This window comes from Stenotrophomonas sp. 109824_Sma (genome assembly GCF_056480025.1).
In genome coordinates this window covers 2,872,728-2,928,597 of the sequence record NZ_CM151078.1, presented here as the reverse complement: position 1 = coordinate 2,928,597, position 55,870 = coordinate 2,872,728, and the positions used below count along the sequence as shown (strand labels likewise).

Genomic DNA, 55,870 nt, shown 5'->3' with positions numbered 1-55,870 from the left:
TACCTGCTGTTCGGCATGGCGCTGATCCCGCTGGCCTTCATCTTCGACGCCCTCGACGGGCGCATCGCGCGCTGGCGCAAGTCCAGCTCCACCCTCGGCCGCGAACTGGACTCGCTGTCCGACGTGATCTCCTTCGGCGTGGCACCGGCAGCGCTGGCGTATGCCTGCGGCATGCAGGGCGGCTGGGACTGGCTGGTACTGAGCTACTTCGTCTGCTGTGGTGTCAGCCGCCTGGCACGCTACAACGTCACCGCCGAGGCGCTGGCCGGCGACGAGGGCAAGGTCGCGTATTTCGAGGGCACCCCGATCCCGACCAGCCTGCTGCTGGTGATCGTGCTGGCGATCGCCGCCGGTACCGATGCCATCGGCCAGAACATCTGGTTCGGCCAGTGGCAGATCGGCCCGTGGCAGCTGCACCCGATGGTGCTGTTGTTCGCCCTGTCCGGGTCGCTGATGATCAGCAAGACCCTGCGTATCCCCAAGCCATGAGCCAGCCCTGCGGAGGCCTGCGATGACCAGCTCTGCCCACGACACCGGCAGCAGTGATTTCGAAGCCCTGGCCCGGCAGTACTTCGGCGCCTGGGGCGATGCCCTGCGTCATGCGAGCACGCCCGGCGCCCCGGCCGGTGACGATCCCGGCAGCTGGCAGCGGTTGTTCGACTGGTGGGGCCAGCTGTTGCCCGAACAGGCGCAGGGTGCGCCGGAAGACGCCATGCGTCGGTTCCGCGAACAGGCGGGCAGCTGGTACGGCACCATGCAGGAAGTCGCCGCCCGGTTTGCCGGCCACGACGCCAGCAGTGCCGACGTCGCCCAGGCCTGGCGCGAGGCGGTGCAGGGGCAGGGCGACGGCATGCTGCAATGGATGCTGCAGGGCGCGCGTGGCAGCACCCACGCCGGTGCTACCGTGCCCGAATTCGCCGCCTGGCTGCAGCAGTTCCAGCTGCAGGCCGGCCCGTGGCTGCAGAGCCCGGCGTTCGGGCCTGGCCGCGAGCACCAGGCGCGCTGGCAGGCCCTGCTGCGTGCGCAGGAGGAATACCAGCAGCATTCGCGCGCCTATGTCGATCAGATCAAGCAGGCACTGGACGAGGCCTTCGCGCTGTTCGAGCAGCGTCTGGCCGAGCACGAGCAGCCCGGCAGTCAGCTGACCAGCGCCCGCGCGATGTTCGACCTGTGGATCGAAGTGGCCGAGGAGGCCTACGCCAAGGTCGCCATGTCCGAGCCGTTCCAGCAGGTATACGCCGCGCTGGGCAACGCGCAGATGCGGCTGCGCGCCGGCCTGCAGCGCGAGGTGGAACAGATGAGTGAACGGATCGGCCTTCCGACCCGCAGCGAGATGGACGCCGCGCACCGCCGCATCGCCGAGCTGGAGCGCAGCCTGCGCCGCCTGCAGGCTCAGGTGGTGGCCATGGCCGGTACGGGCGAGGTCGATCCGGTGGCACAGCCGGCGCCGGCGAAGGTGAAGCCGGTCGCGCGCAAGGCCGCGAAGAAGGCCGCGCCGGCAAAGAGGGCGACAGAAAAAAAGGCGCCCGCGAAAAAGGCTGCACCTCGCACTTCCACGCGGACGCGTGACCGATGAAGGGACCGCTGGGCTTCAACGCCGATGACCTGATGCAGGAAACCCTGGCCATGCAGCGCAAGCTGATGGAAGGGCTGAAGCTGCTGCCGCAGGTGGAAGACGTGGACTATGGCGTGACCGCCCGCGAGGAAGTCTGGCGCGACGGCAAAGTGGTGCTGTACCGCTTCGTCGGCGAGCAGGCACCGACCCGGCGCACGCCGCTGCTGATCGTCTACGCGCTGGTCAACCGGCCGTACATGGTCGACCTGCAGGCCGACCGTTCGCTGGTGCAGAAGCTGCTGGCGCTGGGCCAGGATGTCTACGTGCTGGACTGGGGCTACCCGGATCGTTCCGAACGCTTCCAGACCCTGGAGGACTACCTGCTGCGCTACATCGATGGCGCGGTGGATGCGCTGCGCGCGCGCAGTGGTGGCCCGGTCGACCTGCTCGGCATCTGCCAGGGCGGCGTGTTCGCGCTGTGCTACGCCGCACTGCGGCGGCAGAAGCTGGGCAAGCTGATCACCATGGTCACCCCGGTCGATTTCCAGACTGCCGATAACATGCTCTCGCACTGGGCGCGGCAGGTGGACGTGGACCTGCTGGTCGACACGCTGGGCAACATCCCGGCCGACCTGATGAATGCCAGTTACCTGATGCTCAAGCCGTTCCGCCTGAACGTGCAGAAGTACGTCGGCCTGCTCGACATCCTCGACGACAAGGCGGCGCTGGAGGATTTCTTGCGCATGGAGAAGTGGATCTTCGATTCACCGGACCTGGCGGGCGAGGCGTTCCGCGACTTCATCAAGCAGTTCTACCAGGGTAACGGGCTGGTGAACGGCACGGTGCGGATCGGCGAGGAAGCGGTGGATCTGTCGCAGGTGACCCTGCCGGTGCTGAACATCTATGCCGAGCAGGACCATCTGGTGCCGCCGGATGCCTCGCGCGCAATGCGTGGACGCCTGGGTACGGACGACTACACCGAATCCAGTTTCCGCGGCGGCCATATCGGCATCTACGTGTCCGGCCGCGCACAGCGCGAAGTGCCGGCCACGATCGATGGCTGGTTGAAGGCGCGCGACGCGTAAAGGCTGCTTCGGTTTTTGTAGCGTCGAGCCATGCTCGACTGCATGGAGAATGATGATGTCGCAAAGGATTTCGCAGCTGCTTGCCACGCTGCTGCTGGCAGCGCCCCTTGCCCAGGCCGCCCCCAGCGCGGATGCGCGAAGAGAAATCGCCCAGCTGATCTCCAGCCTGGACGGCTCCCAATGCCGGTTCCAGCGCAATGGCAGCTGGTACGACGGCAGCGATGCGCGCGCGCACCTGCAGCGCAAGTACGACTACCTGCTGAAGAAGGACAGGGTGGACAGCGCCGAGCAGTTCATCGAGCGCGCCGCCAGCCAGAGCAGCATGAGCGGCAAGCCCTATCGCATCCAGTGCCCGGGGCAGCCTGAACAGACGGCAGCGGCCTGGTTCGGTGCACGCCTGCAGGCATTGCGTCACCGCACGCCGTAGACACGGCCGGGGTGTAGAGTCGAGCCATGCTCGACTGGTTCTGCCCGCAAGCCGAGGAGACGCCGCCATGAACACCACGCCCAAGACGCTGTCGCGCTCGCTGAACGACCGCATGATTGCCGGCGTGATGGGCGGCATTGCCCACCGCTTCGGCTGGAGCCCCACGCTGGTGCGGATCGTGTTCGTGCTGGTCTCGATCGGCTCGGCGGCTTTCCCCGGCATCCTGGTCTACCTGATCCTGTGGCTGCTGATGCCGAACGAGGCCGATTGAAGACGGCCCCGGAGCCCTGGCCGGTCTGGCTGCGCGCGCTGCAGGTGCTGGGCGCGGCATGGGCGTCCCCCAATTCTCTGCTCGGCCTGATCGGTGGCCTGGCCGGCATGCTCGGCGGCGCGACATTGCGCTGGAGCGGGCGGGACTGCGCCCTGGTGTTCGACCGCTGGCCGTGGGGACCGGGCGGGGCGATCACGCTGGGCAATGTGATCCTGCATACCGGCCATGACCTGGGCATTTCCTGCCGCACCTATGCGCACCAGGCGGGGTGGGGCGTGGAGCCGCTGATCCGGCTGGACGACCACGAGCGCGCGCACGTGTACCAGTACATGGTGCTGGGGCCGCTGTACCTGCCGGTGTACCTGCTGTGCGGCGGGGTGAGCGCGCGCAACCCGTTCGAGCGGGCGGCCGATCATTTCGCCCGGTTCGGGTACGGTTGGTGGCCGTAGTTTCATATCGCTCGTGGGCGGCTGGTCGACCTATTCATCAACGGTTGGTTGAAGGGTAGATGAGTGCACTTTCAGATTTCCCCTATTCTTCTGGTTGCAAGTGTCGTGGATAGTCAACGCTTGCGGCTGTTGACATGGGATGGCACCGATCCAGCGGTGGCTTTCCCAGTCAGTTCTTTGCCTTGGTAATCCGGATAGAACTGCAAGGAGTGCAGAATGAGAAGATCGGCATTTGGGGCTATCGTCCTGGTCGGGCTAGTTGCGCAGTGCGCAACAAATGCATCGGCCGCAGCACGTGCGCTTGTCGAAGGTCCCGCGGAACGTCACTTTGCAGTGATAAATGGTATTACGGCCGATGAATCGTCTCGGCGCCTGAGTCTTCGCATGGAAGCGGCACGGCTGACTGGTCAGATTGTGTCGGAGATGAAAGGGCGCTATGCGGGGCATGACTTCTCGGAAGAGCCTATGCGCGTCACAGTGAGGCTTACGGGGATATCCCACGAGCCGAGGCGGCGATTTCAAACGCCTTATGGAGTAGTTGAAGTCCTCTTCGAGGGAGGTCATCTTCACTCTATCGAGCAGTTGCGATCAGTTTTACGGTCGGGCAAGCCGAGGCAGTTGGTGCCAGACGCGGACGGTGTCGGTGTCGATGTAAGAAGAGGGGTGCTGTATATCACGGTTCCCAACGATGGAGCCCTAAGGGCTGCGAGCGCGGAGCGCCTGGAAATAGAGCGCTTTCTGGGCGTTCCCACTGAGCTGCGCGCGACCTCTTCGAGAGACCGCCCACTGGCGGCGTTGCCCATTCGTTCCGGTGGCCGTGCAGTGAACAACAGTGCTTTTTGCACGTTTGGATTTCGCGCGTACAGCCCTTCCGGCGAGGCAGGCATCATCACCGCCGCTCATTGCCCAGATCTACTGCGATACGAGTCAATTCCCGGGAATTCTGACAATGTCGTTCTCGATCTTCAGGTTGATCCATCAAGAATTCGATGGGATGCCGCAAATGACGTCCAATGGCACCCGATGCCCAATAGTGCGAATGCGACGTGGTCCATATTCATGAACTACTTCGGATCAGAAACAGTTGCGTCACTCGCTGAGCCGCTCACTGACCTTGTGGACGGCTGGCAGGGATTCCTGATTCTCTGCCACAGGGGAACTCGCACAGGCTGGAGCTGTGGCGTTCTGGATGACCTGCATTATCAGCCAGGTAGCAGTGTGTGCAACAACCAGAAATGCACCGACAACTGGATGAAGTTCAGTTCTTCGCCGCCGCAAGAGCTCCTGTGTGACGGTGGAGACAGTGGAGGACCGGTCGTCACCAACGGGCTAATGCCTGTTGCAATTGTCAGCGGTGCTGACAGCGAGGGGCCGCTCCCGGGTCAATGCAACTACGTGATTGCTATGCCGCTCGGACGCGTGCAGGATGCCATCGGGGTCAAGGTAAATTGATACTCGCTAGGCGTCTGGAGGGTAGAGGGAGATGAATGCCAGGGCAGTCGCGCGCATAGTGCTGGTTGTTTCAATGACTTCGTGCGCAGCCGAGCCAGCCTCGCCGCCCCTGAACTCCGCAGCAGGGCGCGTCATGGCGTCAGACATCGCTGGCGAGAGCGATGTTGAGCGGCTGAGCGCTGAAAGAACGGCGCTGGCACCGTTGAACTCTGCCATGGTCCAGGAGTTCGGCGATCGCTACGCAGGGCGCGTGATCGAGCAGCATCCACTGAAAATGAAGGTGCGCCTGAAAGGGGCCGAACCAGTGCCCAGTCGGGTGGTGTCGACGGCAGTGGGATCCGTGAGGGTGACCTTTGAGCCCGGGGCGGAGCATTCAATTGCGGACCTCCAGAAGATCGTAGCGTCAAATCGACTTCGGGCTTTTTTTCCTCGAGCAGAGGGCATCGGAGTGAATGCCGCCGAAGGGCGCATTGATATCGGCGTTGTGGATCCCGACGTGCTGGAAGCGTATCGCGCACGGCAGAGAGAGGTGGAAAGGAGGATGAACATCCGGATTCACTTCGAGCGCACGGCAGGCGTGCGGCTTTAGATCTACAGGTCAGGAGGCCTGCCGAACGCTGCGCCCGTTCACACTTTTTCTGCGGAATCACTTCTGAGCAGCAGCTCTGGCATCGGGCCGGGCTCGTTACCGGTCAGTGGTGGCGCGCGACTCATTCCTTTTCGCGCCGCAGTGCTCGTCCCGGCGCCCTTCGCCTGCTTCAGTCGACCATGCGAGAGCGCCTTCGGGATTGCCTGAAGGTGCGGATTCGTTAGCCGGAAGTTAAAGATCCGTAAGCATTCTGCTGCGATCCCGCAGTCATCTGCATGCAACCGATCGTCATTAGCCTTCGTGACGTTCCAGTCAGGTTCGACGCGGTAAGCTCTCCCTCGATGAGCTCGCAGCATCGCTCATCGAGTGCAGTACGCAGTAGTAATTTGGAGGAATACATCACATGGCAATCGTTCTTTATGTCGGTGGTAGCAAGGATGGCGAGAAGGGCGTGGTGCCCTACGGCTTCAGCAAATCCCGCGCCGACACCGCGCTGGGGCCGGAGTTCTACACGGAGCGGTTCATGGAACTGCAGGGTGTCGGCAAGGTCCGCCTGATGGCCCTGGAAAGCATGCGTGACGACATCGTCATGCAGCGCGCCGCCCGCCACTACCGCTGACCTTCGCAACACGCGGCAGGGCGCGCCCACCATCGTGCGCCCGCGCCGGCATCCCAGCCCAGGGCCAGTCCGAGCCCTCTCTTCGCCAGGATGCCGGCGTCCACTCCGGCCTAGCCGCTGAACCTCGCCCCCTGTCAATGCCTTGTCCGGCTCCGTCGTGGATTGCCAGAATGGGGTCTTCCCGAAACGCGGCACAGACCTGAAGCAATGCACGACGCCAAGAACGCCCAGAGCGCGCTCGCCCAGCAGATCGCCCAGACCATCGCCGACGAGATCGGTGCCCAGTCCGCCCAGGTACGTGCCGCCGTCGGCCTGCTCGACGAGGGCGCCAGCGTTCCGTTCATCGCGCGCTACCGCAAGGAAGTGACCGGGGGCCTGGACGACACCCAGCTGCGCAACCTGGAAGTGCGCCTCACCTACCTGCGCGAGCTGGAAGACCGTCGCGCGGCGGTGCTGGCCAGCATCGGCGAACAGGGCAAGCTCAGCGACGAACTGCGCAACGACATCCTGGCCGCCGATACCAAGAGCCGGCTGGAAGACCTGTACCTGCCGTACAAGCCCAAGCGCCGTACCCGCGCCCAGATCGCCCGCGAGGCCGGTCTGGAGCCGCTGGCCGATGGCCTGCTGGCCGACCCGACGCAGGACCCGCAGGTCTTCGCGGCCACCTTCGTCGACACCGACAAGGGCGTGGCCGACACCAAGGCCGCGCTGGAAGGCGCCCGCGCAATCCTGATGGAGCGCTGGGGCGAAGATGCCGCGCTGGTTGGCGAGCTGCGCACCTGGCTGGGCGAGACCGGCGTGATCCGTGCCCGCGTGGCCGAGGGCAAGGAAACCGAAGGCGCCAAGTACCGCGACTATTTCGAGCATGCCGAGGCGCTGGCGAAGATTCCATCGCACCGCTTGCTGGCACTGTTCCGTGCGCGCCGCGAGGAGATCCTGTTCCTGGAACTGGACCCGGGCAGCGACGCCGAGGCTGGCCATCAGTACGCCGAGGGACGCGTGGCGCGCAAGGCCGGCATCGCCGACCAGGGCCGTGCCGCCGACCGCTGGCTGCTGGATGCCTGCCGCCTGACCTGGCGCGCCAAACTGCACACCCATCTGCTGCTGGACCTGTTCAACCAGGCCCGCGAAAAGGCCGAAGCCGAGGCCATCGCGGTGTTCGGCGACAACCTGAAGGACCTGCTGCTGGCCGCACCCGCCGGCCCTAAGACCGTACTCGGGCTGGATCCGGGCATCCGCACCGGCTGCAAGATTGCCGTGGTCGATGCCACCGGCAAGCTGGTCGCCACCGACACCATCTACCCGCATGAGCCGCGTCGCCAGTGGGAGCAGTCGCTGCAGACGATCAAGCAGCTGTGCGCCAAGCACAACGTGGAACTGATCGCGATCGGCAACGGCACCGCCAGCCGCGAAACTGACAAGCTGGCCGGCGAAGCGATCAAGGCTGTCGCCAACCCGAAGCTGCAGAAGGTGGTGGTCAGCGAGGCGGGGGCGTCGGTGTACTCGGCGTCCGAGTTCGCGGCCAAGGAATTCCCGGGGCTGGACGTGTCGCTGCGTGGCGCGGTGTCGATCGCGCGCCGCCTGCAGGATCCACTGGCCGAACTGGTGAAGATCGAACCCAAGGCGATCGGCGTTGGCCAGTACCAGCACGACGTGGACCAGTACCGCCTGGCACGGGCGCTGGATGCGCGCGTGGAGGACTGCGTGAACGCGGTCGGCGTGTACGTGAACACCGCCTCGGCCGCGCTGCTGTCACGGGTGTCCGGTCTGTCGGCCACCGTGGCCGAGAACATCGTGCGCCATCGCGACGACAACGGCCCGTTCAAGCGTCGCAAGGACCTGCTCAAGGTCGCGCGCCTGGGCGAGAAGACCTTTGAGCAGTGCGCCGGCTTCCTGCGCATCGCCGATGGTGACCAGCCGCTGGACGCCTCGGCGGTACACCCCGAAGCCTATCCGGTGGTTGAGCGCATCGTGGCCAGCACCGCGCGCCCGATCAAGGCGCTGATCGGCGATGGCGGCTTCCTGCGTGGCCTGAAGGCCGAGCAGTTCACCGATGCCACCTTCGGCGTGCCGACCGTGCGCGACATCCTGAAGGAGCTGGAAAAGCCGGGCCGTGACCCGCGCCCGGAGTTCAAGGCGGCGCGCTTCGCCGAGGGCGTCGAGGACATCAAGGACCTGCGCGAGGGCATGGTGCTGGAGGGCGTGGTCAGCAACGTGGCCGCCTTCGGAGCCTTCGTCGATATCGGCGTGCACCAGGACGGCCTGATCCACATCTCGGCGCTCTCCGATACCTTCGTGAAGGACCCGCGCGACGTGGTCAAGGCCGGTGACATCGTCAAGGTGAAGGTGCTGGAGGTGGATGTGGCGCGCAAGCGCATCGCCCTGACCCGGCGCCTGGACGATACCCCGGGCCAGGCCACCAGCCGCCCGGGCCAGCGCGATGAGCGCGGCCAGGGCCAGGGGCCGCGCCGTGACGCTGGCGGCCAGAACCGTGGACCGAACCGCGGCCAGGGCTCTGGTGGCCGTCCTGCCCAGTCTGCGCCGCCGGCCAACAATGCCCTGGCCGAGGCCTTTGCCCGGGCCAAGCGCAGCTGAGGATCGTGCCCCCCGTCACGGTTGATCCGGGGCGGGGGACTTGTCGGTTTTCCCCGTGATTGCGCACACTTGCGCCTGAGGGGGGCGTTTGGCCTCCCCGCTGTCGCTGGGGAGGGCCATGACGCCAGCACGACCCGCCGTCTTCGTTGCAGGCCGCAGCGTTCCGCTGCGGTCGGCGCCTGCCCGTGCCGGCAGGGGACCGGAGTGATGCCGGGCCAGGGCACCCACGGCAATGGACTGCTGGAGCGCCGCCTGCAGGAGTTGGCGGAAGAGCGTCGCCGGCTGGCGATGATCATCGACGGTACCGCTGCGGGAACCTGGGAATGGAACGTGCAGACCGGCGAGATGCGGGTCAATGCGCGCTGGGCCGAGATTGTCGGTTACCGCCTGGATGAGCTGGAACCGATCTGCCAGAAGACGTTCCTGAAGCTGGTCCATCCCGATGACATCGCGCTGTCCGATGCGGCGCTGGATGAGCATTTCGAAGGCCGCACCGACAACTACGCCTGCCTGCTGCGCATGCGCCACAAGAACGGGCAGTGGATCTGGATCCAGGACCGTGGGCGGGTGTTCGAATGGGACGGGCAGGGCAAGCCGTTGTGGATGGCCGGCGCGCATGCCGACGTCACCGAGCTGCAGCAGGCGAGGCAGGACGCGGCCGAGACCCGGCAACGCCTGCAGGCCGTGGTCGATGCGTCCGATGAGGTGGCGGTGATCGCCACCGATACCGATGGCACCATCACCCTGTTCAACACGGGGGCGGAGCGCCTGCTGGGCTACAGAGCGGCGGAGGTGGTCGGCCAGCGCCGGCTTGATGCCTTCCACGATCCGGATGAGCTGAAGGCCTGGATGCGACCGCTGGCCGATGCTGATGGCAATCTTCCCGGCGTGTTCGAGGCGCTGAGCGCGCGTGCCGACGGGCAGACCTACTCGCGGCAGTGGACGCTGCTGCGCAAGGATGGCCAGTCACGGCAGGTGCGCCTGTCGATCAGCCGCATGGAGAGTGCTGATGGAGCGCGCATCGGTTACGTCGGCATGGCCATCGACATTACCGAGATCCTGCAGGCGCGCGCGGAAGCACGACTGTCGGCAGAGAAGTTCGCTGGCGCGTTCACCTCCGCCGCACTGGGCATGGCCCTGGTCTCGCTGGAAGGACGCTGGCTGGATGTCAATGACGCGCTGTGCCGGATCCTGGGCTACCCGCGCGAAGAGTTGCTGCAGGTCGATTTCCAGCGGCTGACCCATCCCGATGACCTGCAGACCGACCTGGCCCTGGTGCAGGACCTGCTGGCCGGGCGACGCAGCCACTACCACCTGGAAAAGCGCTATCTCGACCGCGACGGCCGCATCATCTGGGCGCGGCTGTCGGTGTCGCTGGTGCGCAACGAGCACGGCGAACCACTGCATTTCGTGTCGCAGATCCAGGACATCACCGCCCAGCGCAGCAGCGAGCAGCGCCTGTTCGAGAGCGAACAACGCAGCCGCATCACCCTGGATGCGGTGGCCGACCTGGTGCTCAGCGTCAGCCTTGATGGCCGCATCGACTACGCCAACGCGGCCGCGGTGCGCACCCTGGCCGGAGATGGCGCATTGTCGCTGGCCGGGCACAAGGTGCAGGACGTGCTGACGCTGACCACCGAGTACGCGCCCGGCTCGGTACTGGATGTGTCGGTGCTGCTGGACCCGGATAGCAATGCAGTGGACCTGCACGCCGACCTGCTGCTGCGGCTGGGCGCGGCAACGGTGCCGGTGGACCTGACCCGCGCCTGGCTGCGCGATGACGAAGGCCATGTGCGCGGCGCGGTCTGGGTGCTGCGCGATGATACCCAGCAGCGTGCGCGCCAGCGCGAAGCCCGCCACCTGGCCGAGATCGACCCGTTGACCGAGCTGAGCAACCGCCGCGGCTTCGAGGTGCACCTGCAGCAGGCGATCACCCGCGTCGAGCGCACCGGCCAGGCCGCCTCGCTGATGTACATCGATCTGGACCGCTTCAAGCCGGTCAACGACACCTGGGGCCATCTGGCCGGCGATGCCGTGCTGTGGGCGGTGGCCAGCGTGCTGCGCCATGGCGTGCGCGATTCGGACGTGGTGGCGCGGCTGGGCGGTGATGAATTCGCGGTGATCCTGTCCGGTTGTACGCCACGTCGTGCGGCCCGCATCGGCGGTGAACTGCTGCATACGCTGGCCTCCCTGTCCATTCCCTGGGACCAGGACCGGCTGCGGATCGGTGCCAGCATCGGTATCGCGCCGCTGGCCGGCGGCATGAGCGTGGACCAGGCGGTGGCTGCGGCCGATGCCCAGTGCTACCGGGCCAAGGCGATGGGCCGCAACAACGTGCAGGTGCAGGGCGAGCTGTCCGAGCTTCCGGGTGACGACGGCGAACCAGGCTGAACCGGCCCGCACCGCCGGGATGGATGAAGGATGTTTCATTTGCCCGCGCCGGCTGATTTGGCGAGCATGGGCCAGTCTGGACTTCAGCGGTGCCCATGTCGCGCGTATTGACCATCGAGGATGACGCCATCACGGCCCAGGAAATTGTGGCGGAGCTGGGCAGCCATGGCCTGCAGGTGGACTGGGTGGCCGACGGCCGCGAAGGCTTGGTGCGCGCGGCCAGTGGCGACTACGACGCAATCACGCTGGATCGCATGCTGCCCGGGCTGGATGGCCTGGCCATCGTCACCACCCTTCGCCGGATCGGCATCGATACGCCGGTGCTGATGCTCAGTGCGCTGTCGGATGTCGATGAGCGGGTGCGCGGCCTGCGTGCCGGCGGCGATGACTACCTGACCAAGCCGTTCGCCTCCGACGAGATGGCCGCGCGGGTGGAGGTGCTGCTGCGTCGCCGCCAGCGCCCGGCGGGCAACGAGACCCTGCTGTGCGTGGGGGATCTGCAGCTGGACCTGCTGGCGCGTACCGCCCACCGCGGCGGGCGCAGCCTGAGCCTGCTGCCGACCGAGTTCAAGCTGCTGGAATACCTGATGCGCAACGCCGGCCAGGTACTGACCCGGATGATGCTGTTCGAGGAAGTGTGGGGCTATCACTTCGACCCGGGCACCAACCTGATCGACGTGCACATCGGCCGCCTGCGGCGCAAGCTGGACCAGGCCGACGCGCCGTCGCTGATCCGTACCGTGCGTGGCAGCGGCTATGTCCTCAGCGAAACTGTCTGACGGCTGGCGCTCGTCCAGCAGTCGCCTGCTGGGCTTGTACAGCCTGCTGTTCGTGGCCTGGTCGTGCGTGCTGCTGGGGGTGCTGTACTGGAGGGTGTCGCTGTACCTGGACGAGCTGGCACAGTCAGCGGTGCTGCAACGTGCGCACCTGTTTGAGCACTTCACCGGTGATGGCCTGACCGCAGCACTGCGCGAAAACCGCCGCTATGACCTGCATGGCATCGATGCCTACGGGTTGTTCACCCCCGAGGGCCAGCCGATTGCCGGCATGCTGAAGTCGTTGCCGGCGCAGCTGCCGCTCGATGGCAGCGCGCATCCGGTGTCCGGCCTGCCGATTGCCGATGTGAACGCACGTGGCAAGCGCGGCTTCGGCCTGGCGATGCCGACCCGCGACGGCCGCATCCTGGTGCTGGTGCGCTACAGCGGGCCATTGAACGAGGTCAATCACCTGATCCTCGACGCCCTGCTGTGGGGTGTGTCGTTGACCCTGCTGCCGGGGCTGCTTGGCTGGCACCTGCTGCGGCGGCGGCCGCTGCGCCGCATCCAGGCCATCGAGCAGGCCACTGCGCGGATCGTTGCAGGCGACCTGGGCCAGCGCCTGCCGTTGGCCAACCGCCGCGACGAACTGGACATGCTGGCGTCCATCGTCAACGCCATGCTCGACCGCATCGAGCAGTTGATGACCGAGGTCAAAGGGGTATGCGACAACATCGCCCACGATCTGCGCACGCCACTGACGCGCGTGCGTGCGCAGCTGTACCGCATGCGGCAGCAGGTACAGGACGGTGATCCGCAGGCGCTGCCACTGGAGCAGGTGCTGGAAGAAACCGACACACTGATGGTGCGTTTCCGCGCGCTGCTGCGGATCTCCGAGCTGGAGGACCACCAGCGCCGCTCCGGGTTCGACACGCTGGCGCCGGAAGCGTTGCTGCAGGAGATCCACGCGTTCTACGCGCCGCTGGCGGAGGAGAAGGGCCAGTGGCTGCAGCTGGAACTGGCCGCTGGCCTGTCGGGCGTGGTGGGCGACCGCGGCCTGCTGTTCGAGGCGATCGGCAACCTGCTCGACAACGCGATCCGGTTCGCACCGGAGGGCGGCCGCGTACAGCTGTCGGCACAGGTGGAGGAGGGAGCTACCAGCATCGTGGTGGAGGATTCGGGCCCGGGCATACCGCACGCCGAACGCAGCCTGGTGTTCCAGCGTTTCCATCGCGCGGAGGCCAGCAAGGGCGGAGGATTCGGCCTGGGCCTGTCGATCGTGGCAGCCATCGCCGGCCTGCACGGGTTCCGCCTGCAGGTGGCGCAGTCCACGCTGGGCGGCGCCCGCTTCAGCCTGCTGTGCCGACCGCAGCTGCTGTAGAGAGTGTTCTTTTTTTGCAGGGCTTGCAGCCCTGCACCTGCTGCAATCAACGTCAACGTCAAAGGCAGAAGCTGGCATTCCGTGGGGGGGGCGGGGTGGGCCCGGCTGCGGGGGACGCCGTAAATACGTCCTTGTAGGCTCGGTCGCCGCATCCATGCGGCTCACGCCCCCGCAACCGGACCCACCCCGCCTTCGACAGTTTTCTGCGATCTGTTGGAACAGCTCGTGGGGTCAGATCCGTTTTCCGGAGGAAAACGGATCTGACCCCGGAATTTCATTCGATATCTGACAGATGTGTCGACCAAGGTCGACTCCTACCAACAGCCGCCGGAATCTGTCGAAGGCGGGGAACTGTGGGTTTGCGGGGTGTGAGCGGCATGGATGCCGCGACCAAGCCCCCATGGACGGGTTTACGGCGTCCCCGCAAACCCACAGTGCCCCGCAATCCCACGGAATGCCGCTCTGGCATTTGACGTTGCTCTGGTTTGAAGCAGGTGCAGGGCGCAGCCCTGCAACAAAACCCCTTCATGAAATATGTTTCATCTGCGGCACAGCTTTGTTTTAGCTGGCAGCGCTGATACTTGCCGACCTGCGCTGCCCGCGGTGGGCAGTGGCACCGTTGGAGAGCCGCATGCTCGGGTTGGTCAGGACCGCGCTCAACAAGCCTTACACCTTCGTGGTGATGGCCATTTTCATCTGCATCATCGGTCCGCTCAGCGCGCTGCGCACCCCCACTGACGTGTTTCCCGATATCGGCATCCCGGTTGTCGCCGTGGTCTGGCAGTACACCGGCCTGTCGCCCGATGCGATGGCCGGGCGGGTGATCTCGCCATACGAGCGTGCGCTCAGCACCACCGTCAACGACATCGCGCACATCGAATCGCAGTCGCTGGCCGGCATGGGCGTGGTGAAGGTGTTCTTCCAGCCCGGCGTGGACATCCGCACCGCCAATGCGCAGATCACCGCGATCTCGCAGACCATGGTCAAGCAGATGCCGGCCGGCATGACGCCGCCTCTGATCCTCAACTACAGCGCCTCCACCGTGCCGGTGCTGCAGATGGCGTTCTCCAGCCCGACGCTGGGCGAGTCGCAGATCCGCGACCTTGCGCAGAACACGGTGCGCCCGCCATTGACCTCGATTCCGGGCCTGGCCATTCCCGCCCCCTACGGCGGCAAGCAGCGCCAGATCACCCTCGACCTGGACCCACAGGCGATGGCCGCCAAGGGCTTGTCGGCCCAGGACGTGGGCAACGCCCTGGCGGCGCAGAACCAGATCACCCCGGTCGGTACCGCCAAGCTGGGCAGCAATGAATTCACCGTGCTGCTCAACAACAGCCCCAACGAGATCGAAGCGCTCAATGACCTGCCGATCCGCACCGTCAATGGTGCGGTGGTCACCATCGGCCAGGTGGCCCACGTGCGCGACGGCTCGCCGCCGCAGACCAACATCGTGCGGGTCAACGGCGGCCATTCGGTGCTGATGGCCGCGTTGAAGAACGGCGATGCATCCACGCTCACGCTCGTCAGCCGCATCCGCGCGATGCTGCCGCAGATCGGGGAGTCGCTGCCGCCGTCGCTGAAGATCTCGTTGCTGGGCGATGCGTCCACCTTCGTGCGCGAATCGATCAGCAGCGTCGCCCGCGAGGGCATCATCGCCGCGCTGCTGACCAGTGTGATGATCCTGGTGTTCCTTGGCAGCTGGCGTTCGACCGTCATCATTGCCGCCTCGATCCCGCTGGCGGTGCTGTCGGCCATCGCGCTGCTGTCGGCCGCCGGGCAGACCCTCAACGTGATGACGCTGGGCGGCCTGGCGCTGGCCGTGGGCATCCTGGTCGACGATGCCACGGTCACCATCGAGAACGTCAACTGGCACCTGGAGCAGGGCAAGGGCGTGCGCGAGGCGATCCTCGATGGCGCTGCGCAGATCGTCGGCCCGGCGTTCGTATCGCTGCTGTGCATCTGCATCGTGTTCGTGCCGATGTTCCTGCTTGATGGCATCGCCGGTTACCTGTTCCGGCCGATGGCGCTGGCGGTCATCTTCGCCATGGGCAGCTCCTTCATACTCTCGCGCACCCTGGTGCCGACCATGGCGCTGTACCTGCTGCGGCCGCATCGCGTGGAAGGCGGGGTTGGGCATCATCCCGAGGACGCGTTCCTCAACCATCATGAAGGTGATCATCCGCGGCCGCGCCGTGCACGCCTGACGGCCACGCTGGTGCGCTGGCAGCAGCGTTTCGAGGCCGGCTTCTCCGCCACCCGAGACCGCTACCACGCACTGCTCGGTCTGGCGCTGGCACATCGCGGCCGCTTCCTGATCGGCTTCATGGCTTGCGTGCTGGTGTCCTTCGCGCTGCTGCCGGCACTGGGCCAGGACTTCTTCCCGGCCACCGAAGCCAGCGCGTTGTCGCTGCACGTACGCCTGCCGCTGGGCACCCGCATCGAGGAAACCGCGGCGGCGTTCGATCGCATCGAATCGCGCATCCGCCAGGAAGTGCCGGCGCATGAGATCGACGCCATCGTCGACAATCTGGGCCTGCCAATGACCGGCATCAACATGGCCTACAGCGCCAGCGGCACCATCGGCCCGCAGGATGGCGACATCCAGGAGTCACTGAAGCCGGGCCACGGCGATGCGGCCGAGTATGCGCGGCGCCTGCGGGAGGTGCTGCCGGCCGCCTTCCCGGGCGTCAGCTTCGCGTTCCTGCCCGCCGATACCAGCAGCCAGATCCTCAACTTCGGTTTGCCGGCACCGCTGGACGTGCGCATCGCCGGGCCGGATGCCGCCGGCAACCGCGCCTACGCCCAGGAGCTGCAGCGTCGCCTGCGCCACGTGCCGGGCCTGGTCGACCTGCGCCTGCAGCAGCCTGATGGCTATCCGACCCTGAAGGTGGATGTTGACCGCCTGCGCGCCAATGGCCTGGGCATCACAGAACGCGATGTCACCAACAGCATGGTGGCGTCGCTGGCCGGCAGCGGCCAGGTTGCTCCGACGTTCTGGCTGAGCCCGAAGAATGGCATTTCCTACAGCGTCGTGGCGGCCACGCCGCAATACCGCATGGACAGCCTGGCCGCGTTGCAGGCGCTGCCGGTGACCGGCAGCAGTGGCACGCCGCAGGTGCTGGGCGGCCTGGCTGACATCCAGCGCGGCGCCAGTTCCGCAGTGGTCACCCACTACAACGTGCAGCCCACGCTGGATCTGTACGCCAGCGTGCAGGATCGGGACCTCGGCGCGGTCGCAGCCGATGTGCAGAAGGTCATCGATGGCATGGCCGGCCAGCGCCCCCGGGGTACCGAGGTCGGCCTGCATGGGCAGATCGATGCGCTGCACGTCGCGTTCACCGGCCTCGGTTACGGCCTGCTGGCGGCGATCGTGCTGATCTACCTGCTGATCGTCATCAATTTCCAGTCCTGGACCGATCCGTTCGTGATCATCACCGCATTGCCGGCGGGCCTGGCCGGCGTAGTCTGGATGCTGTTCCTGACCCACACCACGTTGTCGGTACCCGCGTTGACCGGCGCCATCCTGTGCATGGGCGTGGCCACGGCCAATTCGATCCTGGTGGTCAGCTTCTGCCGCGAGCGCCTGGCCGAGCATGGTGACGCGGCCAAGGCCGCGCTTGAAGCAGGATTCACCCGGTTCCGCCCAGTCTGCATGACAGCGCTGGCGATGATCCTGGGCATGCTGCCGACCGCACTGTCCACTGAACAGAACGCGCCACTCGGCCGCGCAGTGATCGGTGGCCTGCTGCTGGCGACCTGCGCCACGTTGTTGTTCGTTCCGGTGGTGTTCGCATTGGCCCACTCCCGCAAAACCCGTACTGCTCCTGCCGGAGAACCCCTGCATGTCTGAGTCTTCGCTGCCGCAGCGTTCGCTGCGCCGTCCCTTGCTCCTGGCCGCGGCTGTTGCGCTCGTCCTGGTGGCCGGTGGTCTTGCCCTGCGCGCGCAGCAGGCACACGCCGTGGTCGAGTGGACCGAGCGCCAGGCGGTCCCGTCCGTGCAGGTGGTGATCGCTGGCGGGCAGGGCGCTGCAGGAACCATGACCCTGCCGGCACACCTGAGTGCCTGGACCGAGGCGCCGATCCATGCCCGCGTGGGCGGCTACCTGAAATCGTGGAGTGCCGACATCGGCCAGGCGGTCAAGGCCGGCCAGGTGCTGGCGGTGATCGACAGCCCGGAACTGGACCAGCAGATCGCCCAGGCCCACGCCCACCTGCTGCAGGTACAGGCAGACGCAGCGTTGGCCAAGGTCAGCGCCGAGCGCTGGCAGGGCATGCTTGGCAGCCATTCGGTGTCGCGCCAGGAAGCCGACGAGAAGCAGGCGAATGCGGTGGCCGCACAGGCCAGCGTGGAAGCGGCCCAGGCCGACTACGCACGGCTGCAGGAGCTCGGCCGCTACCGTACGTTGCGCGCGCCCTTCGATGGCACCGTTACTTCGCGCCAGACCGACGTCGGCCAGCTGATCCGCGCCGATGACAGCGGCCGCGAGCTGTTCAACATTGCTGACACCCGCCGCTTGCGCCTGATGGTGCCGGTGCCGCAGAACAGCGCGGCCAGCATCCGCTCCGGGCTGCAAGCCACGCTGCAGGTGCCAGGCCAGGAAGGGCGCCATTTCACCGCCACGCTGCAGGGGGATTCCAGTGCGATCGATCGCAGCTCGGGCACCCTGCTGGCGCAGTTCGTGGTCGACAACGCCGACGGCGCACTGCTGCCCGGCAGCTATGCGGAAGTGACCCTGCCGCTGCAGGACGGCGGTGCCGGCGTGAGCGTGCCGGCCGAGGTGCTGATCTTCCGTGCCAAGGGTACGCAGGCGGCAGTGGTCGACGCCCAGGACATCGTGCATCTGCGCGACATCCATATCGTCAGTGATCTGGGCAGCACGTTGCGCATTGACCGCGGCTTGAAGGCGGGCGACCGGGTCATTCCCAATCCGCCCGATGCGTTGCGCGAAGGTGACCATGTGCGTGTGGTGGCCGGTGAGCAGGAGCCCGCGCATGCCCGCGGCTGAGCGTGTCGCTGCGCTTGCGCTGGCGACGCTGCTGCTGGGCGGCTGTTCGCTGGCGCCGGCCTACCAGGTGCCGTCGGTGGCGATGCCGGCGACCTACGAGCAGGTCGAGGCGGCGGTGGCCACTGCACCGATGGCACCGGCGTGGTGGCAGGCCTTTGATGACCCGGTGCTGGACCAGCTGCAGCAACAGCTGGAGCAGGCCAATCCGACGCTGGCACTGGCCGTGGCGCACTACGATGCTGCACGCGCCGCTGCGGGCGAAGTGGCATCTGCGCGCGCACCGCAGATCGGCTTCAGCACGGGCCCGGTGCGCCAGCGCCAGTCCGATGACAAGCCGCTGCGCAGCGCGACCCAGCCGGCCATCTATGACAGCAATAGCGCCACGTTTTCGCTGTCGTTCGATCTTGACCTGTGGGGGCGGCTGCGCAACGCGGCGGCCGCCGGCAGGGCGCGCGCCGATGCGAGTGGCGATGACCTGGCCGCCGCGCGGCTGAGCCTGTCGCAGCAGCTGGCCGGGCTCTACCTGCAGCTGAGGGGCGCCGAGGCACAGCAGCTGATCCTGCGCGCGAGCATCGAGGACTACCAGCAGGCGCTGGCGCTGACCGAAGACCGATTCCGTGGCGAGATCGCTTCGGAGCTGGATGTGTCCCGTGCACGGCATCAGCTGGCGAGCGCACAGGCCGATCTGGATGCGCTCGATGCGCGCCACGACCTGCTGCGGCATGCCATTGCCGAGCTGGTCGGTGCCCCCGCCACAGGCTTCGTCGTCGCCACTGCAGGCCTGCCGGCATTGCCGACGGTGCCGGCCGATCTGCCCAGCAACCTGCTGCAGCGACGGCCGGACATCGCTGCCGCCGAGCGGCGGGTATTCGCCGCCAATGCCGGCATCGGTGTGGCGCGCGCCGCGTGGTTCCCGCAGCTCAGCCTGACCGGGTTGCTGGGTGGCCAGACCTCGGGTGGCAGCGCCCTGCTGGATACGGGCAACCGTTATTGGGCACTCGGCCCGTTGGCTGCACTGCCGGTGTTCGATGGCGGCCGCCGCAAGGCTGCCAAGGCCGGGGCCGAGGCCGAATTCGATGCTGCGTCGGCGCAGTACCGGGCCACCGTGCTGGCGGCGATCCGCCAGGTGGAGGACCAGCTGACCCTGCTGCGCCAGCTCGATGCCCAGCGTGGCCACGAGCAGGAGGCCGTGCAGGCCGCGCGGCGTGCGGAGCAGATCGCGCATGACCGCTACACCGGCGGTGCGGTGAGCTATCTGGACGTGGTCAGCGCGCAGACCGATGCCCGCCAGGCGCAACTCGGCCTGCAGGACATCCAGAGCCGGCAGCTGCAGGCGAGTGCGGCGCTGATGGCGGCGCTCGGCGGCGGATGGTCGCAGTAGCGGCGGGAGGCGGTCTCAGCCTGTGAGAGGACGGGGCGGAACAATTGGCGCTCCCCCCGGACGAGAGAGCTGACGATGATGGCCTGGAATCGAAACGCCGTGGCCGCCTATGCGCCGGCCATGGTCGGCTGGTGCCTGGCGCTGGCCAGCTGGTTGCGCCTGGAACAACTGCGTGACGACCTGCATGCGAAGGCGTTGCTGCCGGTGCTGCACGGCGGCGCGGTGACGCTGGTGGTGCTGACGCTGGCCTGCACGTTGGCAGCAAGCGCGGTGCTGTGGCGTGCCCGCCGGCCACCGCGCCGGACCCCCGCCGGATGATCTACAGCGCAGCGGCCTTCATCAGTACGAACCGGCAGGGTGCGCGTTGGTAGGCATTGATCTGCGGCACCAGACGCTGGAAGTGCTCGCTGGCGCAGTGGGCGTCGAGTGCGGCGTGGTCGGGCCATAGCTCGATGAAGACGAGGTGCCCGGGATCCTTCTCGTCGACGAACAGTTCGTAGCTGATGCACAGTGGCTCGCGCTGCGTGCAGGCGACCAGCTCGCGGTACAGCGGAAGGACGGTGGCCAGCGCCTCCGGGTGAATGAAGTCTTCGGCGATCACCTTCAGCATGTCGGCACCTGCAAAGCGGGCCCCGTAGGATAGTGCCGGCGTCGGGCCGGCACTATCCACCGTCAACGCAATACTTCGTCCGCCGAGACCAGCTGCACATCGTGCATCTGGTTGAGGTAGGCCTCGTAGTAGCCCTTGTGCGAGGCACCGACGATGGTCAGCATGCGGCTGCCGGGGTGCTGGCCCAGCACGTCGCGCATGTTGGCGACCATGCGCAGGTTGCGGGTTTCCCAGTAGCCGACATACATCCGGCCGAAGGCCTTAGAGGATGGCTCGACGAGCGTCGCGCCGAAGTCGCTCTGGTACGCGGCCATCGGTGCCGCCGGACTGTTGTAGTCCCGATACAGCGCGATGACGCCGCCGGGCTTGTCCAGGTCGGCCACGAGCCGTTCGTCGGCCTCCCGGCGCGCGCGCGAATGCGCATTGTTCCAGGCACCGGTGATGGCCGCGCTGGCCGCCGCTTCATCCTCAGCGGGCGTGGGGGAATCGGCTGTATGGTCGTCCACCGCCCACAGCCGTTCATGCCCTAGGCGGGCGGCGACTTCGGCGGCGATCAGGTTGGTTTCATTGCGGCGAACCATGCCTTTGTCGAGGATCTCGACCAGGGCGGGGGTCAATCCATCACCGTCTTTGCGCTCGGACGCAGGCAGGCGCAGCCACTGCACCTGCGCCGAGCCGCGTTCGCCCGCTGCCAGGAACAATGCAGCGAGCCGACGACGCTGGGCGGGCGCCGGATCCTTCGGCCAGGTTGCAAGCAGGCGCTCGACCTGGGTGTTCGCGGTGGGTACGTCCAGTCCGGTCGCAGCCTGCGCAGCGGTGGTATCGAAGCAGTAGGTGGCCACGCTCTCTGCATAGCGTGCCGGGTAGCGACGCATGAAATCGCACTGCAGGCCTGACAGGTCTTCGGTGGCGATCAGTTCGGGCTTCCAGGCGACCAGTCGCTGCAGCAACGGTTCAAGCAAGGCGGGCTTGAAGGACTTGGGCAGGCCGGACAAGTGGGTGGTGCCCAGTACCAGCACTTCGTTCGGGCGCCCGGCAGGCGGGCCCTTCAGCTGGTCGGGGTGGAAGCTGGGGCGATAGGTGGCATCGGCAGCGAGGGCGCCGCCGCTGCACAGGCCCAGGATCAGGAAACTGGCCAAGCGTGGGAACATGCGATCTCCGTGTCAGTGAGCGTCCTGCGGTTCGCTGCATGCTGGCCATTTTCATCTGCCACGAGATCTCCCGTTGGTCATGCAAACCTTTTCGGCTTGAACTGCATCGGCGTCCCGGACGAGGCTATGCCCAATGACAGCAACGACGCGCGACATGTCCCCCGACGACTGGACCATCGACAGCCGGCGGCTGCAGCTCCGGCCCTTCACGCCGGAGGACGCCGGCGAGGCGTTTGCCGCGATCACGCCGGGGCTGACCCGCTACATGGCGTTTGATCCCCCTGCGTCGGAGCAGGCTTTCGCCGCTGTCTGGTCGACGTGGTTGCCCACCATCGCCGATGGCACCGACCTTACGTTCGTGATCCGCCGACACGCGGATGGTGCGTTCCTCGGCCTGGCCGGCCTGCATCGCACCGCCGATGCGGAACCCGAACTCGGCATCTGGATCGCCGAGGCGATGCACGGGCATGGCTATGGCCGTGAAGCCGTGGCGGCGGTGCGTGCGCTCGCATCCCGGCGGCTGGACCGGGCCGCATTCTGCTACCCGGTGGCCGAGCAGAACCTGCCCAGCCGGCGCCTGGCGGAATCGCTCGGCGGCATCCCCGTCGCGCGTGAGCAGAATGTGAAGTACACCGCGATTGTCTACCGCATCCCTGCAGCAGCATCTGAAGTTGCGACGGGCGTCGCGGAATCCGGCTAAAGCCACCGATCGCATCGCCGATATTCCCTCTGGATCCCGCTCCAGTCGCCCGCTGCAGGACCCCAGGCTGCCCCCGACGGGCGGCCCGCGCTGTGTGTTCCGCCGCTCCCCATGCCGATCGCACCCGCACCAGACGTTCTTGCCAGCCGCTCGAGGGGTGCCTGCCGGTACCTGTAGTCCCAAGCAACTGAAGTTGCCGCCGGGCATCCCGCCCGTCGGGTCGCAACCGCTTACCGGACACCGAGGATCAGACAATGCTCATTCCAGGCTTCACGGCAGGCGCGCAGGCGCCGGCCGAGCTGCATACCCGTTGGTCGCCGTGGCGTGCCCTGCTGGGCGCGCTGGCACCCCAGCACCGCACCGGCGTCGAAGCGGCGGCCGATGGCCGTACCGAACTCGAGGCGCAGGTCGCTGCGCTGCACCGGGTCCAGGCGGTCATCGAGTTCGCCCTCGACGGCACCATCCTGCAGGCCAACGACAACTTCCTGCAGGCGATGGGCTACCGGCTGGAGGAGATCCAGGGAAAGCACCATTCCCTGTTCGTCGATCCCGAGCAGGCGCGCAGCGCCGAATACCGTGACTTCTGGGCGCGGCTGGGACGTGGCGAATATGACGCTGGCCAGTACCGGCGTTTCGGCAAGGGCCAGCGCGAGATCTGGATCCAGGCCTCGTACAACCCGGTGCTGGACCGGCAGGGGCGTCCGTACAAGGTGGTCAAGTTCGCCACCGACATCACCGCGCAGAAGCTGCAGGCGGCTGACTCGGCCGGGCAGCTGGCGGCCATCGACAAGTCGCAGGCGGTGATCGAGTTCAGCATGGACGGCCGCATCCTGTCGGCCAACGACAACTTCCTGGCCGCCACCGGCTACAGCCTGGACGACGTGCGTGGCCAGCACCATTCGCTGTTCGTCGAACCCGAGCATCGCGGCAGTGCCGAGTATCGGCAGTTCTGGGAGAAGCTGGGTCGTGGCGAATACGATGCCGGCCAGTACCGGCGCCTCGGCAAGGGCGGGCGCGAGGTCTGGATCCAGGCGTCCTACAACCCGATCCTGGACCTCAACGGAAAGCCGTTCAAGGTCGTCAAGTACGCCACCGACATCACCGCGCAGGTGCATGAAAACCAGGCCATGCAGCGCGCCGTGGCGCAGACCCGTGAAGTGGTGGCGGCCGCCAAGGAGGGCGACCTGACCCGGCGCGTGGCCACCGCCGACAAGAACGGGCCGATCGCCGAGCTGTGCGAAGGCGTGAATTCGCTGGTCGAGGCGATGGCCGCGATCATCGGCCAGATCAAGTTCGCCGCCGACACCATCGCCGTCGGCGCAACCGAGATCGCGCAGGGCAACAGCGATCTGTCGCAGCGCACCGAGCAGCAGGCAGCGTCGCTGGAGGAGACCGCGGTGTCGATGAAGGGCCTGGCCGAGACCGTGCAGCGCACCGCGACCAATGCACGGCAGGCCAGCCAGCTGGCCGGTGGCGCCGCCGACGTCGCCGCGCGCGGTGGCAACGTGGTGCACGAAGTGGTCGAGACCATGGCGGTGATCAACGCGTCCTCGCGGCGCATCGTCGACATCATCGGCGTGATCGACGGCATCGCCTTCCAGACCAACATCCTTGCCTTGAACGCCGCGGTGGAAGCCGCGCGCGCGGGCGAGCACGGGCGTGGCTTCGCCGTGGTCGCCACCGAGATCCGCGAACTGTCGCAGCGCTCGGCCAGTGCCGCCAAGGAGATCAAGCAGCTGATCGATGCGTCGGTGGCCAATGTCGGCGCCGGTACTGCACAGGTTGAGAGCGCCGGCCGCACCATGGACGAGATCGTGGTCAACGTGCGCCGGGTCAGTGACCTGATGTCCGAGATCAGCACGGCCGCACAGCAGCAGAGCGACGACATCCAGCAGATGAACCATGCCGTCGATCTGATCGACCAGGGTACCCAGCAGAACGCCGCGCTGGTCGAGGAAGCCTCGGCCGCGGCGCGCAGCATGGAAGAGCAGTCAGCGCAGCTGCTGCAGACCGTGGCCAGCTTCCGCGTGCAGGGTGGGGTGGGGCACCTGCATGGCGCGACGGTGCTGCGCGCGGTCTAGGCCCGGCGGTCGGAGTGGTGTTCCCCGGCCTCGAGGGCCGGGGCAGCATGCACGCAGTTGCGGCCGGCATGCTTGGCCCGGTACAGGGCCTGGTCGGCCCGGTCGACCAGGCCTCGTGGGTCGGCCTGCTCATGCGCGGCCTGCCAGGCCACGCCGATGCTGATGGTCACGTGGGCCTCGGCGGCGGGCAGGGCGGCGGCTTCCACGGCGGCGCGCAGGCGCTCGCCCAGGCCCAGGGCGTGGGCGGCGTCGGGCGCGGGCAGGGCGGCGATGAACTCCTCGCCACCGTAGCGGGCCAGCAGGTCATCACCGCGTTGCAGGCAGCCGTCGAGGATCGCGGCGACCGCCTGCAGGCGGCGATCGCCTTCCGGATGCCCGTAGGTGTCGTTGAGTCGCTTGAAGTGGTCGATGTCGATCATCAGCACCGCCAGCCCCAGGCCCTGGCGACGGGCGCGGCCGTGCGCGCTGCCGAGTGATTCATCGAAGTTGCGGCGGTTGCCCAGCCCGGTCAGCGGATCGCGCCGGGCCAGCAGCGCCAGTTCGTCGCGCTCGCGCTGGATCTGCACCTGGGTCAGCACGCTGCGCAGGGCATAGCCGAGCATGGCGCCGATGAACCCCATGGTGGCCAGGGTCGGCTGCAGGCGTGCCACCAGCAGCGCCACCATCATCAGCAGCAACGGCAGCATCAGCGGCACGCCGGCATCGACGATGCGGCGGAGGTTGCGCGGCACAGCCACCGCCGGTGGGCGGTACGTGCCGCCGGCCAGCACCGCCAGCAGCACGAACAGCCCGCTGATCAGCAGGTCGCCCCAGCCACCATCGGGTACCTGCGGCTGCCAGGTATTGATGTAGAACGCCAGCAGGAAGTAGCCCAGCGCGTAGAGGGTCAACGTGCGGAAGAAGTCGCGGCGGTCGGCATTGTCCTCGGCCAGGAAGCGGATCAGCGCGAAGCAGAACACCAGGCTGTTCTGCACGTTGCTCATGGTGTGCAGGCATTGCGTCCACAATGCGGTGTTGAGGTGTGCCATCGCCCGCGTATGCACGAAGTACAGCAACCACAGCAGCGCGATGACCGCCAGGTCCACCGCACGGATGCAGCGGTTGCCGCCGCCCGGGCTGGCGGCCACGTAGGTCAGCGGAATCCGGTAGAACACGTACAGGATCAGTGACGAGGCGGTCATCTGCGCAGGGCTGAGGCCGGCCACATTGCGATACAGCAGGGCCAGCAGGGCCAGAGAGAACAGGCCAACGGCAGCGCCCAGCGTTCGCCATTTGCAGGCCGCGTGGCTGTCGCGCGCGCGTCGCACGCAGGCCAGTGCCGCCAGAAGGGGGGCGGTGATCAGCATCAGGTAGGAGCCAACCGGGTCCTGCGGTCCGATCAAGGCAATGACGAGCGCGTGCGTGACCATGAAAAACAGTGCCGCACGCAACGTCATGCATTCCCCCGCCCCCAGATCCGGCTGGGATCACGATAGGCAGAAGTACGTGAGGCTGGCAAGAAAAGTGTGAGCCAGTTCTATTCGCAACCTTGTTGGTTGTCACATTTGCGTTTCAGCGGGGTGACACGACGCCGTTGATGTGGGCGTACATCCAGAAGTCGCGGGGCTGTCCCCGCACGTGGCGATAGGCGCGCAGCCGCCCCTCGCGCTGCATGCCGAGGCGTTCCAGCAGGGCGATCGAACGGGCATTGCTGTCCAGAACGGTGGCCTGGATGCGGACCAGCCCACAGGTGCCATGTGCCCAGTCAAGCACGGCTCGCGCTGCATGCGTGGCCAGGCCCTGTCCCTGCCAGCGCGGATCGAGGTCATAGGCGAGTTCGCCGCGGCCATGCCACGGGTCGACGCCGTTCAGGCCAACAGTGCCGATCAGCTGGTCGTCGGCGTCCACCATCGCCCAGCGCTGATCGGATGCATCAGCCAGATAGCGGGTGATCTGCTGCGCCAGCGCCCGTTCGGAAACGTCGCCCCAGCTGGTGTGCTCGATTACGCCTGGCAGCGAGAGGTAGTGGGACCAGGCGGCGGCATCGGACGCCCGCAGAGGGCGCAACCGCGCGGGCAGGGTGTCGGCAAGCGTGGGAGGAGCATGCTCGGGCATCGTCGCCAGTGTCGGTGCACAGGCCCGGGAAATGCAAAAGGCCAGGTCATGGACCTGGCCTTTGATGCAGTGGTGCCGGTGAAAGGACTCGAACCTTCATGGGGTCACCCCCGGCTGATTTTGAGTCAGCTGCGTATACCATTCCGCCACACCGGCAGGCAGCGTGCGAGTGTAACCGAGGTCGGCGGGAGATGCATAGTAGGAGGGCCTATCAGGGCGGTTCCTGTCGGCATTGGCTCCTTGGTAGCTATACTCCCAGCGTGCAATTGCCTCCAGGAGCGGTAGCTGATGACAGTGTTGCAGGACCTGAGGGTACTGGTGGTCGAGAACGACGAAATGAGTGCGGCCCTGCTGCAGATGCAGCTGGTGCATGCCGGTGCGACCGTGGTCGGGCTCGCAGCGAGCGTGTCCGAGGCCCTGCAGCTGCTGGAGAAGAGCGCCCCGGACGTGGCCCTGCTGGATTACCGGCTGGCCCGCAACGAGACCAGTGAGCCGGTGGCCGCAGCGCTTTCGGCACGTGGCATTCCGTTCGTGCTGGCCACCGGGATGCTGGCCGAGCAGCTGCCGGCACCGATGTTGGCCGGTCTGCTGCTGGTCAAGCCGTACCTGTCGGCGGATCTGTCGCGGGCGCTGGCGCGTGCGGTCGGCCGCTCCAGCGCCAAGGCCTGAGCCGTCCACTGCGGACCGGCAGGGGTATGCTGCCGGGGCCTGAATGCTCACGTCTACGATGTGCGGCGGCAACCCCGGATCCAGGAACCCCGCCCAGGCGGGGTTTTTCCATTGCACGTAGCGCTCAGCCTGCTTCCTGGTACACGTAACGGATCTCCTCGCGGTCATCGAGGATCTGGTACTGGCGCGCCAGGTCATCCGGATCGGGATTGAGCCAGGCATCGAGGTGTTCCCTGCGGATCGGTACCACGCCGCGGTCATGCCCGGCAGCGGCGACGTCGCTGGGAGGGGCGTCGGTGATCGTGGCAAACGACAGCAGGCGGCCTTCCGGTCCTTCCCATTCCGCCCAGAGGCAGGCCAGCAGCAGGTCGCGGGGCGGATCGGGACGGAATTCGAGCACCACGTCCTGTTTCTTTTCGTCGTCACCGAGGGTGCGGCCGGCGATGGCGTGGCGTGGCACGTGCTCGTAGAACGCCTGCACCACCACCACGCCGTGGCGCAGTCCGAACGCACCCCGCCAATAGCCTTCCAGGCTGTCACGCCGCGCATTGTAGGTACCGGGGTACAGCACGTCGTTGCGCGCCGGCGTGTCCGGCAGCCGGCACTGGTAGCGCATCGGCTTGATCACGCGCTGGCCGTTCTCGCTGATCATCACCGGTGCGTAGGTGCCGGGAAAAATGCGGTTGTCGCGCGGCAGCAGCTGTACCCGATGCAGGTCTTCCAATCGGGCGTGCGCTCGCTCGATGCGGTTGCCGGCCACGCGCAGGTCATTGCGTGCCTTCTGCGTGGGCCGGGTGGCCAGCGTGGCATGGGCGATATCGCGTCTTTCGCGCTGCCGGGCCAGTTCGGCCTCCAGTGCCTGCTGCTCCTGCGCATGCCATTGCTGGATCTTCGCCACGATGTCGCGGCCCTGTTCGGTCCGTGCACCGGCGAATCCGTCATCCATCGCCTTCGGGGTCTTCGGCCGCTTCTTGCCCGGATCGTGTGCGTACAGGTCGGCGAACTCCTCCAGCGACAGGATGGCGCCGAACTCGCGTATCAGCTTGGCGTAGTCGGCGCGGATCAGGGCGGAATAGCACATGGGACTCTGGGGACCTGGGTCGCAACGGCTGCGACGTGGATGCGGCAGGATAGCCCGACCCATCAGGAGATGCCGCATGAATGATTCCACCTGCCAGTTCCGTGAAGCCGTGCCGACGGTCGAGGACTACTGCCGGTTGCGTGTGCTCGCAGGCCTCAGTGCCAAGAGCCCGGAAGCGGCCATGCGCGCGCTGCCCAACACCCTGTTCGGCGTGTGCGCCTACCAAGGCGCTGAACTGGTGGCGATGGGGCGTATCGTCGGCGATGGCGGCTGCCACCTGCAGGTCTGTGACATCGCGGTGCTGCCGCGGCTGCAGGGACAGGGGCTGGGCAAGGAGGTGATGCGGCGCCTGGATGGCTGGATGCAGGCCAACCTGCCGCCATCGGCGTATGTCAGCCTGCTGGCCGATGGCGAGGCGCATCGGTTGTACGCACAGTTTGGTTTCGCACCCACCGCACCGGCATCGATCGGGATGTATCGGCGGTTCTGAGTCGTAATCGGGGTGAAGCCATCCACGCATGTCGTGGATCTACCCGGGCCCTGCAGTAGATCCACGCCATGCGTGGATAGGGCCTTCCCAGGAATTGCAGGCAAAGAAAAACCCCGGCCGAAACCGGGGTTTTCAAGAATTGGCGTCCCCACGGGGATTCGAACCCCGGTCGCCACCGTGAAAGGGTGATGTCCTAGGCCTCTAGACGATGGGGACGCACGAAAACTTCAAGTTGTAGATCCTTCGACGGCCTAATGTCGAAGTGGTGGAGCCAAGCGGGATCGAACCGCTGACCTCCTGCATGCCATGCAGGCGCTCTCCCAGCTGAGCTATGGCCCCATGAAACTCCGGATGATCTGCCGGGAGCAGAGTCCGTTTTGAAACTGGCGTCCCCACGGGGATTCGAACCCCGGTCGCCACCGTGAAAGGGTGATGTCCTAGGCCTCTAGACGATGGGGACGCACGAAAAACTTCAAGTTGTAGAACCTTCGACGGCCTAATGTCGAAAGTGGTGGAGCCAAGCGGGATCGAACCGCTGACCTCCTGCATGCCATGCAGGCGCTCTCCCAGCTGAGCTATGGCCCCGTGTTACCGAGCCGCCTATCATACCTGCGTGTTCACGTTTGTGGAAGTCTTTTTTGAACTTTTTTCGTTCCGGTTCAACCGCAGCCACGAGGGCAGGGGAACCGCAACGCCACAACCTGAATGCCGGTAGGCGGTGAACAAAAAAGACCCGGTTATCGGCCGGGTCCTCGTTGTTCGTGATGAGTGGCGTCCCCACGGGGATTCGAACCCCGGTCGCCACCGTGAAAGGGTGATGTCCTAGGCCTCTAGACGATGGGGACGCAATTCTCATCAATGTTCTTTAGCGACCTTTCGACGGCCTAATGCCGAAAGATTGGTGGAGCCAAGCGGGATCGAACCGCTGACCTCCTGCATGCCATGCAGGCGCTCTCCCAGCTGAGCTATGGCCCCACGTCGCTGAGGAGCGAAATAATAGCCTTGCCCCAGGGGGTTGGCAAGCATTTGTTGCACTTTTCTTCACGCGCGTTGCGAGGTGGATGTCAGTCGCCCGGACTCACGCAGTGTCATCGGTCAGCGCCGCCAGGATCGGGCATTGATCCAGTGTGCCGTGGCCGGGGCAGGCGTCGACCAGCTGCGAAAGCGCGGTGTGCATGCGCTGCAGTTCGGCCATGCGCTGCGCGATGTCGTGCAGTCGGGCCTGCGCCGTGTCGCGCACGCTGCCCATGTCGTGCGAATGACGGTCACTGAGTGCCAGCAGTTCGGCGATTTCTTCCAGGCTGAAGCCCAGCGTCTTGGCGCGACGGATGAAGCGCAGCCTGCGCAGGTCCTGTTCGCCGAAGATGCGGTAACCCCCGGCCGAGCGTGCCGCCGTGGGCAGCAGCTGCTGGCGCTCGTAGTAGCGCACCGTATCGATCGGCACGCCGGCCTGGCGCGCCAGTTGACCAATGTTCATGGCGGATTCCTGCGGATGCTGCCGCTCATTGTGAAGCCTTGAGTCTGGTCCAGGGTCAAGGTCCCGTCGCTGACAGCGCATTCAGCGCACTTTGCAACTTTCTTCATAGCCCCGCCGTCGTGGCAGTTCCTACCCTGCGCCTGAACCGGCCGCTGGATGGCCTGCAACGAACCGAGGAGATGGTCTGTGGAAGGATTCAGAAACGAAGGATTCGTCGAGGTCGCGGTGGTCGAGTACCCGGGAGGCGACCCGTCGGCCGCCTCCGTGCTGACTGAGATGGCACATGTCGCCAACCGGCTTGCCCAGCAGCAGCGCCGTCCGTTCAAGCGGGTCCTGGTGACCCGCTGGATCGTGCCGGCCAGCCAGACCGGCGTGCATCGCATTGCCGGCGCGGAGATGCTCGAGGCGGACATTCCCGCCGTGATCGCCGTGCCTGGCCAGATCAGCCAGGGCGTCTGCCTGCGCGCCGATGAGGTGCTGCTGGATTGGCTGCGCGCGCACTACGACGGCGGCAGTCTGCTGGCGGCGGCCAGTGATGGTGTCAGCATGCTCGCGCGTGCCGGACTGCTGGCCGGGCGCACGGTCAGTGGCCCGGACCTCGGGCGCCACCCGGGTCTGCAGGGGCAGTCGGCCAGCTGGGTGCCCAGTGAGCGCGCGCTGGTTGATGATGGCGACCTGCTGACGGTGGCCGGTTCCCAGGCCTGGCGCTTCCTCGCCCTGCGCCTGCTGTACCGGCTGCACGGCCAGGGCGTGGCGAGTTCCGTTGCGCAGCAGCTGGGGATCACGGTGCCGGCGGCGATCCAGCAGGATCTCGAGCGCTTCAGTGCCAACTTCGCCCATGGCGATCGCGACGTACTGAAGGCGCAACGCTGGCTGCATACCACCGCTGCGCGCGGCGCCACGCTCGGTGCGATCTGTAAGATTTCCGGGCTGGAGCCGCGGACCCTGCAGCGGCGCTTTCTGAAGGCCACCGGCCTGCGCCCGATCGAGTATTGCCAGCGGTTGCGTATCGCCAAGGCGCAGACGCTGCTGCAGCAGGGCGCGGGTATCGATGAAGTGGCCTGGGGCGTGGGTTACGCCGATCAGAGCGCTTTCCGCCGCCTGTTCCTGCGCATTGTCGGAATGACGCCGGCCAACTATCGCCGGCTGGTCAACAACAAGCGACGCGAGCGGCCGCTGTTGTCATCGGTGGCGGGCAGCCTGCGCGGGCTGCAACCGGTGCCTGGCACGCAGATGCCGCGCAGCGCTGCCTGATGCCTGCGGTGGGCGTCGCGCTTGCAACCTGGGCGCGACGCTTCGACCATGCAGGCAACGGATGATGGGACAGGTGGGCTGATGTCGAGTGTTGGGCCGGTGCCGATGCCGGTGGTGTTGATCCTGATGTGCGTGCTGCTGGCCATGGCCGTGGCACGCCTGTGGCCGCGTCGGAAGGATGGGATGGCAGTGCCTTCCGCGGCAAGCATGGTCCTGGACATGTTGCTGATCGGCCTGCTGTGCGGGCGCATCAGCTTCGTGGCCTTGAACTTCGCGCTCTATCGTGAGGCCCCCTGGAGCATCCTGCAGATCGCCGATGGCGGGTATCACCTCTCCGTCGTGCTGGTTGCAGGCCTGGCCTGGGGTGTTTGGCGGCTGAGTCTATGGCGTGCCTTGCGTGCGCCGGTGCTGGCGGGGGCGCTGGTGGGCGTGCTGCTGTGGGCGGCGGGCAGCCACCTGCTGGCAGCATGGCAGGAGCAGCGGATGCCGCTGCCGGTGGTGCAGGTGACCGATCTGCAGGGGCGCGTGATCGACCTGCAGCAGTTCCGGGGCAAACCGCTGGTGCTGAATCTCTGGGCCAGCTGGTGTGGGCCCTGCCGACGCGAGATGCCGGTGCTGGCATCCGCACAGCAGACCCATACTGACGTGCAGTTCGTGTTCCTCAACCAGGGGGAAACCCTGGGCGAAGTAGAAGGTTTCATTGCATCCGAGCGGCTTCGGCTGGGCAATGTGCTGCTGGACGATACCGCCTCCGCGTCAACCGCACTGGGTGTGCAGGCCTATCCGTCGACGCTGTTTTTCGACGCCGAAGGGCGCCTGCGTGAACTGCACCTTGGCGAACTGACTGTGGCGGGCCTTGAACACAAACTGCGTCGGCTGCGGTAGCCTGCGCGGGCATCTCACTACGGAGTTCCCATGTTGTCGACTTCCCTGCGCATCGCTCCGGCGGTGCTGTTGCTGCCGGTCATGCTGGCATTGGCCGCCTGCAGCCAGGCCCAGACCCCGCCGGGCAAGACGGCCGCAGCACCGGCGGCCAGCGCTCCGGCAACTGCGGCCAAGGGTGACCGCCCCGCAGTGCTGAAAGGCATCGAGAAGCACGGCTTCGAAGTCGTTGCCGAGTTCGATGCACCGGGTGGTCTGCGCGGCTTCGCTGGCGTGGTGGGCGGGCAGCAGCCGGCTGCGGCCTACGTCACCGCCGACGGCAAGCACGTGCTGGTCGGCAGCCTGTTCGATGCCGAAGGCAACGATGTGGCCGCCGAGGCGGTGGAGAAGCTGGTCGCCGCACCGATGTCGGCCAAGATGTGGACCAAGCTGGAAGCCAGTGCCTGGGTGCGTGACGGCAAGGCCGATGCGCCGCGCGTGGTCTACACCTTCAGTGATGCCAACTGCCCGTACTGCCACAAGTTCTGGGAAGCGGCCCGCCCGTGGGTCGACGCGGGCAAGGTCCAGCTCCGCCACATCATGGTTGGCGTGATCCGCGAGGACAGCCCGGCCAAGGCCGCCGCCATCCTGTCCGCGCGTGACCCGAGTGCGGCGTTGCTGGAAAACGAACACCAGTTCGATCGTGGTGGCATCAAGGCCCTGCCGAGCATCAGCCGCGAGATCGCTGGCAAGCTCGACGCCAACCAGGTGCTGATGATCGAGATGGGGTTCCAGGGCACGCCGGGCATCCTGTTCCAGGACGCACAGGGCCAGGTGCAGCGTCGCGCGGGCCTGCCGCAGGGCGCCGACCTGCAGACGGTGTTGGGCCCGCGCTGATCGCCGCCAACGTCGTGATGTAACCCACAGGCCCGCATGGCAGCATGCGGGCCTGTTGCTTTTCGTCGCTCCTGCAGAGGCTGCGGGGCTGCGCAGCAGCTGTTCGTCGTCACGTCTGAATCGTGACTGACATCAAGCATCGCGCCTTGATTCCAATCAAGGTCAAAAACGACAGACGGATTAGCCTGTGACGCATGGAATACAGCGTCAACGCGCCATGGATGCCGCGCCAGGCATGCCCTGAACCGGGTCGGTCGGCACAGCCATTCACGACACTCTCACCCCCTGATTGTTACCCAGACCGCTGCGGTCGCCACCTCTCTGGCAGCGCGGCCTTGATGGAGTCGACATCGGTGCGGGTGGGGCAGTGTCATCGTCCTGTTGCCTGTCACGCGCAGGCTGGCCGGTGTCGTCAACGCAGTACCCGCATTTCCAGCAACGGCAACGCAACGTCGGAGCCGCGTCTGCGCGCGCGCCGTCAGCGCGTTGCGAGTGTTTGTCCAGGGAGGATGCAATGCGCTTGGCGGTACTGAGTCTGGCCTGTCTGACCGCGCTGGCGATCACGCCGGCGTATGCGCAGCAGGATGGCCAGGAAGATGCGCGGGCATTGCGCCAGGAAATCGCTGCCATGCGTCAGGCACTGGAAGGCATGCAGCAGCGCCTGGATCGGCTTGAGCAGCGAGAGGGAGCCGAAGCGGCCACGCCGCAGGTGCCGGCGCCGATGGTTGCCGCTGCCAGCAGCGCCAACCTGCTGCATCCCACCCAGGTGCCGGGCGTGGCGCAGCCGGTGCTGCCGCAGCGCGAATCCGTGGCCGACCCCTCAACGGCGGCCTCGCGTCCCGACAGCGCCGCTGGGCCGACCGACCCGGATCTGAAGGGCTTCTTTGCCATTCCCGGCACCGATACGGTGATCCGCATCGGCGGCTACGCCAAGCTCGATGCGATTGCCGATTCGCGTGCGGCCGGTGACGAGGATCAGTTCATTCCCTCGTCGATGCCGGTGGGTGGCAGTCATCGCGATGTCTCCAACTTCAACATCCACGCCAAGCAGACCCGCTTCAGTTTCGAGGCGCGGCGCCCGACCACGCACGGCAACCTGCGCTTCTACCTGGAGAACGATTTCTTCGGCAGCAGTGATGGGTATGAGTTCCGCCTGCGACATGCCTATGGCCAGCTTGGCAACACCTACGCCGGCTACGGCTATTCCAGCTTCATGGACCCGGACAGCCTGCCCGATACACTGGATTTCGCAGGGCCTGGCGGTGCCGGATACCTGCTGGTGGCGGGCATCCACCACAGCTTTGCGATGGGCAAGGGCAACACCCTGACCGTCGCCGCTGAAGACCCGAAGACTGAACTCGCCGGCGCCAGCGACGTCCGCGCGGCAGTCAACCGCCTGCCCGATGTGACAGTGACCGCGCGCATGGAGCGCGACTGGGGCCACCTGCAGCTGGGCGCGGTGGCACGCAGCCTGGCCTACGACGGCGTTGGCGAGCGCGACCGGCGCATGGCCGGCGGCCTGCAGCTGAGCGGCTCGGCCTCAGTGGGCGAGCGCGACCTGCTGCTGTTCGGCGGACTCGGCGGGCGCGGCCTCAGTCGCTACACCGCCGACCTGACCGGCTCCGGACTGGACGCGGTGGTCGGTGCCGATGGCCGTCTCGACGCGCTGGACCTGCACGGCGGTTTCGTCGGCTACACCCATTACTGGTCCGAGCTGTGGCGTTCGAACCTGATCTTCGGCCAGCTGACCCTGGAGCGGAATGCCGCACTGGCGGCCGATGCATTCCGGCAGAGCCGCTACGGCGTGTTCAATCTGATCTGGAGCCCGGCGCCTTCGTGGACGATGGGCATGGAGCTGCTGTACGGCCGCCTGGAACAGCAGGGCGGCGCGCGCGGCGACACGGTCCGGGTGCAGGGCAGCCTGCAATACAACTTCATCAAATAAGCGCCAGCGGTCGTACGCCAGCGTAACCGTCCCCACGCCCGGCTGCACCGGGCTCATGCCAGTACAGGAGATTGTCATGGCAGAAGCAAAGAAAATCGGGGTGGTCGGAGCCACCTTCCTCGTCGCCGGCAACATGATGGGCTCAGGCGTGTTCCTGTTGCCGTCCAGCCTGGCCAAGATCGGTACCGCCTCGATCTGGGGCTGGCTGATCACCACCGCCGGTGCGCTGCTGCTGGCCTTCGTGTTCGCCAAGCTGGGCAAGCTGGCACCCAAGGCGGGCGGCCCCTATGCCTACGCGCGTGACTGGTTCGGGCCGTACATGGGCTTCCAGACCAACACCATCTACTGGTTTGCCAACTGGATCGGCAACGTCGCCATCCCGATCGCGGCGGTCGGCTATTTCAGTTACTTCTTCCCGATCCTGTCCGAGCCGCTGGTGCGCTGCATCGCGGTGCTGGTGCTGGTGTGGGCGCTGAGCTTCGCCAACATGATCGGTCCGGCCTTCGTCAGCCGCGTGCAGACGGTGACCACCAGCTTCGCGCTGGTGCCGATCCTGGGCATCGCCATCTTCGGCTGGTTCTTCTTCGATGCCGACATCTTCAAGGGCGCCTACAACGTGTCGGGTGAATCCAACTTCGGCGCGATTTCCAGCGCTGCAGCGCTCACCCTGTGGGCCTTCATCGGTGTCGAGTCGGCTTCGGTGACCGCCGGCGTGGTGGAGAACCCGGAAAAGAACGTGGCCCGCGCCACGCTGGCCGGTGTGTTCCTGGCCGCCATCGCCTACATCGCCAGCTCCTCGGTGATCATGGGCATGGTGCCGAACTCGGAACTGCAGGTGTCCGATGCCCCGTTCGCGCTGGCCGCGGCCAAGGCGGTAGGCGGCTGGGGCGGTGCACTGGTCAGCCTGTGCGCCTTCATCGGTGCGGCCGGTTCGCTGGGCGGCTGGATCCTGCTGACCGCACAGAGCGCCAAGGCGGCTTCCGATGATGGCCTGTTCCCGAGCATCTTCAGCAAGACCAACAAGGATGACGTGCCGGTCAAGGGCGTGCTGATCGTGGCGGTGCTGATGACCCTGGCGGTGCTGGTCACCTCCACCTCGGAAACCGCGTCGGCCCAGTTCGACGTGATCACGTCGGCGGCGGTGGTGCTGACCCTGCTGCCCTACATCTACTCGTGCGTGGCCTGCTACTTCGTGGTCGAGCGTTCGCACACCCTGGTCCACACCGGTGCGTTCTGGACCCTGACCAGCCTGACCGTCGTGTACTGCCTGTGGGCGATCTACGGCTCGTCGGGAACCATCGTGCAGTACGCCTTCCTGTTCGTGCTGTTCATCACCGTGTTCTATCCCTTCTTCAGCGAGGAGCGCCGCCAGCAGCGGCAGCGCGCCCGCGAGGCATCGGCGATCAGTGCCGGCGCCCAGCGTTCCTGAGTTCGACAAGGAGAATCAACGTGTACTTCAAGTCCCTGGACTATCCGGTCATTGTCATCGACAACGACTACGAGTCGCCGCGCATCGGCGGCATCCTGATCCGCGCCCTGGTGGAAGAACTGCGCAGCAACGATCAGCGCGTGCTGTGCGGCCTGAACCTGGATGATGCCCGCGCCGGTGCCCGCACCTATGTGGCGGCCTCGGCGGTGCTGATCTCGATCGACGGCAGCGAAGAGGTGGATGGCGAGTTCCAGCGCCTGACTGCCTTCCTGCGCGAGCAGAGCGCGCGGCGCGCCAACCTGCCGGTGTTCCTGTACGGCGAGCGCCGCACCATCGAGAAGGTGCCGAGCAAGCTGCTCAAGTACATCCATGGCTTCATCTTCCTGTTTGAAGACACCAAGAGCTTCATCTCGCGGCAGGTGATGCGCGCGGCCGAAGACTACATGAAGAATCTGCTGCCGCCGTTCTTCAAGGCACTGATCCACCATGCGGCCGAGTCGAACTATTCCTGGCATACGCCGGGCCATGCCGGCGGCGTGGCGTTCACCAAGTCGCCGGTCGGCCGTGCATTCCACCAGTTCTACGGCGAGAACACGCTACGCAGCGATCTGTCGATCTCGGTGCCGGAGCTGGGCTCGCTGCTCGATCACACTGGCCCGATCAAGGACGCCGAGAACGAAGCCGCGCGCAACTTCGGTGCCGACCATACGTTCTTCGTCACCAACGGCACCTCGACCGCCAACAAGATCGTCTGGCATGGCACGGTGGCCCGCGGCGACGTGGTGTTCGTCGATCGCAACTGCCACAAGTCGCTGCTGCACGCGCTGATCATGACCGGTGCAGTGCCGGTGTACTTCACGCCCAGCCGCAACGCGCACGGCATCATCGGCCCGATCAGCCTGGACCAGTTCACGCCGGAGTCGCTGCAGCAGCGCATCGCCGCCAATCCGCTGGCCAGCCAGGCCTACAAGGCAGGCTCCAAGCCGCGCATCGCGGTGGTCACCAACTCGACCTACGACGGCCTGTGCTACAACGCCGAGAAGATCGCTGACGAGATCGGCAGTGCGGTCGATTTCCTGCATTTCGACGAAGCCTGGTACGCCTACGCCGCGTTCCACCCGTTCTACGAGAACCACTACGGCATGGCCAAGGGCAAGCCGCGTGAGCAGGATGCGATCATCTTCACCACGCATTCCACCCACAAGCTGCTGGCCGCGTTCTCGCAGGCGTCGATGATCCACGTACGCAACTCGGCGCAGCGCAACCTGGATGCCGAGCGCTTCAACGAGTCGTTCATGATGCATACCTCGACCAGCCCGCACTACGGGGTGATCGCGGCCTGCGACGTGGCCTCGAAGATGATGGAAGGCGATGCCGGCCGTTCGCTGGTGCAGGAAATGCATGACGAGGCCATCGCCTTCCGCCGCGCGATGCTGCATGTCCGCGATGATCTCGGTCGCGATGACTGGTGGTTCAGCGTGTGGCAGCCGACCCAGGTCGAGCGCAGCCTGGACAAGGGCGATACGCCGGCGCCGCTGGTGGCCAAGCGCGAGGAGTGGTACCTGCAGCCGGATGCGCACTGGCACGGTTTCGAGAACCTGGTCGACGACTATGTGCTGATCGACCCGATCAAGGTGACCCTGCTGACGCCGGGCCTGGCGATGGACGGCAGCATGGGCAAGCTGGGCATCCCGGCGGCGGTGCTGAGCAAGTTCCTATGGGGCCGCGGCATCACCGTGGAGAAGACCAACCTGTACTCGGTGCTGTTCCTGTTCTCGATGGGCATCACCAAGGGCAAGTGGAGCACCTTGGTGACCGAGCTGATGGCGTTCAAGGAGCTGTACGACCGCAATGCGCCGCTGAGCCAGGCACTGCCGACCCTGGCTGCCGATTATCCGAATGCCTACGCCGGTTGGGGCCTGCGTGACCTGTGCGACGCGCTGCATGCGTTCAACCAGGAATTCGCCGTGGCCAAGGTGATGCGCGAGATGTACGTGGATCTGCCGACGCCGGTGATGACCCCGGCCGATGCCTACAACCACCTGGTCAAGGGCGAGATCGAGCGGGTCGACATCGAGCAGATCAGTGGCCGCATTGCGGCGACCATGCTGGTGCCGTACCCGCCGGGCATCCCGACCATCATGCCCGGCGAGCGCTTCGGCGACAGCGACGAGCCGATCATCCAGTCGCTGCGCATCGCCCGCGAGCAGAACGCCCGTTTCCCTGGCTTCGAGTCGGACGTGCACGGGCTCATCATCGAGCAGGAGGGGGATGTGGTTTCGTACAAGGTGGAGGTGCTGAAGGCCTGACCCGCAACGGTCGGCCCTTCGGCGAACGATGGATACCGCGCGCGAGCAACGCATCCTGAAGTTCTCGATCGGGGTCACCCTGGCGGTGAGCGCGGTCGGTTTCAGTGGTGGCCTGCTGGTGGGATCGCAGGCCATCCTGTTCGACGGCGTGTACAGCCTGGTCGACGTCGCCCTGACCCTGGTGTCGTTGTCGGTGCTGCGGCTGGTGGCGCGGGAGCAGAGCCCGCGCTTCCAGTACGGCTACTGGCACCTGGAGCCGATGGTCGAGGCGCTGGGCGGTGTGATCCTGTCGCTGGCCTGCGTGTATGCGCTGGCCAACGCCGTGATCGGATTGACCACGGGCGGGCACGAGGTGAAGTTCGGGCCCGCGCTGTGGTGGGCGGCACTGCTGAGTGCCAGCAATCTGGCGATGGCGGCATTCGTCGCACAGCGTGCGCGGCACCTGCGCTCCGCCCTGTTGTGGCTGGACGTGCGCGGCTGGCTGCTGGGCGGATTGATGAGCCTGGCGGTGGTGCTGGCCTTCGTGCTGGCGCTGGTCCTGCACGGCGGTGAGTGGCACCACTGGGTGCCGTACCTGGATTCGATCGTGCTGGCGTTGATCAGCCTGGCAGTGCTGCCGGTGCCGGCGCGCAGCGCGTGGAAGGCCATGCGCGAAGTGCTGCAGGTGGCACCCGATGATCTGGACCGGCGCGTGCAGCAGGTGATGCAGGCGTTCGTGGCCGAGCGTGGCTATGCCGGTTTCACCAGCCACGTGGCGAAGATGGGGCGGATGCGCTTCATCGAGATCCATGTGCTGGCTGACCCGGCCATGCCGCTGGGGTCGGTGGGCGAAGTCGACGCGATGCGCGACGAGATCGCGGTGCGGCTGGATGCGCGGGGCAGTACCTTCTGGTTGACCATCGATTTCACGGCGGATCCGGCGTGGACGTGATCGTTGCGCGTGGCGAATCGATCTGTTGCACGGGCGTTGTTTGACCTCAACTCATGTTCAGGTTGCAGACTCACTCGCATCCCCAACGAGGCATGCGGCATGAACCTGCTGACCACCCCCGACCTCGGCCACGGCCTGCTGGAACTGTTCAATCCTGCGGGGGCTTTACGACCCTTCGGCCAATGGCTACTCGCACGTGGCCGTGGTGCGCCTTCCCGCCCGGGTCATCCATATCGCCGGGCAGGGCGGTGAGGATGCCGATGGCCATCTCTCCCCCGGTTTCGAGGAACAGGTCGAGCAGGCGCTGGACAACCTGCAGATTGCATTGGGTTCGGCGCAGGCCAGCCTGGCCGATGTCGCACGGTTGCGCATCCTGGTGGTCGACCACGACGAGGACCGGCTGGGCATCATCGCCCGTCAGGTGCGGCAGCGTTGGCCTAACCGCGCGGCGCCGACCTGCACCCTGATTCCCGTGCCGCGGCTGGCGCTGGACGGCATGCTGTTCGAGATCGAGGCGGAGGCCTACGCCGCCTAGCGCAGGTAGTACTCCACCGGCACCACCAGCTCCTGCGGTGCCTTCATTTCCACGGGAATGGGCGGCAGCGGCTGCGCGCGGCGGAACGTCTGCAGCGCGGCGTCGTCGAGCATCGGTTGGCCACTGGACTGCTCCAACCGCAGCGCCAGCAGGCGTCCCTCGCGATCGATGCTGGCCCTGACCCAGGCGGTCCCCTGCTGCCGGCGCGAGCGCGCGGCGGCGGGGTAGTAGCGGTAACGCTCCAGCCGCGCCATCAGGCGGGCTTCCCACTGGTCGCTGGCGGCGCCGGCCTGGAAGTCCGCCGGTGGTGCGTCGGGAGCGGGCGGCGCGGCCGTGATCGATGCCGGTGCGGGACTTGCATTGGTCACGGCCGCAGGCGGGGCGACCGGCAGGGCTTGCCGGCCAGGGCCACCGCGTTCGCTGGCGGCCACCTCGCCCTCGCGTGCGGCGGTGGGCTTCGGTGGAGGGGGCGACTTCGTTGGTTGCGATGCGCGCGCCTGCTGCGCCTGGCTGGGGGTGTCGGCCTGGCGCTCTTCCACTGGCTGGGGCGGCGTCGCCGGCGCCAGCAGGCGCAGGCTGATGCGCACGTCCTGCTCAGGCGGCGGCAGCAACGGCGGCGTGGCCACCCAATGCATCAACAGCAGCAGGGGCAACAGGTGCAGGCCGATGCTGATGGCGATCGCCTGCCAGTGTTGGCCGCGCTCACTCATCGTCCAGCACCCATAGCAGGTCGGCGTCGGCCGCCTCGACGGTTTCACCCGGCGAGGCCAGTGCGATCACCAGCGCTGGTGTATCCGCTGGCAGGTAGCCCGGCACGCCGGTACCGCGCAGTACATGCCAGCGACCAGCCACCAGCAGCGAGGGCGCGGGTGCTGCGGTCAGCACTTGTGCCATGCGCGTGTCGCGGGCCTGTTGCACGGCCAGCATCCCTTCCAGCATCGGTGCTGCGTCCGCATGCTGGGCCAGCACCACGGCCGACAGGCGTTGCTGGGCAGCGGGCACCGGGAACCGCACTGCATCCGCGGACGCCAGGCGCGCGTTGACCTCGGCGCGCGCGAGATTGCCGCCGAACAAGGGGATGCCGGCAGCGGTGGCGTCCTGCACCAGCCCGCCGTAGGCGGTCCACGGCCATCGTGTATCCCAGCCCAGCAGCTCCTGCAGGCGCGCACCGCCGGCATGGTTGCCATTGGCCAGCCAGCGCTGCACCCGCTGCAGGCGCGGCTGGCGTTCGCTGGCAATCATCTCCAGCACCAGTGCGCCTTGTGGTCGTTGCTGCTGCAGCACGTGCAGCAGCCAGCGCTGGGCGGCGTGGTCTCCGGCCAGGTCGTGGCGTTCGCCCAGCAGCAGTCGCGGGGCGTTCGCTGCGCGCTTCACGAACGCAGCTTCGTCCAGGGTCTGGCCGCTGGCGAGGTCGAGCACCGTGCCGGGCATCGGCTGCGCGCTGGCCATTGCGGCCAGTGCAAGCAGGCATAGCGGCAGCCAGCGACGGCTAGAACGCCACATTGACGCCCATCGAGACGGTGCGGCCACGGCCGTTGCCGCGGTCCAGGATCGGGCTGAAGATGCTGTCGATCGAGGCATTGTTGTCATAGGCCTTGTTCTGCAGGTTTTCGATGTTCAGCCACAGCGTGGTGTTGGGCTGGGGCTTGAAGCTGGCGTAGAAGTCGAGCAGTACACCGGTACCGCCGGTCTTGCGGGTCTGGAAGAAGTCGTAGCCCTCTTCGGTGGGCCCGGAGTATTCGGCGCGCAGGCCGGCCTGCACGCGCTGCTGCCACCAGCGGCCGCCCACGTCCAGCGTCCAGTAGCGGTCGGGCAGGGCGGTGATGTCTTCCAGGTTGACGAATTCGATGGCGGGCGCGCTGGTGTGTGAACGTGTCCAGCTCAGCGTGGCGTGGTAGTGCTCGCTGGCGTAGTGCGCTTCCAGCTCGATACCGCGCATGCGCACCACGCCCGGGTGGTTCATCCAGCGCGTGGTGGTGCTGAAATCGTCCACGTCCAGCGCATCGGTCCAGGCAGTGAGCTGCGGATCGCTGTCGATCGGTACCACGAAGGGCTCCACTTCCGGCGGATGCACGATCAGCAGGTATTGCGGCTTGATGTAGTCGCGGATGCGGTTGTCGAAGCGGGTGACGCGCAGCTGGGCCAGGTCGCCGTCAACCAGCAGCGAGTCGGTGCTGAGGTTGGCGCCGAACTGCAGGTTGCGCGAGCGCTCACGGCGCAGGAACGGGTTGGCGCCCACGCCGTCGGCATCGCTCATGCCTTCCAGTGGGATTTTCTCGAAGAACATCTCCTGCACGCGCGGCGGGCGCGATGTGCGCGAGGCTTCGGCGAACAGCTGCAGCCAGTCGGTGGCCTGCCACGAAACCGCCAGGCTGGGGCTGAGCGCGTGCTGGGTGCGGTGCACGTCGATGCCGCCGCCGTTGATCTCGGCGCACTGGCCGGGGACATCCGAGCACACCGGGACGTGGCCACGGATGCCATAGCGATCCTGGCGCAGGCCTGCGGTCAGCGCGTAGACGTCGTACTGCAGTTCCAGCGTGCTGAACACGCTGTCCAGCTGGCTCCGACCCTGGGGGTTGGCGCCGCGCAGGGTCGGGGTGTCGGCCACGTAGATGTCCGACTGGTGCTTGATGCCGGTGTTCCAGCGCGCCTGCAGTGCGCCGATGTCGAAGCGGCTGGTGTTGTCGAGTGTCCAGCTGCTCAGGCTGCTGTGGGTGCGGCGGCCGATGTAGCTGGAGTCCTCCACCGGCGGATAGAACAGCCGGGTCTTGTTGCTGGCGAAGGTCGCACGCAGGTCGATCCACGGCGTGTAGGGCGTGTAGTGGTAGCTGGCACGCTGGTTGCGCGCGGAAATCTGCCACGGGTAGTTGTGGTAGAAGTCGTTTTCGTAACGCATGTGGCTCAGGTCCAGCCGATGCTGGTCACTGGGCTGCAGGCGTGCTTTCAACAGCCAGCTGCGGGGTTGCTGGCTGCCGGGGTCGGCATTGTTCTTCTGCCCGCGTGCCGTGGCGTACTCGCCGCTGCGACTGCTGCTGGCGGCGGCCAGCAGGCCGAACTGGCGGTCACCACCGTCTTCGCTGTGGCGCCACGCGCCGGCGAAGGTGCGGCCGCTGCCATAGCCGTTGTTGCCATGGCGATAGCCCGCACGCAGGCCCCAGTCACGGCCTTCGCCGAGCAGGTCGTCGATGTCCAGCGTGCGGAAGTTGGCACTGCCGGCCAGCGTGCCGGCGCCATCACCGCCGGCCACCGCACCGCGCTGCACGTCCACGCCGGCCAGCAGGAACGGGTCGACATAGGCGAACGGGCCACCCGAGCCATGCCCGGCGTTGTTGCGGAAGGTCTGGGTGACACCATCGATCATGGTGTTGACCCGGCCGGCGCCGGTCATGCCGCGGATGTTGACCTGCAGCCCAGGCTGGCTGCGCGAATGGAAACTGTGGGTGCCGGGCATCGAACGCAGCAGGCTGTTGCCGTCCTGGCGTTCGGCCATCGCCACGCGCTCGCTGCCGACCGCCGGTGCGAAGCCATCGCGCGTGGCCGGCACATACTGGCTGGCGCCTGCACCGGGGGAATGACCGTGCGCGGTATCGCCCTGTACGCGCAGCGGGCCGGTTTGACGGCTGCCATCGGCGGGTTCGGGCGGCGCCGGTTCCAGGGTGGCGCGGCGTGCGTCGATGAAGCGGGGGCGCAGGCCGCTGCCGGCCAGCAGGCGCGACAGGGCCTGAGCGTCGTCGAACTGTCCGCGCAGCGCTGGCGCCGTCTGGCCGCCCGGCAGTGCCGCACCGATCACCAGGTCGACACCGGTCAACCGGCTGTAGGCGTCCAGTGCGCTGGCCAGCGGTTGTGCAGGAAGATCGAAGTGGCGGGTGGCGGCCTGCGCGTGTGCGCTGGCAGGCAACAACGGAATCGGACTGGCGCAGGCCAGTGACAGGGCGAGGACAAGGGGGCGGTGAAACAGCATCGGGGGCTCCAGGGGCTGACGCAGTGCGTCGTCATCCTGGGTAGACGCAGCGGCAGGGCCGATGTCAGGGTGCATCGCGATGTCCCCTGCGTGGCGGCAGCCACACCTGCACGCCCGCGCCCAGGCGGAGCACGCGCACATGCAGCTGCGTGGCCAGCTGGTCACGGCTGCGCGCAGCACCGTCGGCGCTGCCGAGCAGGGTGACCGGCTGCTGGCGCAGGTGTGCGCCGATGATCCAGGTATGGCCGCCATGCCAGCGATCCAGGTCCTGGGTGACTTCGGCCAGGGGCGTGGAGATCCAATGCAGGCGACGTTCGCGCCAGGCCAGCGCACTGTGGCTGGCAGCCTGGCTGACGGTCGCTGCCTGTCCATCGAAGCGCAGCTGCTGTCCTTCGATGGCCAGCTCACTGCGGCTGCCGCTATCCACGCGGACGCGATGCTCGGTGACGGTGACCACGCTGTCGTTGTCCTGCACGGCAAGGTCGAAGGCCGTGCCGAGCGCGGTGACCGTGCCGTGCGTCGTATGCACCTGGAATGGATGCTGCGCATCGGCGGCTACCTTGAACCAGGCCTGGCCGTGCTGCAGCTGCAGCTGCCGGCGCTGTGCATCGATGCGGACATGGACTTCGCTGCCTGGCGAGAGCAGCACGTGCGAGCCATCCGGCAGGACTTCTTCGCGGATCTCGCCCGCCGCCGTGCGCATTACCTGGGCGGCGGGTGGCGCGGCCTGGCGGGTATACAGGCCCAAGGCACAGAGCAGCAGCACGGCAGTGCCGGCGTCGCGCAGGTGCCGGCGCTGCCGCTTGCGCTGGTGCCGCTGCAGGCTGGGCGTCGCGTCACCGGCCTGCCAGAGCGCCTGCAGGTGCTGGTACTGCGCGGCGTGGCGGCAATCGGCGTGGTACCACTGGTTGAAGGCGCGCTCGTCGCGGCCGCCGTCGTGGCCGTCCAGCCACCAACGCGCGGCCTCGCGCGCGATCGCTTCCTGGCTCATGCGCCGGGTACCTGCTGCAGCGCCACCAGTGCACGCAGCAGATGGCCGTGCGCGGTCTGCCGGCTGATGCCGAGCTGGCGGCCGATCTCGGCCAGTGCCATCTGCTCCACGCGGGCCAGCAGGAATACCTGGCGCGAGCGCGGTGGCAGCGCGGCGATGATCGCATCGAGATGGCGCAGCTGTTCGGCGTCCAGCAGGTGCTGCTCCGGCAGCGGTGCAGGATCGGCGAGGGCGTGCAGTTGCGCGTCATCCAGCGCTTCCTCACGACGGCGCTGGCGTTGCCGGTAGTGATCAGCGATCAGATTGTGGGCGACGCGGTACAGGTAGGCGCGGCCGTTGCTCAGCAGGCCGCTGGCGGCGACCTTGACGACGCGCAGCCAGGTTTCCTGGACGACGTCATCGGCGTCGCAGCGTTGCGGGAGTTTGCGGCGGACATGGGCGTGCAGCGGCCGGTAATGGGCCGCGCACAGCTGCGCGACATCCGTCGGTTCGACAGGCGTGGACACGGGGCGGGCGACAACTGGGAAAGGGAACAGCCCGCGGCGGCAAGGGCAGCGGCTGCACCTTACAGTAAAAGAGAATCATTTGCATCTATGAGGACATAGCACACCTGCCCGAACGCGGGATCAGCGCGGGCGATAATCGCAGTGGATCTGCAGGGCTTCGGTGGGGTTGTGGTGCAGTTCGAAGCCGCAGTGCTGCAGGCTGTGCTTCACCCGCACGACCGCTTCGGCATGACGGGCGACGCGACGATCCTGCCAGCGCGGCGGGGTGAACACGCCCAGCGGCAGCAGCCTCAGCCGCTTGCCGTGCAGTACCAGTGAGACATCGATATGACGGCCATCGATATCGTGGCCGTTGGCGCCGAAGATGGCATCGACTTCATCGTGGCGCTGCGGATAGCAGGTGCGGAAGAGGGTGATGCCGAGCCGCCGCACCAGGCGCCGGAAGCCACCGAGGCGGCTGTGGCGGGGCTCGAAGCCCCGGGTGAGCAGCAGGCGCAGTTCGGCAGGCAGCAGTGCCTGTGCCTCGAGCAGGCGTTGCAGCACCTCTGCGTCGATCTGGATATGGCGGGAGGGCCAGCGCGGGGCGACATGCAGCCCGTGGTGGCTGCCGCGGTGCAGGGTCAGCATGGCGGAAGATTGGCATGCCGGAATGCCGTCGGGTAGTGCCGGCCGCTGGCCGGCAGCTTCGGGTACCGGCCAGCGGCCGGCACCACCATCGTCGGGTCAGAGGTCGCGGTACTGGATCTGCGACGCCAGTACGCGCAGGCCGTCAGCATTGCTGGACAGGATGCGTTCTTCGCCAACCCCCTTCTGTCGCGTCAACTGGAAGCCCTGGTCGGCAGGCAGCTGCGCGGCGATGGCATCCATGCGCTGCAGCGCATCGGGGCCGCTGCAGTCGAAGTGGCCCCAGCAGGCGCCATTGCGGTGGATCTGCAATCGGTAGTTCATCGCGGCATCTCCGGCAGGCCCTGCAGCCAGTGGTCGAACATCGCGGTGGCCGCCGCCGCCAGCGGTGCACCGTAACGACGCGCCTGGGCGCGAAGATCGTTCGGATCGATGCCGGCCTGCGCCAGCTCCAGGGTGTGGCCGATCAGCCAGCGTTCGAACTGGCGGGCGTCCAGCTCCGGATGGCATTGCAGGGCCAGCGCATGGTGGCCGATGGCGAAGGCCTGGTGGCGGCAGGCCGGCGTGCTGGCCAGGCGTTTGGCACCGGTTGGAAGTTCGAACGCTTCGCCATGCCAATGCAGTACGGGAATGCCTTGCAGGGCCTGCAGCGGTGAACGCTGGCCTTCATCGGTCAGCAGCAACGGTGCAAAGCCGATCTCCTTGCCCCCACTGGCGGCGACGTCGGCACCGAGCGCACGGGCCATCAACTGCGCGCCGAGGCAGATGCCCAGGGTCGGCTGTTGCTGCTGCAGCCGGCGCTGCAGCAAGGCGATGCTGTCGGTGACGAAGGGATAGGTCTCTGTGTCATTGACGCTGATCGGACCGCCCAGCACTACCAGCAGGTCGGCGGTTTCGGCGGAGTCGAGGGCGTCGACACCGGCCTGCAGCACCTGCAGCTGCCAGCCCTGCGCCAGCAGCAACGGTTGCAGGGTGCCGAGGTCTTCAAAGGCGACGTGTTGCAGAACGACCGCGCGCTTCATGCCGGGGCTCCGCTGTTCGGCCAGTAGAAGCTGTCCGGGGTGGCACGGGCACCGAAGATGGCCTGGCCGACGCGGACCACGGTGGCGCCTTCCTCGATGGCCACTTCGAAGTCGCCGGACATGCCCATCGACAGCTGCGACAGGTCGATGCCCGATGGGGCGGTGCGTTGCAACTGGTCGCGCAGCTCGCGCAGGCGCACGAAGCAGGCGCGCACGCGCTCGACCTCCGGGGTGAAGATGGCCAGTGTCATCAGGCCGCGCACGCGCAGCCGGTCGAATGCGGGAAGCTGCTGCACGAAGGCTTCGACGGCTTCCGGTTCCAGCCCGTACTTGCTGGGCTCGGCCGAGGTGTTGACCTGCACGAACACATCCAGCGTGCGATCTTCCAGTTGCAGGCGCTGCTGCAGGGCCTCGGCCACGCGCAGGCTGTCCAGCGCCTGGAACTCGCTGGCGAAGCGCGCCACGTAGCGCGCCTTGTTGGTCTGCAGGTGACCGATCACCGACCAGTACACGCCCAGATCGGCCATCGTCTCGGCCTTGCGTTGCGCCTCCTGCACTTTGTTCTCGCCCAGCTCGTGGCAACCGGCGGCCACCGCCATGCGGATGCGGGCGTCATCGACGGTCTTGCTGACCGGCAGCAGGCGCACGCTGGCCGGGGCACGACCGGCACGGGCGCAGGCCGCGGCGATGCGTTGGCGCACCGTGACCAGGTTGGCGGCGATCTGTTCAACGGACTGGGCGACGGGCCAGTCGGCAGCGGCAAGGGGCATGCGGGCACCTCCAATGCAGGGCGGCCAGGGTGGGATACACTGGCACAGGACAAGAGATATTTTGGCATAGGACAAAATGAAAATCACCGGGCATAGCGCCGAGTCGATCTTCGACAGCATCCGCGAGGGCATCGGCAAGGGCCGTCTGCTGGCTGGCAGCGTGCTGCCGCCGGTGCGTGAGCTGGCCGAGCAACTGGGCGTGAACCGCAATACGGTGGCCGCTGCCTACAAGCGATTGGATGCGGCGGGCCTGGCCAGCACGGCGGGCCGTCGTGGCACGGTGGTGCGCGGATTGCCGCCGACGCTGGCGCGTGAGGGCAGCACGCCGGGGCTGGCGCTGCAGGACCTGGCCGGTGGCAACCCGGATCCGCGCCTGCTGCCGAATCTGCGCCTGGCCCCGGCGGCGCCACGGCTGTATGGCGTGGGCACGGTCGACCCGAGGTTGCAGGCGCTGGCACGCGCCTCGCTGGATGCGGACTGCCCCGAGGGGTACGCGCTGGAGCTGACCCATGGCGCGGTCGATGGCATCGAACGCCTGCTGGCGGCGTGGCTGCTGCCGGGGGATCGCATTGCAGTGGAGGATCCGTGCTTTCTGGGCAGCCTCAATGTGCTCAATGCTGTGGGCCATGCGCCGTTGCCGGTGGCGGTGGACGCGCATGGCATGCAGGTCGAATCGCTGCGGCAGGCACTGGAGGCCGGTGCACGTGCGGTGTTGCTGACCCCGCGCGCGCACAACCCGACCGGGGCCAGCCTGGATGCGAAGCGGGCACGGGCGTTGCGGCAATTGTTGGCGGTGTATCCGCAGGTGGCGGTGCTGATCGACGATCACTACGCGCTGCTTTCGCAGCAGGCCTACCACTCGGTACTGCCGCTGGATGGCCGGCGCTGGGCGCTGCTGCGTTCGCTGTCCAAGCCGCTCGGCCCGGATCTGCGGCTGGCCTGGCTGGCCTGTGATGACGAGACCGCGTCGCGGTTGCGGCTGCGGTTGGCGTCCGGCACGGGCTGGGTCAGTCACCTGCTGCAGGATGCAGCGACCTCGGTGCTGGGGTCGGCAACGCAGCGGGCGAAGATCGCCTCGGCGGGCGAGCGTTACCAGCAGCGGCTGCAGTCGTTGCAGGAACTGCTGCGCGCGCGTGGCCTGCCGACGCCGTTGCCGATGGAGGGGCTGAACCTGTGGCTGCCGTTGCCGGGCGACAGTCATCCGCAGGTGCTGGCGCTGGCCGCGCGCGGATGGCATGTGCGCGCTGGCGAGGTGTTCGCGGTGGCGGCGCCGGGGCATGGCCTGCGCATCACCTGCGCGGCGCTGGGCGCGGCGCAGCTGCGGCAGCTGGCCGATGACCTGGCGGCGGTGTGCGGTCTGTAGCGTCGAGCCATGCTCGACTTTGCTTCGCCTTTGTAGAGCCGAGCCATGCTCGGCTGCTGTTGGTAGAAGCAGTCGAGCATGGCTCGACGCTACAAAAGCAGATCAGGGCGCAGCGTTGGCGCCGGGGCGCACGTAGTAGGACTGGCCGCTGTCATCGACGAACATCAGTTCCGGCTTGCCCTGCCAGGAGGTGAGCATGGCGCCGGTGTTGTTCTGGTGCTTGACCATCAGGCTGGCGCCGCGGTCCGGGTTGGCCACCACCTTGAATACTTCCGTGGTGCCATTGGCATCATCCAGGGTCAGCACGGCTTCACCGCCGCGATCGCTGGTGCCATAGCCCCCGCGTTCGGAGCCATCCGGGCCGAGCAGGATCAGGCCGGACAGGGCGGTGGCGCGCGGCCCCTGGGTACGGCCCCGGCTGAGTGGATCGGGCACCGGCGCGCCGAGGATCACCCGGGGTTGGCCAGTGCCGTCGTGGATGATCAGCCCGCGCGCTTCGATGATGCGCTGTGGCGATTGGCTGCGATGCAGGCTCCAGGCGGTCCAGCCGGAAACCAGCAGGGCGAGTATGGAGACCACCAGCGTGGTCAGCAGCAGTGCGCGGGGCATCGTATCGTCCTTCCCTGGATGCAGCGACGATAGCGGATGCGGGGGACTGATGACCAGTTCGTTGTGTGACGGCGTGTATCGTCAATGGAAATCGCGGCTGTGGCTGCGCAGCCCCTGCAGCAGTTCATCCAGGCAGTGCATGCGTTGCACGATGACATGCTGCACGCCATCGACGCGTTCCAGGCGGCCGTCGATCTGCATCAGCTGGGTGTCGACCAGTACCCGGTGCTGGCGATCGGCCAGGTGCCGCCAGACCACGGCGTTGACCATGCCGGTCTCATCTTCGAGGGTGAGGAAGGTGACGCCGCTGGCGGTCTGCGGGCGCTGGCGCATGCGTACCAGGCCGGCGATGCGCACGCGACGGCCATGGCCATGGCCCGCCAGCTGCGCGGCATCCAGGCAGCCACGGCTGCGCAGTTGCGTGCGCAGGAACGAGACCGGGTGCCGGCCGAGGGTGGTGCCGGTGCTGCGGTAGTCGGCCTGCATGTCTTCCCAGGCGCTGGGCAGGGGCAGTGGAACGCGGGCTTCGGCGGTGGCGCGGGCCTGGTCGAACAGCGGCAGCCGGTTCTCCACGCCGGAGATATCCCAGCGTGCACGATGGCGATGGCCGCTGAGTCCACGCAGTGCACCGGCATCGGCCAGCAGGCCCTGCTGGCGGCGGTCCAGTGAGGTGCGCTGGCACAGGTCGCCGACATCGTCGAACGGGCGACGCGCACGTTCGCGCATGATGGCCTGTACCGCCGCTTCGTTGCAGCCTTCGACCAGGCGCAGGCCGAGCCGGATCGCCGCCGGCCCCTTGCCGAAATCCAGCGTGCAGTCCCAGTCGCTGTGGCGCACGTCCACCGGCAGCACGCCGATGCCATGCCGGCGCGCGTCCTGCAGCAGCTGGTCGGGGCTGTAGAAGCCCAGCGGCTGGCTGTTGATCAGGCTGGCAGTGAACGCGGCGGGATGATGGCACTTCAGCCAGCAGCTGGCATAGGTCAGCAGGGCGAAGCTGGCGGCATGGCTTTCCGGGAAACCGTAATCGCCGAATCCCTTGATCTGCTCGAACAGGTGCTCGCCGTATTCGCGGCTGAAGTTGTTTCTCAGCATGCCGGCCAGCAGCTTCTCGCGATGCGGCTCCAGGCCGCCGCGGCGCTTCCAGGCCGCCATCGAACGGCGCAGGGCATCGGCCTCGCCCGGGGTGTAGCCGGCCGCATCCACCGCCAGCTGCATCACCTGCTCCTGGAACAGCGGCACGCCCAGGGTGCGCGCGAACACGCGCTCCAGCTGCGGCGGGTACAGCGGCTCATCGAGGGTGTCCAACGCCTGCGGGCCTTGCTCGCGCAGCAGCCGGCGCCGCTCCAGGTAGGGGTGCACCATGTCGCCCTGGATCGGGCCGGGGCGCACGATCGCCACTTCGATCACCAGGTCGTAGAAATTGCGCGGCTGCATGCGCGGCAGCATCGCCATCTGTGCGCGCGACTCGATCTGGAACACGCCGATGGTGTCGGCGGCGCAGATCATGTCGTAGGTCGGGCCGTCTTCATCGGGAATCGCATCCATGCGCCCTTCATGCAGGCCATGCTGTTTCAGCATCGCCAGGCACTTGCGGATGGCGGTGAGCATGCCCAGCGCCAGGCAGTCGACCTTCATCAGGCCGGTGGCATCCAGATCGTCCTTGTCCCATTGGATGACGGTGCGGTCGGCCATCGCCGCGTTTTCCACCGGCACCAGGGTTGACAGCGGATGCTCGGAAATCACGAAGCCGCCCGGGTGCTGCGACAGGTGGCGCGGGAAGTCGATCAGCTCGGTGGTCAGCGCCAGCAGCCGCCGCATCAGCGGGGTTTCCGGATCGAAGCCGCGCTCGCGCAGGGTCTCCGGCAGCGGCACATGGCCGCCCCAGTGGTCCATCGCCGCGCCCAGTTCGTTGACCTGGTCCATCGGCAGGCCGAGTGCACGGGCCACGTCGCGGATCGCGCTGCGGCCACGATAGCTGATCGCTACCGCAGTCAACGCCGCGCGCTCGCGGCCATAGCGCTTGAACACGTACTGTAGCACTTCCTCGCGGCGCTCGTGTTCGAAGTCGATGTCGATATCCGGTGGTTCGTCGCGCTCGGCGGAGATGAAGCGCTCGAACAGCAGGTTGCTGCGCGCCGGGTCGATCTCGGTCACGCCCAGTACGAAGCACACCGCAGAGTTGGCCGCCGAGCCGCGGCCCTGGCAGAGGATGTCCTGGCTGCGCGCGAAGCGCACGATGTCCTGCACAGTGAGGAAGTAGGAGGCGTAGTTCTTCTGTCTGATCAACGCCAGTTCGTGCTCGATCTGTTTGCGTTGCGCCGGTTCGATGCCGCCTTTCCAGCGCCACGGGATGCCGCGCTCGACCAGTACGCGCAGCCAGCTGTCCGGGTCGTGGCCCTCGGGCACCAGCTCGCGCGGATAGGTGTACTGCAGCTGCTCCAGGGTGAAGTGGCAGCGCTCGGCGATGCGCAGGGTCTCGGCCAGCAGTTCGGACGGATACAGCTGGGCCAGTGCGGTACGCGGGCGCAGGTGGCGCTCGCCGTTGGGAAACAGGCGCCAGCCGGCCTCGGCCACGCTGCAGCGGTGGCGGATCGCAGTCAGCGTGTCCTGCAGGGCGCGGCGGCGGCGCACGTGCATGTGCACATCACCACTGGCGACCAGCGGCAGGCGGTGGCGTTCGCCGAAGGCCTGCAGCTGCTGCAGGCGGCGTGCGTCGTCGTGCTCGTGGTGCAGCTCCACCGCCAGCCACAGCCGATCAGCGAAGCCGGTGCGCAGCAGCTCCAGGTCGGTGGCGGCCGGTTGCCGGTCCAGCCACAGGCACAGCAGGCCGTCGGGCAGGCCGAGCAGGTCCTCGCGCAGGCAGCGGTATTCGCCCTTGGCGGCCCGTCGCCGACAGGTGGTGATCAACTGGCACAAGCCGGCGTAGGCGGCCTGATCGGTGCACAGCAGGGCCAGCTTCGGCCCGTCCTCGACCTGGAATTCGGCGCCGACGATCAGTGCCACGCCATGCGTCTTCGCCGCCTGCCAGGCGCGCACGATGCCGGCCAGCGAGCATTCGTCGGTGATCGCCAACGCGCGGTAGCCCTGGCCGGCGGCGCGCGCGAACAGTTCTTCGGCGATCGAGGCGCCACGCTGGAAACTGAAGGCCGACAGGCAGTGCAGTTCGGCGTAGCCGGGCAGTTCGTTGTGCATGACGGCTCAGCCGAACCAGCCGTGCAGCATCCACGGCGCATGCGGGTCATTGCGCTCACGGAAGGCCCAGCCGCGCTGGCCGTGTGCGGTTTCCACCACGTAGTAGTCGCGGCGCGCGTCGGCCTGGTCCCACCAGCCTGATTCGATCCGCTCCGGCCCGGCGACGATGCGCAGGCGCGGGTCACGCAGCGGTTGCGGGGTGTCCAGCAGCCAACCGGGGCGCAGTGGCCAGTATGCCGGTGGCTTGGCCGCAGGCTGGGTGCCGCTGGCACGCTCGGGGCGGTGGTCGGCCTGCACGGCCAGCGGTTGCACGGCGTCATCGCCCAGCCGCGCCCGCAGGCGCTCGCGCAGCTGGTTCCAGGGCATCGCCTGCGCCGGCCGGGTGTCGAACAGGTCGCGCGCGGCGGGCACGAACGGTGGCAGCTGTTCGGCCTGCAGGCGCAGTGCGCGGCTGCCAGCGGGCAGGGCGAACGCTTCCATGCGGTTGCGTGCGATCTCGAACAGCAGCGCAGGATCGCGTTCGGGTGCCAGCAGGCCGATGGTCAGCACGCTGGCCGGCAGCAGGTCATGCTCGAAATGCAGGTCGAAGCGCTGTACGCCGCCATCGCGCGAACACAGGAAGGCCGCCAGGTCCAGCAGCAGGCGGCGCAGCGGGAACAGCAGGGCCTGGCTGGATTCGATCTCGTATTCGAATTCGATGCGTGCATCGAAACGGTCCGGTGGCTGGTAGTAGCGCAGTGGCGCGGTGGGCAGGCCGCGCAATGCGTCCAGCTGTTGCAGCACGTCGGGCGCGAAGCGCCGGGCCAGGCTGTCGCGCGGCAGCTCGAGTACCGCACCCAGCGTGCGCAGCCCGGAGCGGCCGAGCACGGTCACTGCGTCGCTGGGCAGGCCGCAGCGCGGCAACGGCAGCTGCGCCAGCGCCGCCGGCAGCTGCTGCGCATCGATGCCAAGGCCATCGTGGACGTTGGCCAGAACGCGCGCGGCATGCGCCGTGGGCGCGGCCACCAGACGGTGGCGGAACCCGAGTTCATGCAGTTCGTTGCGCAGGCGCTTTTCGATCGTCAGCCAGTCACCGAACAGGGCACGGCTGGCGCCGATTTCCAGCACCAGTGCATGCGGGAAATCGAGGCTGACCTGCGAGCTGTAGGCGTAGGCCCAGCTGGCCAGCAGCTGCCGGGTGTGCTGTTCGGCGTTCGGGTCGTAGTCGTGCAGGTGCATGTCCTGCACCAGCACCTGCGCGGCCGACAGCAGCATGCCCGGGCGCAGCCCCGCTGCGCGTGCGGACGGGCTGACCGCACGCAGCACGCGGCGCTGCGCCGGCCCCTGCAGCAACACCAGTGGCCGCTGCGGATCCGGTTGCAGGCGCAGCACGCTGTCCAGCGCCAGCTGCGGCAACAACAGGCAGGCCCAGTGCATGGCGCGGCCTCAGTGGGCGATGGCCAGTGGCAACGGCTGCGCGGGTGGCAGGCCGCCACGGCACTTCAGCACCCGTACCTGGCCGTGGTCGAGCTGCAGGCGCAGGCTGGCCGGGGAAGGATTGCGTGCTGCCTGCGCCTCGCGGAACACGAAGCCCAGGCACTGGCCGCTGTCGGCCGCTACCTGCAGCCGGCGCAGGGCGCGGTCGTCGGCCTGGTGTGGCCAGCACAGCACCGCCGCGCAGGCCGCAGAGCGCAGGCATTGTTCGGCGGCCCACAGCGCCTGTTTCGGCGCGGCGTGGATGATCTGCAGCTGGGCCAGGTCCAGCCCGGCGGCGGCCCAGGCCGGGGCATGCGGGCGATAGGGCGGGGCGACCAGCACGATCGGGCGGTCGCGCTGGCTCAGCTTCGCCAGCGCCGGCCAGACCAGGGCCAGCTCGCCCACGCCGGGCGCTGCCTGCAGTACCTCGCACAGCCCGCTGGCCGGCCAGCCACCGCCGGGCAGGCGTGCATCCAGTGCCGGGTGGCCGCTGGCCAGGTGGTCGCTGGCCGGTCCCTGGCGGGCCGGGCCACGCCACAGCTGGCGGCCGTCCAGCAGCCGGTCGAGGGCGACGACGGCGCCCATCAGCCGGTCCTCCAAGGGAGGCGCCAGGCGGGCTGGAAGCGGCAGGAATGGGCGGAAACGACAGGCATGGCGCGAGTATCGACGGGCCGGTATCAGGGGCTGAGACCGGACATGCTACTCGCCTTGTGAGTAGAATTACTAATGAAATTGGCGGGCCGGGTTTCAGGTTGCTGAAGGGGTAAAGCATCCACGCATGGCGTGGATCTACTGGACAGAGCCCCGGTAGATCCACGCCAGGCATGGATGGGAGAACGGTGCCGACCAGGGCCGGCACCCACAGGCCCCGGTTACGGGCGGACCGGCAGCGCGACCGGGCGCAGCG

50 protein-coding genes and 7 tRNA genes (2 of these 57 only partly in view) are annotated in these 55,870 nt (G+C 67.2%); 30 read left to right on the top strand and 27 right to left on the bottom strand.

Features of this window, described 5'->3' with window-relative positions; translation table 11 throughout:
* From ACZK1G_RS13900 to ACZK1G_RS13820, 17 genes are all read left to right on the top strand, one after another.
* A protein-coding gene (locus ACZK1G_RS13900; protein ID WP_014037616.1) for a CDP-alcohol phosphatidyltransferase family protein crosses the window boundary here: on the top strand, positions 1–489 show its 3' portion. Its footprint begins 126 nt before the window's first position; only the last 489 of its 615 coding nucleotides appear in the window; the start codon falls outside the window, past its left edge; it ends in the stop codon at positions 487–489.
* Between the two features lie 22 nt (positions 490–511).
* The gene (gene phaE, locus ACZK1G_RS13895; protein ID WP_101765704.1) at positions 512–1,576 is read left to right on the top strand and encodes a class III poly(R)-hydroxyalkanoic acid synthase subunit PhaE; all 1,065 of its coding nucleotides are present in this window, start codon (positions 512–514) and stop codon (positions 1,574–1,576) included.
* On the top strand, positions 1,573–2,640 hold the full coding sequence (locus tag ACZK1G_RS13890) for a class III poly(R)-hydroxyalkanoic acid synthase subunit PhaC (RefSeq protein WP_049444248.1): 1,068 nt from the start codon (positions 1,573–1,575) through the stop codon (positions 2,638–2,640). Before phaE ends, ACZK1G_RS13890 begins: the two co-directional genes overlap by 4 nt.
* A 55-nt stretch (positions 2,641–2,695) precedes the next feature.
* Entirely contained in the window at positions 2,696–3,067 is a 372-nt protein-coding gene (locus tag ACZK1G_RS13885) for a YfeK family protein (RefSeq protein WP_424143768.1), read from the top strand.
* 67 nt (positions 3,068–3,134) lie between these two features.
* The gene (locus ACZK1G_RS13880; protein WP_075677623.1) at positions 3,135–3,338 is read left to right on the top strand and encodes a PspC domain-containing protein; all 204 of its coding nucleotides are present in this window, start codon (positions 3,135–3,137) and stop codon (positions 3,336–3,338) included.
* Positions 3,335–3,787, top strand: coding sequence for a hypothetical protein (locus ACZK1G_RS13875; protein WP_101765702.1), 453 nt, complete (start codon positions 3,335–3,337; stop codon positions 3,785–3,787). The genes ACZK1G_RS13880 and ACZK1G_RS13875 overlap by 4 nt, the downstream gene beginning before the upstream one ends.
* A 384-nt stretch (positions 3,788–4,171) precedes the next feature.
* Positions 4,172–5,239, top strand: coding sequence for a chymotrypsin family serine protease (locus ACZK1G_RS13870; RefSeq protein WP_158298002.1), 1,068 nt, complete (start codon positions 4,172–4,174; stop codon positions 5,237–5,239).
* Between the two features lie 133 nt (positions 5,240–5,372).
* Positions 5,373–5,828: a hypothetical protein gene (locus tag ACZK1G_RS13865; RefSeq protein ID WP_101765701.1), complete on the top strand. Its 456-nt coding sequence runs from the start codon at positions 5,373–5,375 to the stop codon at positions 5,826–5,828.
* Between the two features lie 403 nt (positions 5,829–6,231).
* The gene (locus ACZK1G_RS13860) at positions 6,232–6,447 is read left to right on the top strand and encodes a hypothetical protein (protein WP_006452005.1); all 216 of its coding nucleotides are present in this window, start codon (positions 6,232–6,234) and stop codon (positions 6,445–6,447) included.
* Positions 6,448–6,654: 207 nt separating this feature from the next.
* A complete protein-coding gene (locus ACZK1G_RS13855) occupies positions 6,655–9,042 on the top strand; it encodes a Tex family protein (protein ID WP_101765700.1) in 2,388 nt (795 codons plus the stop codon).
* 207 nt (positions 9,043–9,249) lie between these two features.
* Entirely contained in the window at positions 9,250–11,433 is a 2,184-nt protein-coding gene (locus tag ACZK1G_RS13850) for a PAS domain S-box protein (RefSeq protein WP_101765699.1), read from the top strand.
* Between the two features lie 95 nt (positions 11,434–11,528).
* Positions 11,529–12,212 carry a response regulator transcription factor gene (locus tag ACZK1G_RS13845; protein ID WP_014037608.1) on the top strand — a complete coding sequence of 228 codons (684 nt, stop codon included), beginning with the start codon at positions 11,529–11,531 and terminating at the stop codon, positions 12,210–12,212.
* Positions 12,190–13,569 carry a sensor histidine kinase gene (locus ACZK1G_RS13840; protein WP_049444241.1) on the top strand — a complete coding sequence of 460 codons (1,380 nt, stop codon included), beginning with the start codon at positions 12,190–12,192 and terminating at the stop codon, positions 13,567–13,569. Before ACZK1G_RS13845 ends, ACZK1G_RS13840 begins: the two co-directional genes overlap by 23 nt.
* A 631-nt stretch (positions 13,570–14,200) precedes the next feature.
* A complete protein-coding gene (locus tag ACZK1G_RS13835) occupies positions 14,201–17,419 on the top strand; it encodes an efflux RND transporter permease subunit (RefSeq protein WP_101765698.1) in 3,219 nt (1,072 codons plus the stop codon).
* Entirely contained in the window at positions 17,412–18,575 is a 1,164-nt protein-coding gene (locus ACZK1G_RS13830) for an efflux RND transporter periplasmic adaptor subunit (RefSeq protein ID WP_049443165.1), read from the top strand. The genes ACZK1G_RS13835 and ACZK1G_RS13830 overlap by 8 nt, the downstream gene beginning before the upstream one ends.
* Positions 18,562–19,956, top strand: a complete 1,395-nt coding sequence (locus ACZK1G_RS13825) for an efflux transporter outer membrane subunit (RefSeq protein ID WP_049443183.1) — start codon at positions 18,562–18,564, stop codon at positions 19,954–19,956. The genes ACZK1G_RS13830 and ACZK1G_RS13825 overlap by 14 nt, the downstream gene beginning before the upstream one ends.
* Positions 19,957–20,034: 78 nt before the next feature.
* Positions 20,035–20,274: a hypothetical protein gene (locus ACZK1G_RS13820; RefSeq protein ID WP_233490784.1), complete on the top strand. Its 240-nt coding sequence runs from the start codon at positions 20,035–20,037 to the stop codon at positions 20,272–20,274.
* 1 nt (position 20,275) lies between these two features.
* On the opposite strand, the gene ACZK1G_RS13815 is transcribed toward ACZK1G_RS13820, so the two are convergent.
* Positions 20,276–20,566 (bottom strand): putative quinol monooxygenase, encoded by a 291-nt coding sequence (locus tag ACZK1G_RS13815; RefSeq protein WP_049443167.1) that lies wholly within the window; start codon positions 20,564–20,566, stop codon positions 20,276–20,278.
* Between the two features lie 62 nt (positions 20,567–20,628).
* A complete protein-coding gene (locus ACZK1G_RS13810; protein ID WP_101765697.1) occupies positions 20,629–21,717 on the bottom strand; it encodes a DUF5694 domain-containing protein in 1,089 nt (362 codons plus the stop codon).
* Between the two features lie 154 nt (positions 21,718–21,871).
* On the opposite strand from ACZK1G_RS13810, the gene ACZK1G_RS13805 reads away from it, so the two are divergent.
* Entirely contained in the window at positions 21,872–22,417 is a 546-nt protein-coding gene (locus ACZK1G_RS13805) for a GNAT family N-acetyltransferase (protein WP_049443169.1), read from the top strand.
* A gap of 254 nt (positions 22,418–22,671) precedes the next feature.
* Positions 22,672–24,498 (top strand): methyl-accepting chemotaxis protein, encoded by a 1,827-nt coding sequence (locus tag ACZK1G_RS13800; protein ID WP_049443170.1) that lies wholly within the window; start codon positions 22,672–22,674, stop codon positions 24,496–24,498.
* Here the strand turns inward: ACZK1G_RS13800 and ACZK1G_RS13795 are convergent.
* The 3 genes from ACZK1G_RS13795 to ACZK1G_RS13785 form a co-directional block, all read right to left on the bottom strand.
* Positions 24,495–25,934: a GGDEF domain-containing protein gene (locus ACZK1G_RS13795; protein WP_101765696.1), complete on the bottom strand. Its 1,440-nt coding sequence runs from the start codon at positions 25,932–25,934 to the stop codon at positions 24,495–24,497. The genes ACZK1G_RS13800 and ACZK1G_RS13795 overlap by 4 nt on opposite strands.
* 115 nt (positions 25,935–26,049) lie before the next feature.
* Positions 26,050–26,592 (bottom strand): GNAT family N-acetyltransferase, encoded by a 543-nt coding sequence (locus tag ACZK1G_RS13790; protein ID WP_049443172.1) that lies wholly within the window; start codon positions 26,590–26,592, stop codon positions 26,050–26,052.
* A 70-nt stretch (positions 26,593–26,662) separates the two neighbouring features.
* A tRNA-Leu gene (locus ACZK1G_RS13785) sits at positions 26,663–26,748 on the bottom strand.
* A 132-nt stretch (positions 26,749–26,880) separates the two neighbouring features.
* On the opposite strand from ACZK1G_RS13785, the gene ACZK1G_RS13780 reads away from it, so the two are divergent.
* On the top strand, positions 26,881–27,261 hold the full coding sequence (locus ACZK1G_RS13780) for a response regulator (protein ID WP_014037597.1): 381 nt from the start codon (positions 26,881–26,883) through the stop codon (positions 27,259–27,261).
* A 124-nt stretch (positions 27,262–27,385) separates the two neighbouring features.
* Here ACZK1G_RS13780 and ACZK1G_RS13775 read toward each other — a convergent pair whose 3' ends face one another.
* Positions 27,386–28,342, bottom strand: a complete 957-nt coding sequence (locus tag ACZK1G_RS13775; RefSeq protein ID WP_101765695.1) for an SOS response-associated peptidase family protein — start codon at positions 28,340–28,342, stop codon at positions 27,386–27,388.
* Between the two features lie 76 nt (positions 28,343–28,418).
* Here ACZK1G_RS13775 and ACZK1G_RS13770 point away from each other — a divergent pair, with 76 nt between their 5' ends.
* On the top strand, positions 28,419–28,832 hold the full coding sequence (locus tag ACZK1G_RS13770) for a GNAT family N-acetyltransferase (protein WP_014037595.1): 414 nt from the start codon (positions 28,419–28,421) through the stop codon (positions 28,830–28,832).
* Between the two features lie 140 nt (positions 28,833–28,972).
* Here the strand turns inward: ACZK1G_RS13770 and ACZK1G_RS13765 are convergent.
* The 7 genes from ACZK1G_RS13765 to ACZK1G_RS13735 form a co-directional block, all read right to left on the bottom strand.
* Positions 28,973–29,048, bottom strand: a tRNA-Glu gene (locus ACZK1G_RS13765).
* A gap of 47 nt (positions 29,049–29,095) precedes the next feature.
* Positions 29,096–29,171 (bottom strand) — tRNA-Ala (locus ACZK1G_RS13760).
* A 45-nt stretch (positions 29,172–29,216) separates the two neighbouring features.
* Positions 29,217–29,292, bottom strand: a tRNA-Glu gene (locus ACZK1G_RS13755).
* Between the two features lie 49 nt (positions 29,293–29,341).
* Positions 29,342–29,417, bottom strand: a tRNA-Ala gene (locus ACZK1G_RS13750).
* A gap of 184 nt (positions 29,418–29,601) precedes the next feature.
* Positions 29,602–29,677, bottom strand: a tRNA-Glu gene (locus tag ACZK1G_RS13745).
* A 54-nt stretch (positions 29,678–29,731) separates the two neighbouring features.
* Positions 29,732–29,807, bottom strand: a tRNA-Ala gene (locus tag ACZK1G_RS13740).
* A 103-nt stretch (positions 29,808–29,910) separates the two neighbouring features.
* Positions 29,911–30,309, bottom strand: coding sequence for a heavy metal-responsive transcriptional regulator (locus ACZK1G_RS13735; RefSeq protein WP_197621954.1), 399 nt, complete (start codon positions 30,307–30,309; stop codon positions 29,911–29,913).
* A 186-nt stretch (positions 30,310–30,495) separates the two neighbouring features.
* Here ACZK1G_RS13735 and ACZK1G_RS13730 point away from each other — a divergent pair, with 186 nt between their 5' ends.
* The 8 genes from ACZK1G_RS13730 (at position 30,496) to ACZK1G_RS13695 (ending at position 40,470) form a co-directional block, all read left to right on the top strand.
* On the top strand, positions 30,496–31,563 hold the full coding sequence (locus ACZK1G_RS13730; protein ID WP_101765693.1) for a GlxA family transcriptional regulator: 1,068 nt from the start codon (positions 30,496–30,498) through the stop codon (positions 31,561–31,563).
* An 81-nt stretch (positions 31,564–31,644) separates the two neighbouring features.
* The gene (locus ACZK1G_RS13725) at positions 31,645–32,448 is read left to right on the top strand and encodes a redoxin family protein (protein WP_101765692.1); all 804 of its coding nucleotides are present in this window, start codon (positions 31,645–31,647) and stop codon (positions 32,446–32,448) included.
* A 30-nt stretch (positions 32,449–32,478) separates the two neighbouring features.
* Entirely contained in the window at positions 32,479–33,321 is an 843-nt protein-coding gene (dsbG, locus tag ACZK1G_RS13720; RefSeq protein ID WP_049444457.1) for a thiol:disulfide interchange protein DsbG, read from the top strand.
* 514 nt (positions 33,322–33,835) lie between these two features.
* Positions 33,836–35,266 carry a DcaP family trimeric outer membrane transporter gene (locus tag ACZK1G_RS13715; protein WP_101765691.1) on the top strand — a complete coding sequence of 477 codons (1,431 nt, stop codon included), beginning with the start codon at positions 33,836–33,838 and terminating at the stop codon, positions 35,264–35,266.
* 76 nt (positions 35,267–35,342) lie between these two features.
* Positions 35,343–36,695: an arginine/agmatine antiporter gene (gene adiC, locus ACZK1G_RS13710; protein ID WP_014037589.1), complete on the top strand. Its 1,353-nt coding sequence runs from the start codon at positions 35,343–35,345 to the stop codon at positions 36,693–36,695.
* 20 nt (positions 36,696–36,715) lie between these two features.
* Positions 36,716–39,004 (top strand): Orn/Lys/Arg family decarboxylase, encoded by a 2,289-nt coding sequence (locus ACZK1G_RS13705; protein WP_101765690.1) that lies wholly within the window; start codon positions 36,716–36,718, stop codon positions 39,002–39,004.
* 28 nt (positions 39,005–39,032) lie between these two features.
* A complete protein-coding gene (locus tag ACZK1G_RS13700; protein ID WP_049444453.1) occupies positions 39,033–39,935 on the top strand; it encodes a cation diffusion facilitator family transporter in 903 nt (300 codons plus the stop codon).
* A gap of 205 nt (positions 39,936–40,140) precedes the next feature.
* Positions 40,141–40,470, top strand: coding sequence for a RidA family protein (locus ACZK1G_RS13695; RefSeq protein WP_322108131.1), 330 nt, complete (start codon positions 40,141–40,143; stop codon positions 40,468–40,470).
* On the opposite strand, the gene ACZK1G_RS13690 is transcribed toward ACZK1G_RS13695, so the two are convergent.
* The 9 genes from ACZK1G_RS13690 to ACZK1G_RS13650 form a co-directional block, all read right to left on the bottom strand.
* Complete coding sequence (locus tag ACZK1G_RS13690) at positions 40,467–41,180, bottom strand: energy transducer TonB family protein (protein WP_049444451.1); 714 nt, start codon at positions 41,178–41,180, stop codon at positions 40,467–40,469. The two genes, ACZK1G_RS13695 and ACZK1G_RS13690, sit on opposite strands and share 4 nt — an antisense overlap.
* Positions 41,173–41,973 carry a ChaN family lipoprotein gene (locus ACZK1G_RS13685; RefSeq protein ID WP_049444449.1) on the bottom strand — a complete coding sequence of 267 codons (801 nt, stop codon included), beginning with the start codon at positions 41,971–41,973 and terminating at the stop codon, positions 41,173–41,175. Before ACZK1G_RS13685 ends, ACZK1G_RS13690 begins: the two co-directional genes overlap by 8 nt.
* Entirely contained in the window at positions 41,960–44,431 is a 2,472-nt protein-coding gene (locus ACZK1G_RS13680; protein ID WP_101765689.1) for a TonB-dependent receptor, read from the bottom strand. Before ACZK1G_RS13680 ends, ACZK1G_RS13685 begins: the two co-directional genes overlap by 14 nt.
* A gap of 64 nt (positions 44,432–44,495) precedes the next feature.
* Positions 44,496–45,422, bottom strand: a complete 927-nt coding sequence (locus ACZK1G_RS13675; RefSeq protein WP_101765688.1) for a FecR family protein — start codon at positions 45,420–45,422, stop codon at positions 44,496–44,498.
* Positions 45,419–45,928: an RNA polymerase sigma factor gene (locus ACZK1G_RS13670; protein ID WP_049444443.1), complete on the bottom strand. Its 510-nt coding sequence runs from the start codon at positions 45,926–45,928 to the stop codon at positions 45,419–45,421. The genes ACZK1G_RS13675 and ACZK1G_RS13670 overlap by 4 nt, the downstream gene beginning before the upstream one ends.
* Positions 45,929–46,048: 120 nt before the next feature.
* Positions 46,049–46,555 (bottom strand): hypothetical protein, encoded by a 507-nt coding sequence (locus ACZK1G_RS13665; protein ID WP_101765687.1) that lies wholly within the window; start codon positions 46,553–46,555, stop codon positions 46,049–46,051.
* A gap of 96 nt (positions 46,556–46,651) precedes the next feature.
* Positions 46,652–46,876: a hypothetical protein gene (locus ACZK1G_RS13660; RefSeq protein WP_014037579.1), complete on the bottom strand. Its 225-nt coding sequence runs from the start codon at positions 46,874–46,876 to the stop codon at positions 46,652–46,654.
* A complete protein-coding gene (locus ACZK1G_RS13655; protein WP_101765686.1) occupies positions 46,873–47,574 on the bottom strand; it encodes a glutamine amidotransferase in 702 nt (233 codons plus the stop codon). Before ACZK1G_RS13655 ends, ACZK1G_RS13660 begins: the two co-directional genes overlap by 4 nt.
* A complete protein-coding gene (locus ACZK1G_RS13650) occupies positions 47,571–48,344 on the bottom strand; it encodes a YggS family pyridoxal phosphate-dependent enzyme (protein WP_101765685.1) in 774 nt (257 codons plus the stop codon). Before ACZK1G_RS13650 ends, ACZK1G_RS13655 begins: the two co-directional genes overlap by 4 nt.
* A 76-nt stretch (positions 48,345–48,420) precedes the next feature.
* Here ACZK1G_RS13650 and ptsJ point away from each other — a divergent pair, with 76 nt between their 5' ends.
* Complete coding sequence (gene ptsJ, locus ACZK1G_RS13645) at positions 48,421–49,707, top strand: MocR-like B6 salvage transcription factor PtsJ (protein ID WP_101765684.1); 1,287 nt, start codon at positions 48,421–48,423, stop codon at positions 49,705–49,707.
* Between the two features lie 102 nt (positions 49,708–49,809).
* Here ptsJ and ACZK1G_RS13640 read toward each other — a convergent pair whose 3' ends face one another.
* The 5 genes from ACZK1G_RS13640 to ACZK1G_RS13620 form a co-directional block, all read right to left on the bottom strand.
* On the bottom strand, positions 49,810–50,316 hold the full coding sequence (locus ACZK1G_RS13640; RefSeq protein WP_049443333.1) for a hypothetical protein: 507 nt from the start codon (positions 50,314–50,316) through the stop codon (positions 49,810–49,812).
* A gap of 81 nt (positions 50,317–50,397) precedes the next feature.
* Positions 50,398–53,508 (bottom strand): error-prone DNA polymerase, encoded by a 3,111-nt coding sequence (locus ACZK1G_RS13635; RefSeq protein WP_101765683.1) that lies wholly within the window; start codon positions 53,506–53,508, stop codon positions 50,398–50,400.
* Between the two features lie 6 nt (positions 53,509–53,514).
* Positions 53,515–54,924: a Y-family DNA polymerase gene (locus tag ACZK1G_RS13630; protein ID WP_101765682.1), complete on the bottom strand. Its 1,410-nt coding sequence runs from the start codon at positions 54,922–54,924 to the stop codon at positions 53,515–53,517.
* Between the two features lie 9 nt (positions 54,925–54,933).
* Positions 54,934–55,548, bottom strand: a complete 615-nt coding sequence (gene imuA / locus ACZK1G_RS13625) for a translesion DNA synthesis-associated protein ImuA (RefSeq protein WP_087922892.1) — start codon at positions 55,546–55,548, stop codon at positions 54,934–54,936.
* Between the two features lie 287 nt (positions 55,549–55,835).
* On the bottom strand, positions 55,836–55,870 hold the final stretch of the coding sequence (locus tag ACZK1G_RS13620) for a cyclase family protein (RefSeq protein WP_008266828.1). 973 nt of this gene lie beyond the right edge of the window; the window shows 35 of its 1,008 coding nt (coding positions 974–1,008); the start codon falls outside the window, past its right edge — the gene reads right to left on this strand; its stop codon occupies positions 55,836–55,838.

Bases quoted from the DNA above. Each gene is read 5' to 3' on its own strand.
- phaE (WP_101765704.1), top strand. From the start codon at position 512: ATGACCAGCTCTGCCCACGACACCGGCAGCAGTGATTTCGAAGCCCTG.
- ACZK1G_RS13890 (WP_049444248.1), top strand. From the start codon at position 1,573: ATGAAGGGACCGCTGGGCTTCAACGCCGATGACCTGATGCAGGAAACC.
- ACZK1G_RS13885 (WP_424143768.1), top strand. From the start codon at position 2,696: ATGTCGCAAAGGATTTCGCAGCTGCTTGCCACGCTGCTGCTGGCAGCG.
- ACZK1G_RS13880 (WP_075677623.1), top strand. From the start codon at position 3,135: ATGAACACCACGCCCAAGACGCTGTCGCGCTCGCTGAACGACCGCATG.
- ACZK1G_RS13870 (WP_158298002.1), top strand. From the start codon at position 4,172: ATGGAAGCGGCACGGCTGACTGGTCAGATTGTGTCGGAGATGAAAGGG.
- ACZK1G_RS13865 (WP_101765701.1), top strand. From the start codon at position 5,373: ATGGCGTCAGACATCGCTGGCGAGAGCGATGTTGAGCGGCTGAGCGCT.
- ACZK1G_RS13860 (WP_006452005.1), top strand. From the start codon at position 6,232: ATGGCAATCGTTCTTTATGTCGGTGGTAGCAAGGATGGCGAGAAGGGC.
- ACZK1G_RS13855 (WP_101765700.1), top strand. From the start codon at position 6,655: ATGCACGACGCCAAGAACGCCCAGAGCGCGCTCGCCCAGCAGATCGCC.
- ACZK1G_RS13850 (WP_101765699.1), top strand. From the start codon at position 9,250: ATGCCGGGCCAGGGCACCCACGGCAATGGACTGCTGGAGCGCCGCCTG.
- ACZK1G_RS13845 (WP_014037608.1), top strand. From the start codon at position 11,529: ATGTCGCGCGTATTGACCATCGAGGATGACGCCATCACGGCCCAGGAA.
- ACZK1G_RS13840 (WP_049444241.1), top strand. From the start codon at position 12,190: ATGTCCTCAGCGAAACTGTCTGACGGCTGGCGCTCGTCCAGCAGTCGC.
- ACZK1G_RS13835 (WP_101765698.1), top strand. From the start codon at position 14,201: ATGCTCGGGTTGGTCAGGACCGCGCTCAACAAGCCTTACACCTTCGTG.
- ACZK1G_RS13830 (WP_049443165.1), top strand. From the start codon at position 17,412: ATGTCTGAGTCTTCGCTGCCGCAGCGTTCGCTGCGCCGTCCCTTGCTC.
- ACZK1G_RS13825 (WP_049443183.1), top strand. From the start codon at position 18,562: ATGCCCGCGGCTGAGCGTGTCGCTGCGCTTGCGCTGGCGACGCTGCTG.
- ACZK1G_RS13820 (WP_233490784.1), top strand. From the start codon at position 20,035: ATGGCCTGGAATCGAAACGCCGTGGCCGCCTATGCGCCGGCCATGGTC.
- ACZK1G_RS13815 (WP_049443167.1), bottom strand. From the start codon at position 20,566: ATGCTGAAGGTGATCGCCGAAGACTTCATTCACCCGGAGGCGCTGGCC.
- ACZK1G_RS13810 (WP_101765697.1), bottom strand. From the start codon at position 21,717: ATGTTCCCACGCTTGGCCAGTTTCCTGATCCTGGGCCTGTGCAGCGGC.
- ACZK1G_RS13805 (WP_049443169.1), top strand. From the start codon at position 21,872: ATGTCCCCCGACGACTGGACCATCGACAGCCGGCGGCTGCAGCTCCGG.
- ACZK1G_RS13800 (WP_049443170.1), top strand. From the start codon at position 22,672: ATGCTCATTCCAGGCTTCACGGCAGGCGCGCAGGCGCCGGCCGAGCTG.
- ACZK1G_RS13795 (WP_101765696.1), bottom strand. From the start codon at position 25,934: ATGACGTTGCGTGCGGCACTGTTTTTCATGGTCACGCACGCGCTCGTC.
- ACZK1G_RS13790 (WP_049443172.1), bottom strand. From the start codon at position 26,592: ATGCCCGAGCATGCTCCTCCCACGCTTGCCGACACCCTGCCCGCGCGG.
- ACZK1G_RS13780 (WP_014037597.1), top strand. From the start codon at position 26,881: ATGACAGTGTTGCAGGACCTGAGGGTACTGGTGGTCGAGAACGACGAA.
- ACZK1G_RS13775 (WP_101765695.1), bottom strand. From the start codon at position 28,342: ATGTGCTATTCCGCCCTGATCCGCGCCGACTACGCCAAGCTGATACGC.
- ACZK1G_RS13770 (WP_014037595.1), top strand. From the start codon at position 28,419: ATGAATGATTCCACCTGCCAGTTCCGTGAAGCCGTGCCGACGGTCGAG.
- ACZK1G_RS13735 (WP_197621954.1), bottom strand. From the start codon at position 30,309: ATGAACATTGGTCAACTGGCGCGCCAGGCCGGCGTGCCGATCGATACG.
- ACZK1G_RS13725 (WP_101765692.1), top strand. From the start codon at position 31,645: ATGTCGAGTGTTGGGCCGGTGCCGATGCCGGTGGTGTTGATCCTGATG.
- dsbG (WP_049444457.1), top strand. From the start codon at position 32,479: ATGTTGTCGACTTCCCTGCGCATCGCTCCGGCGGTGCTGTTGCTGCCG.
- ACZK1G_RS13715 (WP_101765691.1), top strand. From the start codon at position 33,836: ATGCGCTTGGCGGTACTGAGTCTGGCCTGTCTGACCGCGCTGGCGATC.
- adiC (WP_014037589.1), top strand. From the start codon at position 35,343: ATGGCAGAAGCAAAGAAAATCGGGGTGGTCGGAGCCACCTTCCTCGTC.
- ACZK1G_RS13700 (WP_049444453.1), top strand. From the start codon at position 39,033: ATGGATACCGCGCGCGAGCAACGCATCCTGAAGTTCTCGATCGGGGTC.
- ACZK1G_RS13690 (WP_049444451.1), bottom strand. From the start codon at position 41,180: ATGAGTGAGCGCGGCCAACACTGGCAGGCGATCGCCATCAGCATCGGC.
- ACZK1G_RS13685 (WP_049444449.1), bottom strand. From the start codon at position 41,973: ATGTGGCGTTCTAGCCGTCGCTGGCTGCCGCTATGCCTGCTTGCACTG.
- ACZK1G_RS13680 (WP_101765689.1), bottom strand. From the start codon at position 44,431: ATGCTGTTTCACCGCCCCCTTGTCCTCGCCCTGTCACTGGCCTGCGCC.
- ACZK1G_RS13675 (WP_101765688.1), bottom strand. From the start codon at position 45,422: ATGAGCCAGGAAGCGATCGCGCGCGAGGCCGCGCGTTGGTGGCTGGAC.
- ACZK1G_RS13665 (WP_101765687.1), bottom strand. From the start codon at position 46,555: ATGCTGACCCTGCACCGCGGCAGCCACCACGGGCTGCATGTCGCCCCG.
- ACZK1G_RS13660 (WP_014037579.1), bottom strand. From the start codon at position 46,876: ATGAACTACCGATTGCAGATCCACCGCAATGGCGCCTGCTGGGGCCAC.
- ACZK1G_RS13655 (WP_101765686.1), bottom strand. From the start codon at position 47,574: ATGAAGCGCGCGGTCGTTCTGCAACACGTCGCCTTTGAAGACCTCGGC.
- ACZK1G_RS13650 (WP_101765685.1), bottom strand. From the start codon at position 48,344: ATGCCCCTTGCCGCTGCCGACTGGCCCGTCGCCCAGTCCGTTGAACAG.
- ptsJ (WP_101765684.1), top strand. From the start codon at position 48,421: ATGAAAATCACCGGGCATAGCGCCGAGTCGATCTTCGACAGCATCCGC.
- ACZK1G_RS13640 (WP_049443333.1), bottom strand. From the start codon at position 50,316: ATGCCCCGCGCACTGCTGCTGACCACGCTGGTGGTCTCCATACTCGCC.
- ACZK1G_RS13635 (WP_101765683.1), bottom strand. From the start codon at position 53,508: ATGCACAACGAACTGCCCGGCTACGCCGAACTGCACTGCCTGTCGGCC.
- ACZK1G_RS13630 (WP_101765682.1), bottom strand. From the start codon at position 54,924: ATGCACTGGGCCTGCCTGTTGTTGCCGCAGCTGGCGCTGGACAGCGTG.
- imuA (WP_087922892.1), bottom strand. From the start codon at position 55,548: ATGGGCGCCGTCGTCGCCCTCGACCGGCTGCTGGACGGCCGCCAGCTG.